Annotated in this window: 57 protein-coding genes, 1 other RNA gene, 1 riboswitch and 1 other annotated feature (1 of these 60 only partly in view); of the genes, 12 read left to right on the top strand and 46 right to left on the bottom strand. The window is 38.0% G+C overall.

Annotation, left to right across the window (positions count from 1 at the left end; translation table 11 throughout):
- Nucleotides 1-121, bottom strand: the 5' end (the start) of a protein-coding gene (locus AAA923_RS10590; RefSeq protein ID WP_338216968.1) for a MerR family transcriptional regulator. The gene continues 692 nt to the left of window position 1, outside the view; the window shows 121 of its 813 coding nt (coding positions 1-121); the start codon lies at nucleotides 119-121; the stop codon falls past the left edge of the window.
- A 173-nt stretch (nucleotides 122-294) separates the two neighbouring features.
- Between AAA923_RS10590 and AAA923_RS10585 the strand changes: the two genes are divergently transcribed.
- Complete coding sequence (locus tag AAA923_RS10585; protein WP_338216966.1) at nucleotides 295-2,811, top strand: isopeptide-forming domain-containing fimbrial protein; 2,517 nt, start codon at nucleotides 295-297, stop codon at nucleotides 2,809-2,811.
- Nucleotides 2,812-3,000: 189 nt separating this feature from the next.
- Complete coding sequence (locus AAA923_RS10580; RefSeq protein WP_338216964.1) at nucleotides 3,001-5,523, top strand: isopeptide-forming domain-containing fimbrial protein; 2,523 nt, start codon at nucleotides 3,001-3,003, stop codon at nucleotides 5,521-5,523.
- A 50-nt stretch (nucleotides 5,524-5,573) separates the two neighbouring features.
- On the opposite strand, the gene AAA923_RS10575 is transcribed toward AAA923_RS10580, so the two are convergent.
- The 3 genes from AAA923_RS10575 to groES form a co-directional block, all read right to left on the bottom strand.
- Nucleotides 5,574-6,146, bottom strand: a complete 573-nt coding sequence (locus tag AAA923_RS10575; protein WP_338216963.1) for a hypothetical protein — start codon at nucleotides 6,144-6,146, stop codon at nucleotides 5,574-5,576.
- Between the two features lie 605 nt (nucleotides 6,147-6,751).
- The gene (groL, locus tag AAA923_RS10570; RefSeq protein WP_041498756.1) at nucleotides 6,752-8,383 is read right to left on the bottom strand and encodes a chaperonin GroEL; all 1,632 of its coding nucleotides are present in this window, start codon (nucleotides 8,381-8,383) and stop codon (nucleotides 6,752-6,754) included.
- 51 nt (nucleotides 8,384-8,434) lie between these two features.
- Nucleotides 8,435-8,719 (bottom strand): co-chaperone GroES, encoded by a 285-nt coding sequence (gene groES / locus AAA923_RS10565; protein WP_041498757.1) that lies wholly within the window; start codon nucleotides 8,717-8,719, stop codon nucleotides 8,435-8,437.
- Between the two features lie 141 nt (nucleotides 8,720-8,860).
- Here groES and AAA923_RS10560 point away from each other — a divergent pair, with 141 nt between their 5' ends.
- Complete coding sequence (locus AAA923_RS10560) at nucleotides 8,861-9,487, top strand: CPBP family intramembrane glutamic endopeptidase (RefSeq protein WP_338216960.1); 627 nt, start codon at nucleotides 8,861-8,863, stop codon at nucleotides 9,485-9,487.
- 637 nt (nucleotides 9,488-10,124) lie between these two features.
- Here the strand turns inward: AAA923_RS10560 and AAA923_RS10555 are convergent.
- The 3 genes from AAA923_RS10555 to AAA923_RS10545 all read right to left on the bottom strand — a co-directional run bounded on the left by AAA923_RS10555 (nucleotide 10,125) and on the right by AAA923_RS10545 (nucleotide 13,558).
- Nucleotides 10,125-11,405, bottom strand: a complete 1,281-nt coding sequence (locus AAA923_RS10555; protein ID WP_338216958.1) for a cation:dicarboxylate symporter family transporter — start codon at nucleotides 11,403-11,405, stop codon at nucleotides 10,125-10,127.
- A 513-nt stretch (nucleotides 11,406-11,918) separates the two neighbouring features.
- On the bottom strand, nucleotides 11,919-12,887 hold the full coding sequence (gene manA, locus AAA923_RS10550; protein ID WP_338216957.1) for a mannose-6-phosphate isomerase, class I: 969 nt from the start codon (nucleotides 12,885-12,887) through the stop codon (nucleotides 11,919-11,921).
- Nucleotides 12,888-12,907: 20 nt separating this feature from the next.
- Nucleotides 12,908-13,558, bottom strand: a complete 651-nt coding sequence (locus tag AAA923_RS10545) for a redox-sensing transcriptional repressor Rex (protein ID WP_338216956.1) — start codon at nucleotides 13,556-13,558, stop codon at nucleotides 12,908-12,910.
- 136 nt (nucleotides 13,559-13,694) lie between these two features.
- Between AAA923_RS10545 and AAA923_RS10540 the strand changes: the two genes are divergently transcribed.
- Nucleotides 13,695-15,605, top strand: coding sequence for an ABC-F family ATP-binding cassette domain-containing protein (locus AAA923_RS10540; RefSeq protein ID WP_338216953.1), 1,911 nt, complete (start codon nucleotides 13,695-13,697; stop codon nucleotides 15,603-15,605).
- 479 nt (nucleotides 15,606-16,084) lie between these two features.
- A complete protein-coding gene (locus AAA923_RS10535) occupies nucleotides 16,085-16,936 on the top strand; it encodes a DUF368 domain-containing protein (protein WP_338216952.1) in 852 nt (283 codons plus the stop codon).
- A 28-nt stretch (nucleotides 16,937-16,964) separates the two neighbouring features.
- Here AAA923_RS10535 and AAA923_RS10530 read toward each other — a convergent pair whose 3' ends face one another.
- The 36 genes from AAA923_RS10530 to AAA923_RS10355 all read right to left on the bottom strand — a co-directional run bounded on the left by AAA923_RS10530 (nucleotide 16,965) and on the right by AAA923_RS10355 (nucleotide 45,092).
- Nucleotides 16,965-17,675, bottom strand: a complete 711-nt coding sequence (locus AAA923_RS10530; protein WP_338216951.1) for a hypothetical protein — start codon at nucleotides 17,673-17,675, stop codon at nucleotides 16,965-16,967.
- A 105-nt stretch (nucleotides 17,676-17,780) separates the two neighbouring features.
- A complete protein-coding gene (locus tag AAA923_RS10525) occupies nucleotides 17,781-19,124 on the bottom strand; it encodes a PFL family protein (protein WP_338216950.1) in 1,344 nt (447 codons plus the stop codon).
- Between the two features lie 9 nt (nucleotides 19,125-19,133).
- Nucleotides 19,134-19,400, bottom strand: coding sequence for an ACT domain-containing protein (locus AAA923_RS10520; protein ID WP_041498767.1), 267 nt, complete (start codon nucleotides 19,398-19,400; stop codon nucleotides 19,134-19,136).
- A gap of 457 nt (nucleotides 19,401-19,857) precedes the next feature.
- Nucleotides 19,858-20,859 (bottom strand): tRNA (adenosine(37)-N6)-threonylcarbamoyltransferase complex transferase subunit TsaD, encoded by a 1,002-nt coding sequence (gene tsaD / locus AAA923_RS10515; RefSeq protein WP_338217004.1) that lies wholly within the window; start codon nucleotides 20,857-20,859, stop codon nucleotides 19,858-19,860.
- Nucleotides 20,860-20,890: 31 nt separating this feature from the next.
- Nucleotides 20,891-21,430 (bottom strand): ribosomal protein S18-alanine N-acetyltransferase, encoded by a 540-nt coding sequence (gene rimI, locus AAA923_RS10510; protein WP_338216949.1) that lies wholly within the window; start codon nucleotides 21,428-21,430, stop codon nucleotides 20,891-20,893.
- Complete coding sequence (tsaB, locus tag AAA923_RS10505) at nucleotides 21,405-22,127, bottom strand: tRNA (adenosine(37)-N6)-threonylcarbamoyltransferase complex dimerization subunit type 1 TsaB (RefSeq protein WP_338216947.1); 723 nt, start codon at nucleotides 22,125-22,127, stop codon at nucleotides 21,405-21,407. Before tsaB ends, rimI begins: the two co-directional genes overlap by 26 nt.
- A 67-nt stretch (nucleotides 22,128-22,194) precedes the next feature.
- Complete coding sequence (locus tag AAA923_RS10500; RefSeq protein ID WP_338216945.1) at nucleotides 22,195-22,716, bottom strand: folate family ECF transporter S component; 522 nt, start codon at nucleotides 22,714-22,716, stop codon at nucleotides 22,195-22,197.
- 57 nt (nucleotides 22,717-22,773) lie between these two features.
- Nucleotides 22,774-22,868: riboswitch (THF riboswitch) on the bottom strand.
- Nucleotides 22,869-22,929: 61 nt separating this feature from the next.
- Nucleotides 22,930-23,673 (bottom strand): acyl-[acyl-carrier-protein] thioesterase, encoded by a 744-nt coding sequence (locus AAA923_RS10495; protein ID WP_338216943.1) that lies wholly within the window; start codon nucleotides 23,671-23,673, stop codon nucleotides 22,930-22,932.
- A complete protein-coding gene (gene rsmI / locus AAA923_RS10490) occupies nucleotides 23,673-24,548 on the bottom strand; it encodes a 16S rRNA (cytidine(1402)-2'-O)-methyltransferase (RefSeq protein ID WP_338216941.1) in 876 nt (291 codons plus the stop codon). The genes AAA923_RS10495 and rsmI overlap by 1 nt, the downstream gene beginning before the upstream one ends.
- 14 nt (nucleotides 24,549-24,562) lie before the next feature.
- A complete protein-coding gene (locus AAA923_RS10485; protein ID WP_041498778.1) occupies nucleotides 24,563-24,928 on the bottom strand; it encodes an initiation control protein YabA in 366 nt (121 codons plus the stop codon).
- 11 nt (nucleotides 24,929-24,939) lie between these two features.
- Nucleotides 24,940-25,893 (bottom strand): DNA polymerase III delta subunit-related protein, encoded by a 954-nt coding sequence (locus AAA923_RS10480; protein WP_338216938.1) that lies wholly within the window; start codon nucleotides 25,891-25,893, stop codon nucleotides 24,940-24,942.
- 2 nt (nucleotides 25,894-25,895) lie between these two features.
- On the bottom strand, nucleotides 25,896-26,222 hold the full coding sequence (gene darA / locus AAA923_RS10475) for a cyclic di-AMP receptor DarA (protein WP_338216936.1): 327 nt from the start codon (nucleotides 26,220-26,222) through the stop codon (nucleotides 25,896-25,898).
- A 3-nt stretch (nucleotides 26,223-26,225) separates the two neighbouring features.
- Nucleotides 26,226-26,876 carry a dTMP kinase gene (tmk, locus tag AAA923_RS10470; RefSeq protein WP_041498782.1) on the bottom strand — a complete coding sequence of 217 codons (651 nt, stop codon included), beginning with the start codon at nucleotides 26,874-26,876 and terminating at the stop codon, nucleotides 26,226-26,228.
- A gap of 685 nt (nucleotides 26,877-27,561) precedes the next feature.
- On the bottom strand, nucleotides 27,562-27,849 hold the full coding sequence (locus AAA923_RS10465) for a YaaL family protein (protein ID WP_338216934.1): 288 nt from the start codon (nucleotides 27,847-27,849) through the stop codon (nucleotides 27,562-27,564).
- Between the two features lies 1 nt (nucleotide 27,850).
- Nucleotides 27,851-28,450, bottom strand: a complete 600-nt coding sequence (recR, locus tag AAA923_RS10460; RefSeq protein WP_338216932.1) for a recombination mediator RecR — start codon at nucleotides 28,448-28,450, stop codon at nucleotides 27,851-27,853.
- Complete coding sequence (locus AAA923_RS10455; protein WP_218022579.1) at nucleotides 28,450-28,758, bottom strand: YbaB/EbfC family nucleoid-associated protein; 309 nt, start codon at nucleotides 28,756-28,758, stop codon at nucleotides 28,450-28,452. The genes recR and AAA923_RS10455 overlap by 1 nt, the downstream gene beginning before the upstream one ends.
- Before the next feature lie 32 nt (nucleotides 28,759-28,790).
- Nucleotides 28,791-30,500, bottom strand: a complete 1,710-nt coding sequence (dnaX, locus tag AAA923_RS10450) for a DNA polymerase III subunit gamma/tau (RefSeq protein WP_338216930.1) — start codon at nucleotides 30,498-30,500, stop codon at nucleotides 28,791-28,793.
- A gap of 83 nt (nucleotides 30,501-30,583) precedes the next feature.
- Nucleotides 30,584-30,666: signal recognition particle sRNA small type (gene ffs, locus AAA923_RS10445), an RNA gene on the bottom strand.
- Between the two features lie 43 nt (nucleotides 30,667-30,709).
- The gene (locus AAA923_RS10440; RefSeq protein WP_338216928.1) at nucleotides 30,710-31,186 is read right to left on the bottom strand and encodes a nucleoside deaminase; all 477 of its coding nucleotides are present in this window, start codon (nucleotides 31,184-31,186) and stop codon (nucleotides 30,710-30,712) included.
- A gap of 1 nt (nucleotide 31,187) precedes the next feature.
- Nucleotides 31,188-31,502: a hypothetical protein gene (locus AAA923_RS10435; RefSeq protein WP_338216926.1), complete on the bottom strand. Its 315-nt coding sequence runs from the start codon at nucleotides 31,500-31,502 to the stop codon at nucleotides 31,188-31,190.
- 548 nt (nucleotides 31,503-32,050) lie between these two features.
- Entirely contained in the window at nucleotides 32,051-32,653 is a 603-nt protein-coding gene (locus AAA923_RS10430) for a class I SAM-dependent methyltransferase (protein WP_338216925.1), read from the bottom strand.
- Between the two features lie 70 nt (nucleotides 32,654-32,723).
- A complete protein-coding gene (rplL, locus tag AAA923_RS10425; protein ID WP_041498794.1) occupies nucleotides 32,724-33,092 on the bottom strand; it encodes a 50S ribosomal protein L7/L12 in 369 nt (122 codons plus the stop codon).
- 41 nt (nucleotides 33,093-33,133) lie between these two features.
- Complete coding sequence (gene rplJ, locus AAA923_RS10420; protein ID WP_041498795.1) at nucleotides 33,134-33,637, bottom strand: 50S ribosomal protein L10; 504 nt, start codon at nucleotides 33,635-33,637, stop codon at nucleotides 33,134-33,136.
- Nucleotides 33,638-33,686: 49 nt separating this feature from the next.
- Nucleotides 33,687-33,806: a sequence feature (ribosomal protein L10 leader region), on the bottom strand.
- Nucleotides 33,807-33,840: 34 nt separating this feature from the next.
- Complete coding sequence (gene rplA, locus AAA923_RS10415; RefSeq protein WP_041498797.1) at nucleotides 33,841-34,521, bottom strand: 50S ribosomal protein L1; 681 nt, start codon at nucleotides 34,519-34,521, stop codon at nucleotides 33,841-33,843.
- Nucleotides 34,522-34,624: 103 nt separating this feature from the next.
- Nucleotides 34,625-35,047, bottom strand: coding sequence for a 50S ribosomal protein L11 (gene rplK, locus AAA923_RS10410; RefSeq protein WP_041498799.1), 423 nt, complete (start codon nucleotides 35,045-35,047; stop codon nucleotides 34,625-34,627).
- A 658-nt stretch (nucleotides 35,048-35,705) separates the two neighbouring features.
- On the bottom strand, nucleotides 35,706-36,251 hold the full coding sequence (nusG, locus tag AAA923_RS10405) for a transcription termination/antitermination protein NusG (protein WP_041498801.1): 546 nt from the start codon (nucleotides 36,249-36,251) through the stop codon (nucleotides 35,706-35,708).
- Nucleotides 36,252-36,346: 95 nt separating this feature from the next.
- On the bottom strand, nucleotides 36,347-36,532 hold the full coding sequence (gene secE, locus AAA923_RS10400; RefSeq protein WP_041498802.1) for a preprotein translocase subunit SecE: 186 nt from the start codon (nucleotides 36,530-36,532) through the stop codon (nucleotides 36,347-36,349).
- A 14-nt stretch (nucleotides 36,533-36,546) separates the two neighbouring features.
- Complete coding sequence (rpmG, locus tag AAA923_RS10395; RefSeq protein WP_082330626.1) at nucleotides 36,547-36,696, bottom strand: 50S ribosomal protein L33; 150 nt, start codon at nucleotides 36,694-36,696, stop codon at nucleotides 36,547-36,549.
- A gap of 70 nt (nucleotides 36,697-36,766) precedes the next feature.
- A complete protein-coding gene (locus AAA923_RS10390) occupies nucleotides 36,767-37,327 on the bottom strand; it encodes a sigma-70 family RNA polymerase sigma factor (RefSeq protein WP_338216919.1) in 561 nt (186 codons plus the stop codon).
- 386 nt (nucleotides 37,328-37,713) lie between these two features.
- Nucleotides 37,714-38,487, bottom strand: a complete 774-nt coding sequence (gene rlmB, locus AAA923_RS10385; protein WP_338216917.1) for a 23S rRNA (guanosine(2251)-2'-O)-methyltransferase RlmB — start codon at nucleotides 38,485-38,487, stop codon at nucleotides 37,714-37,716.
- Entirely contained in the window at nucleotides 38,468-38,881 is a 414-nt protein-coding gene (locus AAA923_RS10380; RefSeq protein WP_041498806.1) for a Mini-ribonuclease 3, read from the bottom strand. Before AAA923_RS10380 ends, rlmB begins: the two co-directional genes overlap by 20 nt.
- A complete protein-coding gene (cysS, locus tag AAA923_RS10375; RefSeq protein ID WP_338216915.1) occupies nucleotides 38,874-40,286 on the bottom strand; it encodes a cysteine--tRNA ligase in 1,413 nt (470 codons plus the stop codon). The genes AAA923_RS10380 and cysS overlap by 8 nt, the downstream gene beginning before the upstream one ends.
- 86 nt (nucleotides 40,287-40,372) lie before the next feature.
- Nucleotides 40,373-41,869 (bottom strand): glutamate--tRNA ligase, encoded by a 1,497-nt coding sequence (gltX, locus tag AAA923_RS10370; protein WP_338216913.1) that lies wholly within the window; start codon nucleotides 41,867-41,869, stop codon nucleotides 40,373-40,375.
- The gene (locus AAA923_RS10365; protein ID WP_338216911.1) at nucleotides 41,850-43,133 is read right to left on the bottom strand and encodes a PIN/TRAM domain-containing protein; all 1,284 of its coding nucleotides are present in this window, start codon (nucleotides 43,131-43,133) and stop codon (nucleotides 41,850-41,852) included. Before AAA923_RS10365 ends, gltX begins: the two co-directional genes overlap by 20 nt.
- A gap of 14 nt (nucleotides 43,134-43,147) precedes the next feature.
- Entirely contained in the window at nucleotides 43,148-44,530 is a 1,383-nt protein-coding gene (gene radA / locus AAA923_RS10360) for a DNA repair protein RadA (RefSeq protein ID WP_338216909.1), read from the bottom strand.
- A gap of 19 nt (nucleotides 44,531-44,549) precedes the next feature.
- Nucleotides 44,550-45,092, bottom strand: coding sequence for a dCTP deaminase/dUTPase family protein (locus AAA923_RS10355; protein ID WP_338216907.1), 543 nt, complete (start codon nucleotides 45,090-45,092; stop codon nucleotides 44,550-44,552).
- A 426-nt stretch (nucleotides 45,093-45,518) separates the two neighbouring features.
- Between AAA923_RS10355 and AAA923_RS10350 the strand changes: the two genes are divergently transcribed.
- The 5 genes from AAA923_RS10350 (at nucleotide 45,519) to AAA923_RS10330 (ending at nucleotide 53,343) form a co-directional block, all read left to right on the top strand.
- Complete coding sequence (locus AAA923_RS10350) at nucleotides 45,519-45,821, top strand: GNAT family N-acetyltransferase (RefSeq protein WP_338216905.1); 303 nt, start codon at nucleotides 45,519-45,521, stop codon at nucleotides 45,819-45,821.
- Nucleotides 45,822-46,511 carry a ribose-5-phosphate isomerase RpiA gene (rpiA, locus tag AAA923_RS10345; RefSeq protein WP_338216903.1) on the top strand — a complete coding sequence of 230 codons (690 nt, stop codon included), beginning with the start codon at nucleotides 45,822-45,824 and terminating at the stop codon, nucleotides 46,509-46,511.
- A 13-nt stretch (nucleotides 46,512-46,524) separates the two neighbouring features.
- Nucleotides 46,525-47,868 (top strand): C1 family peptidase, encoded by a 1,344-nt coding sequence (locus AAA923_RS10340; RefSeq protein ID WP_338216901.1) that lies wholly within the window; start codon nucleotides 46,525-46,527, stop codon nucleotides 47,866-47,868.
- A gap of 515 nt (nucleotides 47,869-48,383) precedes the next feature.
- On the top strand, nucleotides 48,384-50,807 hold the full coding sequence (locus AAA923_RS10335; protein ID WP_338216899.1) for a Xaa-Pro dipeptidyl-peptidase: 2,424 nt from the start codon (nucleotides 48,384-48,386) through the stop codon (nucleotides 50,805-50,807).
- 451 nt (nucleotides 50,808-51,258) lie between these two features.
- On the top strand, nucleotides 51,259-53,343 hold the full coding sequence (locus tag AAA923_RS10330) for a KUP/HAK/KT family potassium transporter (RefSeq protein WP_338216897.1): 2,085 nt from the start codon (nucleotides 51,259-51,261) through the stop codon (nucleotides 53,341-53,343).
- Between the two features lie 426 nt (nucleotides 53,344-53,769).
- Here AAA923_RS10330 and AAA923_RS10325 read toward each other — a convergent pair whose 3' ends face one another.
- The gene (locus tag AAA923_RS10325) at nucleotides 53,770-54,288 is read right to left on the bottom strand and encodes a hypothetical protein (protein WP_338216895.1); all 519 of its coding nucleotides are present in this window, start codon (nucleotides 54,286-54,288) and stop codon (nucleotides 53,770-53,772) included.
- 233 nt (nucleotides 54,289-54,521) lie between these two features.
- On the opposite strand from AAA923_RS10325, the gene AAA923_RS10320 reads away from it, so the two are divergent.
- Nucleotides 54,522-54,809, top strand: coding sequence for a hypothetical protein (locus AAA923_RS10320; RefSeq protein WP_338216893.1), 288 nt, complete (start codon nucleotides 54,522-54,524; stop codon nucleotides 54,807-54,809).
- Nucleotides 54,810-54,991: 182 nt separating this feature from the next.
- On the opposite strand, the gene AAA923_RS10315 is transcribed toward AAA923_RS10320, so the two are convergent.
- Complete coding sequence (locus tag AAA923_RS10315; RefSeq protein ID WP_338216892.1) at nucleotides 54,992-55,801, bottom strand: HAD family hydrolase; 810 nt, start codon at nucleotides 55,799-55,801, stop codon at nucleotides 54,992-54,994.
- A gap of 143 nt (nucleotides 55,802-55,944) precedes the next feature.
- On the opposite strand from AAA923_RS10315, the gene AAA923_RS10310 reads away from it, so the two are divergent.
- The gene (locus AAA923_RS10310) at nucleotides 55,945-56,232 is read left to right on the top strand and encodes a hypothetical protein (protein ID WP_338216891.1); all 288 of its coding nucleotides are present in this window, start codon (nucleotides 55,945-55,947) and stop codon (nucleotides 56,230-56,232) included.
- 550 nt (nucleotides 56,233-56,782) lie between these two features.
- On the opposite strand, the gene AAA923_RS10305 is transcribed toward AAA923_RS10310, so the two are convergent.
- Complete coding sequence (locus tag AAA923_RS10305; protein ID WP_338216889.1) at nucleotides 56,783-57,640, bottom strand: GRP family sugar transporter; 858 nt, start codon at nucleotides 57,638-57,640, stop codon at nucleotides 56,783-56,785.
- Nucleotides 57,641-57,671 lie beyond the last annotated feature (31 nt).

Here is a 57,671-nt window from a genome sequence, read left to right as displayed (position 1 = left end):
AATTCGTCTTAGCATTGACTTTAGCAGGTTTCAACAGACCCACTTCATCGTAATAACGCAACGTAGATATCTTGATATTAAACAGTTCAGCAAGCTGACCAATCGAAAAAAATTGATTCATATTTTTCTTCCTTTTTTTATTGAGTGTTTGATTCATTCTGTGAAAAAAATAACATTGAAATGTGAATCATTAAATTAATTATTATAGATTATAATAAATCTGAATGAATTTGGACAAATTAGACTAAATTTTATAACTATTAAATTTTTAATTGTATTTTCGGGGGAATAAAAATGAAAAGGAATAAATTAGTCACAAGATTATTATTTGTTTTATTTACGACTTTGATGATGGTTTTGACATTGAATAAAATGACTTTGACAGTTGATGCTATATCCGCTGCAGAATATACAGCTGCAGAAAAAATTTTTGAAAAGCACGATGGTATAACCAATTGGAAGCTTCAAAATAACTCACCATCCAATGAAATTGGTAAAATCCCTATTGGTGGAAACATATCACTCGGTTATACTTTTGGAGCAGCTCGTAACTCCAGTGGTAAGGTTATTTCTGGTGATAATACCATTACTAAAAAAAGCTCCACTCCAACAGTCAACGGTGCTCCGACAATTACTAATGGGAAAATTAATATATTTTTAGACTATGGTGGTCAATACTACGGAATCATTCATCAAGGTGCAAATTCATATATCGGATCTGGTGGTACCCCAGAAACAGCCTCAGATACTTCAATTGATTATGCTCTACTAACCGGTTCCGCAGTTTCCAATTACTATTCGGCAATGAATCTATACGCCAACTTAAATGTTATCGATTCTGGAGCTAATACTACTAAACAATTTTACATTGGATCAGATCCTAAAGGCAGACCTGTCTATAAATTACTAGGATATTACACCAAAACAAATGTTTTTTTTGAAATCGTCTTAAGGCCAGCATTAAATGGTGCACCCATTGTTCAACGTGAATTATATGTTTATAATGCTGATTCAAATACTAAACAATTTCAAACTTTTTATGGTGAAGATACTGGTTTGAGTCCCAAAAATGGCGATACTGCAGTTGATAATGTCCCTATGTTTGCGATTGGTGGAGGAGAAGGATTATATCTAATGAGCGGTACCGATTCTGACGGTAACAACTATGACCCCGCTTCAAAATTATTTGTTACTAATGTTGTTCCTGGCGGATTTAAAGATTTCATGGGAAGAATTCTCACCAATCCAAGTGATTGGGGAATCAAAGGTAAAGAAAAATATGGTAGTACCTCCGATATTACAAATCCTAAGCTTCCTTGGTCAACACAGCCTAATGACACTCAGAATGGTGATACAGCTGACAAAGCTGATACTAATCTTTTAATATCGAACGGAAATAAAGTTGTCAATAGTAGCAATATGCAAGACTCAGCTTATACACTCAGATGGCCAGCCACCAACTTGGCCTCTGGTCAAGTGCAAGAGTATTCTTCAACCATAGGGGCTACTGTCGCTGGGTATGCAGCTATCAATGTCAGCAAAACATACACCAACCAATCTTCCAGCAGTGGTAATCATGTTGGTGACACACTGAAATTCACGTTAAAAGTTAAAAATGAAGGTTATAAATCAACTTGGCTTTTAAGCCACGTTGTTGATAATATGCCGACAGGCTTAACCATTGATCCTAATTCTGTGATGGTAGGATCGAAATCAATGCCTTCTACTTGGGTGAACAACAACAGTCTCGACTGTAATCCATCTGGCACTATTCCTGATAGCGGTAGCAATTCAACGTATACGATTACCTTTAATGCGACAATAAATAATCAAGCACCTTACAACAATGGCGGAAATTTAACTAATACGGCTACATTCACCGGTCAAAGTGCTAATGTTGTTGATACACCTGCAGACTATTCTGATAGTGTTAAAATCCCAGTTATCACGCCTACTTTCAAATATCGTTTCACTAACCAAGTCAGAAATGACACGACTGATCCTAACGGTGCCTTCTCAAGCAAAACTACTGGTAAAAAAGATGATATCGTTGAATACAAAGTAAATTTCAACAGTACTGGAAATAGTAGTTTAAGTAGCGCAAACTTTGCAAATAATCTACCCGATGGCTTAGAACTAGTTCCTGGAAGCGTTACTTTAAACGGAGCTTCAAAAGACAGCTTAAACTTTTCAACTGGTTCACTATCTAATAATGTTAACAATATAATCTCATTCAAAGCTAAGATTACTGGGATAGCGGAATCAACTGCATCTGACAATGCCTATTTAAATAATGTCTCAACCAACACTGGTCAACAATACAGTAGTATTGAAAATGAAGCTCCTGCCGACGTAGACATTGAAGCTGCCCCCCTGACAACTTCATTCGTCGAAGTCCCAACAACAATCGACTTTGGTAGCGTCAATAGTGCTGGACTTGAACGTACCCTTCCAAACGTCAGCACAACTGGTAAATTAGTTATTACCCACTCTGCCGACACACCATTTCAAGTAAGTGTTAGCTATGATAACAACGGTGACCAACCCATCGCAAGTAATGGCACCAAGTTAATTCAAGATGGCGGCGAATCATTGCTATTCAATCAAGCCAAGAGCGATTCTGACGAAAACTGGCATCCCCTTACAACTGATCCAGTTCCGATTAATAGTGATGGATTCAGTGGTTCACATACCAACTATGATTTAACTGATTATATTGGTGCTAATAAGTGGAAATTACGTGTTCCTGCCGATAGCAAAGCTGGAGCTTATAGTGGTCAAGTAACTTGGTCAATTAATGACAGTATTTAATGATATTAAAAATGGAATCAGTAATCTGGGAAATGATTATTGATTCCATTTTTGTATATATAGTCCTAATCATTATTTAATATTCTTTATAAAAAGATAAATCCTTAACTAAAAATGATTTATAATTGCTTTATATACGAATATATAAAACGATTTTTAAATTATCCTTATTTTCAGGGAGGAATAATGATGATGACAAAATTATATAAATGTATTCCAAAATTTTTGGGTGCATTTTTTATTATGTTTATGCTCATGTGTTTCTTTAGTAATCAAACCTTGACTGTTGAGGGTGCCGGTCAAGGAGATGTTGAAACTAATATTTCCAAAATCAATGATGGCGTTACTAACTGGAAAGCACAAACTTATGCTTCAACGACTAATAATGTCGGTGAAATTTCTCTTGGAGGGAATGCCTCCTTGGACTACACATTTGGGGCAGCTCGGGATGCTAACAATAATGTAGTTAAAAGTGGTGCTGATAACACTATTCTTACGGACTCTGGAATTGCCACCGGTGCGGCTTCACTTTACAATTCAAAAATTAATATTTTTTTTAACAATAATGGTAAATATTATGGGATATTACACCAAGGTGCGAACTCCTATAAAGGTGGTAGTCCTGGAAATGCATCTGACACATCACTTGATTTTGCTTTAGTAACTGGGATTTCCGAGCTTAATTACAGTAACTTTTCAATTCTAAAACAATTAAAATATAAAGTTTATTATACTGGAACAGAAAACGGTAAATCGGTGTATAAAATTGGTGGTTACGTTTACAACCAAAGTATTTACGCAGAAATATTACTACGTCCATCTCCTTCCGGAGCACCAATTGTTCAAAGAGAATTATATTTATACAACCCTACTACTTCAAAAAAGACCTTTCAAGTTTACTATGGTGAGGATACAGACTTGGATTCCACTGGGGCAAATTCTTCAGATGACGTCCCCATGTATGCAATTGGAAATAATCAAGGATTATATCTTTACAGTAGTAAAATTGCTCCTACTAATTCATCAAAAATTTTCGTAACTAATAATGTTACTAACGGATTTGATAATTACATGGGTCAAGCCTACAGCAGTGCTTTCAATTGGTCTACAAAAGGAAAACCTTTAAACGGACGTACTGGTGATTTAACTAGTCCAAAACTAACATATAATTTAGACGATTCTAATAACATTGGTGATTATAGTAGACCGGCAGGTTCTCCATTACTATACGGTGTGGGTGCTGGTGGAGCAGTCGTCCCTATCGTTAATAATAATGATGAACAAGACTCTGCCTATACTTTAAGATGGAAGCCAACTACCATAAATCCTGGTCAAACAACACATTATAGCTCAGCTATCGGTGGTACTTTACCCGGTTATGCCACACCAACTGTAAGTAAAACTTACGTTAACGAAACTAGAAAAACCGGCGGTAATCAAGTTGGAGATACACTTCAATTCACACTAAGTGTAGGCATCGGTGGTTCAAGTTGGGATTACAACCGTTTGTTAGATACAATGCCAACTGGCCTCACATTGGATCCTAGCTCTGTAAAATATGTTTGGACTGAGAAAGAGCCTTCTGGTTCGGGAAGTGATCAACATGATGTTGACGTAATTAAAAGTTCTTATGGTGTCCCAACTTCAAGTACTACTAATAATACAATTGACTACGATCCAAACACTACGATCGGTGATAAAGGTAAATATGTTGTTACATACGATGCTACAATCAATAATAAAACTACTTCAAACATAACCAATAATGCATATTTCACCGGTCACAACCATGTAAATAATACTGGAGATGTCACCAATCCTGCAACTACAAATATTCCTGTTACAATACCTAATTTCAAATATCAATTCACCAATCAAATCCGTAATGACACAACTGATCCAGATGGTGCCTTTTCTAGTTCAGCTAGTGGTAAAAAAGGCGATATCGTTGAATACCAAACTACTCTAAGTCCTATCGGAATAGATTTCTTAAAGTCTGGCCATTTCAATGATGTTGTACCTGATGGACTTGAATTAGTACCTGATAGCATTACAATGAATGGTTCCCCGAAAAGTTCTTTGGACTTTGACGTAAGTACTATTACCAGTGGTAATCCTTTAACAGTTGATTTCAAGGCTAAAATCACTGGCATTAATAAGGCAACTGTCTCGAATACCGCCACGATAACCAACGTCGTCATAAATCCTAGTACCAATTATGGGACGATAATATCTGACAATGCCGACCTCAATATTGAAGAAACTCTCCCAACGACATCATTTGTCGAAGTTCCCTCAACCATTGATTTCGGCAGTACCACATCTATTGGAAATCCCCGGATGCTAAACAACGTAAGAACTGATGGAAAGCTAATCATCAATCATAGCGCTGACACAGCTTTCAACGTCTCAGTAGCTTACGACAACACAACTGATCCTATTGAGAGTAATGGTAATAAATTGATTACTTCTGATAGCGACAATGCAATGATGTTTGATCAAAGTAACGATGACAATACGCCTGACTGGAAACCAATCGTTATAGCCCCTGGTGTACCAATTAAAAGTGGTGGTTTCAGTGGTTCATATAACAACTACGACTTGAGTGGTTACATTGGTTTGAATAAGTGGAAATTGCTTGTTCCTGCCAATTCAAAAGCTGGTCAATATAGCGGTAAAATAACCTGGTCAATTGATGATACCCCACAATAAAATATAAAAAAATGGAACCAATAATCGATTGTGATTATTGATTCCATTTTTTATGCATTCTGATTTTCTTGCTTAACAATTTCAGCTGGAATATCCGCTTCTGAACAAATCACAGCAATAACATATTCAATCGTTTCGCTGTCATCCCAATCAGCTGACAAATCCAAATTAACCTGACGACCATCATCCAATTTCAACTCTAAATAGTAAGGAGTTGGCAAGTGAAACATAATCTTCTTAGGAGCGTTAAATGAGCCTCCTAGAATATTACTGGGCGCATTCATCTCTTTACCCACAACTACCGTTAAACTCTTTATATCCTTAAATTTGAAGTCCAGCTGACTTTCACTAAAAGGAAACAAAACTGACTGCAATCTGATACTGAGATTTTGATAATCGTAACTACGAATACCCTCGTCATTAATCTCCCAGTAGCCATAAAAATCATTCATTGAACGAGCATAAAGCAAAGCAATAATAACTAATGCACTAATGCCCAAAAGTACGGCCAACAAAGCAACCTTTGTAAAGACAAATACCAAAACTCCCACAACTAATCCAATAACTAAGCTGATTGCCATAGGTACGTAATTGATCTTACGACCAAATTCAATACTATCCATTCTGATTCTCTCTTCTATTTTCTATTCGACAGTAATTCATTTTATACTTTTAAGGTCCAGATAGGAAATGAATTACTTGTTTGCCGTCTCCAGTGATGAGAATATTAACCTGCTATGCGGACCAGTCCGAGCCAAAGTTCGGTCTCGAACCTCGGTTTGAAGCCTTACCAAAGACCGGTAAGTCTCCAAACACGCCCGGTGGTGTAATTGCTAAAGCAATAACGCCACAACCACAGCTGGTTAATATTCTCATCCCTTCCGATTCTTTTATACTCTATTGACAGTCAATCATTCCACACACACATCTATTAAACTAGAGCTGATATCATAAACAAAAAATTCTACTGATAAAAACCTAGCCAGAGGGGAACAGTGATGGAGCCAGCAGTTCAAGTTGTGTTAGAGCTTCAGCTCTTACACAACTGACGTATTTTGAGATTTGCGCACTATGCAAACCTCAAAATCGAGGTTCGAGACCTTGGCTCGGACCGGTCAAACTGCGGCGGAATCACTGTTCCCCTCTGGCGGCTTCCTTCAATAACACAACAAAAAAACGTCAGCAGAATTTAATCTACCAACGTTTATAATTGTTTAGTTTAAATGGACTACATCATACCGCCCATACCGCCAGCAGCTGGGTTAGCAGCAGGTGCGGCAGGAGCATTCTTATCAGGCTTGTCAGCAACAACAGCTTCAGTTGTCAACAATAGTGAAGCAACACTGGCTGCGTTTTGTAGAGCTGAACGTGTAACCTTAGTTGGGTCGATGATTCCGGCGTCAACCATGTTTTCCCACTTGTTAGTTGCAGCATTGTAACCAACTTCGTTCTTTTCATTCTTGATGTGTTCAACGATAACTGAACCTTCCATACCAGCATTTTCAGCAATTTGACGGAGTGGTTCTTCAAGAGCACGGGCAACAATGTTGATACCTGTTTGAACGTCGCCTTCAGCTTTAAGAGCTGTAACTTTATCAAGAACGTTCATGAAGGCTGTACCACCACCAGCAACGTAACCTTCTTCAACAGCGGCACGTGTGGCATTTAGAGCATCTTCAATTCTGTACTTACGTTCCTTCAATTCAGTTTCAGTAGCAGCACCAACTTTAACAACAGCAACACCACCAGCTAATTTAGCTAGACGTTCTTGTAACTTCTCTTTGTCAAAGTCAGAAGTTGTTTCACCGATTTGTTTCTTGATTAGATCAACACGTTCCTTGATAGCATCCTTATCGCCAGAGCCTTCAACGATTGTTGTGTTGTCCTTTGTAACTGTAACCTTACCAGCTTGACCTAATTGATCCATTGTTGTGTCTTTTAGTTCAAGGCCAAGGTCTGAAGTGATAACTGTACCACCAGTTAATGTAGCGATATCTTCAAGTTGAGCCTTACGACGGTCACCAAAGCCAGGAGCTTTAACAGCAACAACGTTGAATGTACCACGGATCTTGTTCAATACAAGTGTTGGTAATGCTTCACCATCAATGTCATCAGCGATGATTAATAGTGACTTGCCTTGTTGAACAATCTTTTGTAGTAATGGCAAAACATCTTGGATATTTGAAATCTTCTTATCAGTAATCAAGATGTATGGATTGTCGAGGTCGGCTTCCATCTTGTCGTTATCAGTAACCATGTATTGTGAAATGTATCCACGGTCGAATTGCATACCTTCAACAACGTCTAGAGTTGTATCGATACCCTTTGATTCTTCAATTGTGATAACACCATCGTTACCAACTTTTTCCATGGCATCAGCGATTAATTTACCAGTTTCTTCACTAGCTGATGAAACTGAAGCTACTTGAGCAATATCATTCTTGCCAGAAACCTTGTGTGAAATCTTGTGAAGTTCGTCAACAGCAGCGTTTGTTGCCTTTTCGATACCACTTCTGATACCAACAGGGTTAGCACCGGCAGTAACGTTCTTCATACCTTCTTTAACAATTGCTTGTGTCAAAACAGTAGCAGTAGTAGTACCGTCACCAGCAATATCATTTGTCTTTGAAGCAACTTCAGAAACAAGCTTTGCACCCATGTTTTCGAAGTGATCTTCTAGGTCAATACTCTTAGCGATTGTAACACCATCATTTGTAATTTCAGGTGCGCCATAACTCTTTTCAAGAACAACGTTTCTACCCTTAGGTCCGATTGTTGTCTTAACTGTATCAGCTAGTTTATTAACACCATCCAACATCTTTGAACGTGCATCTTCTGAAAATTTAATTTCTTTAGCCATTAATTTTCACACTCCATAATTTAAAATAAATTTTTCTTGTTTAAGTTTTAATTAGTCAACGATTGCCATGATATCTTTTTCATGAAGGATTAAATATTCACTGTCTTCATACTTAACTGTTGAGCCTGAGTACTTGTCAAAAAGAACCTTGTCACCCTTTTTAACGTTCATAGGTAATTTAGTACCGTTATCAGCAACTAGTCCGTCACCTACGGCAACAACTTCGGCTGTTTGTGGCTTTTCCTTAGCGTTGTTTGCTAAAACAATGCCACCAACTGTCTTTTCTTCTTCTTTATCGACTGTTACAATGACTCTATCTCCAAGTGGTTTTAACAATTTAAATACCTCCAGTAATATTAATTCAATGTTTTTTGTATCTTTTAGCACTCAACTATCTCTTGTGCTAATTACAAGTTTTATATTAACATTATATTGTGAAGTTGCAAGTATTAACCTTTAAAAAATATGGGGGAAATTATGTCTTATCGAACAAATCAGTTTTTCACATTGCTGGCTTATATCCTGTTATTATCGTTAGGAACTATCCTGACAATGTTCTCTATCACAGGCTCAGCCTACTTTATCACCGTCACGATTGCATCATTGATTGTCACTGGTCTAATGATTTATTTAGTCAAACAGAGTGGTCCTTTAGACTTTGAGAAAAAAACTAATTTAAATCACGATTTACAATGGATCATCTTAGGAACCGTGGGTGCATTAGTAGTTCAATTCGGAATTGGCTTCGCGGATAAATTATTATTCCATGCCAGCACCGATTCACAAAATACACTAAGTTTGTTGCTGATGGTCAAAGAATATCCATACTATTTCATCTACGTGATGATTGCTGCACCAATTATGGAAGAAATCATCTTCAGACGAGTTTTCTTCGCCAACTTGATCAAACCAACTAACATTTATATTGCTGCTATTGTTTCAGCTTTCATGTTTGCGTTTATGCATCAGGATACTAGGTTCTTGGTTTATGTCTTTATGGGATTGTGGTTCTCATATGTTTACTACAAGTCGGAAAATATTTACGTTAGTGCCGGTAGCCATATTATTATGAACGCTATTGTTTTAACGATTGGAATCATGTAGTTTTTGCCGCCTCCGGTTTCGAGGGAGATGAAGTTGCCTGCTGTGGGACCGACTTGAGCCAAGGTCTCAAGTCTCGATTTTGAGCTTCGCAAAGTACGCGAATCTCAAAATACGTCCTGTGCTGTAAGGCCGGAAAACCACCGACCTAACACCACTGCCACTGCTGGTAACTTCACTCCCTCGAAACCTCCGGCTCGTGTATTTTAGAATTTTGTATTACTCTCTTTGTTGATATATATAAACTACGAAAAACAAATAAAAGATATCCGCAATATATTAAAAAATTGCAGATATCTTTTTTGTTTATCTTCATTTACCAATATCAAACGAAGTACTCAATATTAATCATCACACAAAAAACCTAGCCGGAGGCTGGCAATAATGCAGTCCGCTGTGAAGGTGGAGTTAGGACGAGTGAATTTCTCGTTCTTACTCCACGGGGCCGACTTTGTAGACTTGAGGATTTTGCAAGGCTTCAAAGCGAGATTCGAGACCGCCTTTTGGCTCGGATTGGTCCCCATAGTGGAACTGCATTATTGCCAGCTTTCGGCGGCATACATAAAAAAACAGCCTACCATTTTCGGCAAGCTGTTCTCTGTGTGTTTAAATTGTTTTTCGACTACATGGAGTGCTTTTATTAGTCCCCACGTGTGTACGATGCAACGTACTTCTTCCGTTTTTCATCATCGAATTCCTTTTCACTCTTAGCAATAATAACTGTAGCTAGTGAATTTCCGACAACGTTGACGGCTGTACGTCCCATATCTACGAGACGGTCGATACCTGCAATGAAGGTCAAACCTTGCATTGGTACACCGATTGTTGATACTGTGGCTAGGAGTACAACAAACGATGCTCCGGGCACTCCGGCCATCCCCTTAGATGTTAACATCAATACCACCACAAGGGTAATTTGTTGCCCGATGGATAAGTGAATATTGTAGGCTTGAGCCAAGAATAAGGCAGCCAATGATTGATAAATCGCTGAACCATCAAGGTTAAATGTATATCCGGTTGGAATTACAAAGGAGACGATACCTTTTGATGATCCATAATCTTGCATTTTTTCCATCATCTTTGGCAATGCCGCTTCAGAACTGGCGGTAGTAAAAGCAAGTGTAACTTCATTTTCAATAATTCTAAATAATTCATAAAATCTAACGTGGAATAAGTGACCAACAAGTGCCATGACAACGAATACGAAGAATGCCATTGTTGCATAAGCAATCAGAATGAACAGTGCCAGTGGTTTCAACGAATTGAAGCCCATTTCCCCGACGGTAACACCAATCAAAGCACAGACACCAATGGGAGCTAGACGCATAACCCAGTTAGTGACTTTAAACATTACGTTTGCAACTGCATTCAATACGTCGGTAATAATTTTACCTTGCTTACCGATTGAAGCTGTTCCTAGTCCAAAGAGAACTGAGAAGAAGATAATTGGCAACATATCACCTTTACCCAAGGAAGCGAAGATGTTAGTTGGAATAATATTCATCAGAATTGACCAAATACCCGAATGTTTAGCTGTTTTAGCGGTTGCGGTATATTGGCTAATATCCGAACCTTTTAGGCTATGAATATCAATATAGGTACCGGGGTGGGTAACATTAGCCACCACAATACCAATAATAATCGCTAAAGTAGTCATAATTTCAAAATAAACTAACGTCTTTAATCCGATTCGACCGAGTTTCTTAATATCACCCATATTGGCGATACCAACAGTCAAACAAGAAATAACAATTGGTAACACAATCATTTGAATCATCGAAATAAACATAGTCCCGATGTTCTGCATTACCTGTATAGCAACCTTATTCTGGTAAAATACCTGTCCCAAAACAATACCTAGGATCAAGCCAATAATAATTTGCCACCCTAGACTAACTCGAAAAAATCGTTGTCTTTGCAATTTTAAGTCCCCTTTTGAATTAACATGTCTTTAATTATAGAAGATTTTTTTAGAAACGGGGAATTGATAGCGATTTCAAATTAAAATAATTTTCATTTTATTAGTTATAGCGAACATTATTTATATGTAACGGTGATATTGTTCTAGTTTTAATTGATTTTTGGATAAAAAAATACAGAATATACGGATTTATTTTTCCGGTATTCTGTATTTAGTGAATGATTTTTGATTTTTTTATTAGAATTTGGTGATTTTGGCATTGTTTTTGGATGAATTATTAGAGACGTTCATAGTGCAAAACAATGTGCTTATTTTGGAATGTTTCAGAGCATATCGTAATATATACCAACAATGGTATTTTAGACCATTGCTGAACATGCAGTGGCTCTGAAACGAGTTCCACAGGCCAATTTCTTCCGCTTTTCATGAATAAGCAAATCACACGCAAAAACCGGCGTGCAATTCACTTATTCACGAAAATGCTCGGAAATTCCCAGGCCTGCTCCACTCTCTCTAGGCTTCGCCTGATTCAGATGCGATAATATCCAAATCTCCAGCAAGTGTCCAAGCGTTTACTGTTGCGGGTACAATCAAGTGAACGCCTTTCTTCAAATCATAATCCTTGCTATCAACGGTAATCTTTCCTTCTCCACTAAGAACTGAGATTAAGGTATACTTACCGATTTGGTGATGTAATTCAACTGGTTCTTTGATTTCCCAGTGATAAACTGAGAAGAATGGTGAAACTGGTGGTTGAACGAATGTTGTAAACTTATTCTTACCAACTTGTTTTGATTCAATATTTAGTTTTGGATCTTTATGAGGAACTATAATTGTATCTTCTGATTGTTTGATGTGAAGATCACGTTTCTTACCTGTCGACTTTTCAACACGATCGTAGTCATACAAACGATATGTTGTATCACTGCTTTGTTGTGTTTCGAGTGCCATGATACCTTTGTTCAAGGCGTGAACGGTACCACTTGGTACATAGTAGAAATCGCCTGTCTTAACTGGTACTTTTCTCAATAAGTGGTCCCAGTCGCCTGATTCGATCATTTGGTCGAGTTCTGCCTTATTTTTAGCATTGTGACCGTAAATTAAGTATGAACCTGGTTCAGCATCAATGATGTACCAGCATTCTGTCTTACCTAATTCGTGTTCATGCTCGGCAGCGTATGCGTTGTCAGGGTGAACTTGGACTGAAAGACTTGCTTCGGCATCCAAAATCTTAGTTAGCAATGGAAAAACTTTTCCCTTGGGATTGCCAAATAATTCACTATGATTTTTCCATAGGTCGTCAACATATTGTCCAGCAAACTCGCCGTTTTCAACTTCTGATCTACCATGTGGATGCCCTGAAATAGCCCAGCATTCACCTATAGAACCATCAGGAATGTTGTAACCAAACTTAGTTTCTAACTTTCTGCCACCCCAGATTTTTTCGTGGAAGACAGGTTTCAAAAATAATGGTTCACTCATAAAAAAATTCCCCCAAAAGTTTAGTTTGTTTCTTCTGTCAATGACTTATCGCGGTCTAGGAAGAAAATCAGTGTCTGCAATTCATTTGCCAAATCGACGTAATGAACACGGATACTGTTTGGTACGTTGATAATAACTGGTGTGAAGTTCAAGATTCCTCGAACTCCTGCATCTGCCAACAAGTCAGCAGTCGTTTGCGCAGCATTTGAAGAAACTGTCAAAATACAAACATCAATCTGTTGTAAGTTAAGTTGTTCCTTTAATTCACTAATGTCGTAAACGGGAACACCGCTCTTAACTGTACCGACAATTTCTTTATTTATATCAAAAGCTGCCGCAATTCGAACATTATTTGTTCGAGAAAAGTTATAATTTAGTAAGGCGTTACCTAAATTACCGACACCAACTAGAGCTACATTGGTCCGTTTATCTTGATTCAACAGCTTTTTAAAGAATGCCACTAAATCGCTTACATCGTAGCCATATCCACGTTTCCCAAGTGCACCTAGATATGAGAAGTCACGTCTAATTGTAGCACTATCAATTTTGACCCCTTCTGATAGTTCACCAGAGGAGATTTTTTTTGTGCCTTCGTCCTTGAGAAATTGGAAGTAACGATAATAAATTGGTAAACGCTTTATTGTTGCGTTTGGAACTGTTGTTTTTGTCATAATTTACCACCATATGTGTGTCATTTCACTAACATTCATAGTAAATAAAAATCACTAAAAACGCAATACGTTAAACCTATAAAGGCATAAATTATTAATTAATGATAAAATTGTGAATACATAAAGGAGTTATATTTTGATTTTATTACAAGCACAGAACATTACGAAAAATTTCGGTACAAAGAAACTTTTCTCCAATGTCAGTTTCGAGATACAAGACAACAGCCGCATTGGTTTGGTCGGTCGAAACGGGGTTGGAAAGTCTACTTTGCTGAAGATCATCTCTGACCAAGAGAGTTATAACAGTGGCAATATTGCCCTAAAAAAAGATACCAATATCGGTTATTTGGCCCAGGATTCTGGACTAGATAGCGACAATCAAATTTTTTTGGAAATGGAAAAAGTTTTCGATTATCTTAAAGCTCAAGAAAAAAAGATGCATGCTTTGGAAGAAAAACTAGCTAATCCAAATGTTGCAGACTATGACGACATTCTTAAGCAATATGATCAATTGCAAAATACTTTCCGTCAAGAAAATGGTTACGGCTATCAATCAGAAATCCGCAGTGTCCTCAAGGGATTTGGCTTTGACGAAGATGTTTGGGAACACAAGATTTCTACCCTTTCTGGTGGTGAGAGATCTCGTTTAGCTATGGCTAAAATGCTTTTGGAACATCACGATATCTTACTTTTGGATGAACCTACTAATCACTTGGATATTAATACTGTCGAGTGGTTGGAAAGTTACCTCAAAGGTTATCGTGGCGCCCTAGTTATCGTGTCCCATGACCAATACTTCCTCGATAAAGTAGCAACTGAAATTGTTGAAATCAATCAACATTCATCAACTCACTACTCTGGCAACTATACTTTCTACCTCGACGAAAAGAAGAAGAATCAAGCTGTTGCTTGGAAACATTATGAAGAACAACAAGCAGAAATCAAGAAAACTGAAGAGTATATCCAAAAGAATATCGTCCGTGCTTCCACAACTAAGATGGCTCAAAGTCGTCGTAAGAAGTTGGAACATATGGATGTCTTGGATCGCCCCGGCAGTGATCAAGGTTCTGTGCACTTCTCATTTGACATCGACAAGGAAAGTGGAAATGACGTCCTTTTAGTTAAAGATGCAGCCATCGGTTATGATAATGAAATCATGTCCGAACCAATCAATCTTGATGTCAAAAAAGGTGAACGTGTTGGTATTATCGGACCAAATGGTATCGGTAAATCAACCTTTCTCAAGTCAATTCTCGGTCGCATTCCGTTGATTAAAGGAACTAGCCAATTTGGTGCCAACGTTCAAGTTGGTTACTATGACCAGAATTTAAAGGGACTCGATCCAAAGAAAGATGTTCTACATGAAATTTGGGACCGTTACCCACGCCTCGATGAACAAATCATCCGTAAGAAGTTAGGAGCATTCCTCTTCAGTGGTGACGATGTACTCAAACCAGTTGCTGGATTATCCGGTGGTGAGAAAGCTCGTTTAACTTTGACAAAACTGTCTATGGAAAACAATAACTTTCTAGTAATGGATGAACCAACTAACCATTTGGATATCGACAGTAAGGAAGTCCTTGAAGACGCCTTGAAGAGCTTCCCTGGTACCGTCCTGTTCGTTTCCCATGACCGTTACCTACTAAATACGCTTGCCAATAGAATCGTTGATATCGGCAGTGAGGGCAGTAAAGTTTACCTTGGTGATTATGATTATTACCTTGAGAAAACTACCGTCCAACCAGTCGCTGAAGAAGAAACTAAAACTTCTAACGTCAGTGAAAAGAAGATGGAGTATCAACAATCTAAGGAACAACAAAAGCAAGAACGTAAGTTGCAACGTCAGGTTGAAGAATTAGAAGATCAATTAGCCGAATTGGAAGACAAGAATACTGCCATTCAAAAGGAAATGACCAAGGAAGAAAATCTAACGTCATATAGCAAATTGGCCGATATGCAAAAAGAATTGGATGAGAATAAAGCTAAGCAAGATAAAATCGAAGAACAATGGACTGAAAAATCGATTGAACTAGAAAACTTTAAATAGTTCCGCCTCCGGGTGACAGAGGAAAAGATAGTTCTGCCATGAGGACCGGTTCGAGCCAAAGTACGGTCTCGAACCTCGATTTGAAGCCTTGCAAAATCAGCAAGTCTCCAAAGTCGCCCTGTGGTGTAAATGCTAAAGCATTAACGCCACCTCCATCGCAGACTATCTTTTCCTCTGTCACCCTCCGGCTATGTATAAATTTGCTTTAGAATTGTTTTTGTACTCAAGTTATTAAAATAACAAATCTAGAGACTATATGATCCTCATTACTTTGTGGATTGTACGGCCTCTTTTTATATCCAACCACATAATCAAAACTAACAACATCACCCTGATATTCATACATAATTACGTCCAAAATATTTATACATAGTGAACAAATAATTCCATCACAATAAATACACTAGCCGGAGGCGACAACTTGCCATAGTATATATTTTCTGATAATGTGAACGAAATAACTTTTACAAAGAGGAACTATGAAAACAAAACGAGATACTATTTATATGCGTTTTTTCAAAGGCGTAATCATCGCTTTAGGATTCATTCTCCCCGGTGTTTCGGGCGGTGTTTTGGCAGCTATTCTTGGTATTTATGAACGATTGCTAAGTTTTATGGCACACGTCAGACAAAATTTTAAGCGTGACTTCATTTACTTTTTACCAATCGGTATTGGTGGAATTGTTGGTATCGGTGTCCTGTCACAACCTTTGGAATACTTACTGGCTCACTATCAGATGATTGTTCTGTGGGGATTTGCAGGAACTATTATCGGTACCCTTCCCACTCTAATCCGAGAATCAACTTCACGGACTAAGCGTGACAAATACGATGTCATCTGGTTTTTCACAATGTTGATTGGTGGCGGACTTTTTCTATTCTTCATGAATGAAATATTAGGAACTATTCCAGCCAACTCATTTGGATTTTTCATTGCTGGAGTTTTGATTGCCTTAGGAGTCTTAGTTCCTGGATTGAGTCCATCAAATCTTTTGATTATTTTGGGACTATACGCACCGATGTTGCAAGGTTTCAAATCATTTGATCCCTTGGTTTTCATTCCGATTGCGTTAGGTGGAATGGTCTCCATCCTGATTTTTTCAAAAGCTATGGAAAGTTTAATCAAACACCATCATTCACGGGTTTATCATTTCATTTTGGGAATAGTTTTAGCAAGTACCATTTTAATCCTGATTCCTAATCCTTACTCAAGTGAGAGTATTTCTTATCAAAATGTCACCGGTTGGGACTGGATATTGAGTATCGGATTCTTCATTCTGGGCTGTATTTTGGCCTTATGGATGAGTCGATTAGAAGATAAATACAAATAAAAATAACGTTGAGATTAATTTCTCAACGTTATTTCTTTAGATACTCATTTTTAATTTTATATGACGTTGTATGTTTGTCGTCTTCAACCGTTTGAATCGAATCAGCGTATTGATTTTCAAAGGTTCGATTATCTCCGGCTTTCAGGGTTTCAAAGCCCAATAAATCTTGATAATGGAAAACTTGTTTCATCGTAAACTTATCGCCTGACAACAATCCTAAAATTGGAAAATCATTAGTCTGTTCAGTCACAAAATGCATCACATTGTTGAATGTTAATTTATCCCTACCCTTAGGATTAGGTACATATTCAGTTAAGGAAGTGTTTTTAAATATGTAGTCGATTGGATCAGTCAGACCACTGTTCCACAATAGATTCCAAGTTTGGGTATCACGGTCATATTTAATCCGATACCATGATTCGTAATTCATTCCTTCAAAGCCTTTTTGTGCGGACTCAAAAATTATTGCCACGTAATCATAAAAGCAGACGCCAACTTCATAAGTTACATTAACTATTGGAACAAATATATTATTTTCATCAAAATAAGTTGTAGAAGTAAGTCCTCCATTTGCGAGATAGGTTTTTACATCCTCAAACCCTGCATCCTGTTTTGGATTGTACTCAACGGTGGGAATCTCGTAGACATGGTTTTCATTGTTTGATGTCTTCGTATAAATATTATCGGTTTGATCATCATACTTTAAAATTACGTATGAAATCTTTGTTCTGGTTTTCATGAATACACCTCCCATACTTTGTACCACAATTTGGTCGAATAATTAAGTGATTTTTTCAAAAAAATAGCAAAAAAAATACCGATACGAATATCAGTATTTATAAAGTTAATTTTTAAATGAATGAATAGGTGCAGGAATTCTACCGCCACGATGGATAAAGTCCGCGGGACTGTTGGTATTGACTGCCATAACTGGAGCCCGTCCAAAGAGTCCGCCAAACTCAACTTCATCGCCAACTTTTTTACCAGTCGCAGGAATAATTCTAACCGCAGTTGTCTTGTTGTTGATAACACCAATGGCAGCTTCATCCGCAATCATTCCACTGATAGTTTCAGCTGTCGTATCGCCAGGAATCGCAATCATATCAAGGCCAACCGAACAAACAGCAGTCATGGCTTCGAGTTTTTCAATATTCAAATTACCTGCATTAACGGCACGAATCATTTCAGCATCTTCAGAAACTGGAATAAAAGCACCTGACAAGCCACCAACATGTTCACAGGCCATGACGCCACCCTTTTTAACCGCATCATTCAACAATGCTAAAGCAGCAGTCGTTCCAGGAGCGCCGACACTTTCCAAACCGATTTCTTCCAAAATTTCAGCCACAGAATCGCCCTCATTCGGCGTTGGAGCCAATGACAAGTCTACGATACCAAAAGGTACGCCCAAGGCCTTAGAAGCTAAATCTCCAACGAATTGACCCATTCTAGTAACTTTAAACGTTGTTTTCTTGATGGTCTCAGAAACAACATCGATTGGTTGTCCCTTAACATGTTCCAGCGCACTCTTAACTACTCCGGGGCCACTGATACCAACGTTAATGACACAATCAGCTTCACCGACACCGTGGAAAGCTCCAGCCATGAATGGATTATCTTCAACCGCATTGGCAAAAATAACTAGACTCATGCAATTAACGGGATCAACTTTAGCCAAATCTTTAACCACTTGCCCCATTTGACCAACCGCATCCAAGTTGATACCTGAACGTGTTGAACCAACATTGACCGAACCACAGACACGACTAGTTTCTGTCAAAGCTTGTGGAATCGATTGAATCAATTTGACATCACCAGATTGATAACCTTTTTGAACTAAAGCCGAAAAGCCACCAATCAAATCAACACCTAAATCCTTGGCAGCTTGATCCATTGTTTTAGCATAAGCAACATAATCCTTGTCACCAGAAGCTGCAGCAATCAAGGAAATTGGTGTTACCGAAATACGTTTATTGACGATAGGAATCCCATATTCTGATTCAATTTGGTCAGCTACCTTAACGAGATTTTTAGCTTTAGTCATCAACTTATTGTAAATTTTTTGACGAGCTTTTTCACCATCGCTGTCGATACAGTCAAAGAGCGAAATACTCATTGTAATTGTCCGAATATCGAGTTTTTCTTCCGAAATCATCTGAATCGTTTCTAAAATAGAATTAGTTTCCATGGCAGCCTCCTAAAGTTTCTGAATCGCATCAAAAATTTCTTCACGTTGAATGCGAATGTCCAAGCCAGTGGCTTGACCAAGTTCACTCAAATTATCTTTGATCGTGTCAAATTTAGTAGCATCATCCCACGTCACCATCATCATCATCGTAAAGTTGTCATGCATCAAAGTCTGCGAAATATCAATAATATTGACATCAAGTTCAGCCAACTTAGTTGAAACTTTAGCCACAATACCAACCTGGTCGTGACCTAAAACTGTCAGAATAGCTTTCATAGTGATCCCTCTTCTTTCATCTTTCGATTGTGTTGAGGCTATCTTATATTATTTGGTTTGCGGGGGCAATAGGAAATATTAAAGGAAAAATATAATTGATATTTCATCTTTAAATTTCATCCAAAGAAAAACTTATGCACAGTAAAAAAAGACACCACCGATTAAAACTTCGATGGCATCCCTATAAATTTATTCACATTTAACTATTACAAAGCATTAATAATCTTGAAGAATAATTAAACTGCAATATATCAATAACCTAGAGCCCTCAAACAACCTAGCCGGAGACTGGCAGTAATATGGCTCGCAGTGCAAGTGGAGTAAGGGCTAAAGCCCTTACTCCACTGACGTATTTTGAGATTTGCGGTTTTTGCAAAGCTCAAAATCGAGGTGCGAGACCTTGGCTCGAACCGGTCACACCGCAGGCTATATTACTGCCAGCCTCTGGCGGAAAACCCTATTCCATATCAAAATCCAAACTAGGATCAGCATTCAAATCCAATTCCGCAAAGTCGCCCTTGTCATATTGAATCTGAGCCATGGCGCCAATCATAGCCGCATTATCGCCACACAAGCGCAATGGAGGGAATACCAATTCCATATCCATATCACGCTTTTCAATCTCTTCAGCCAAACGTTTACGCAATCCTTGGTTAGCTGAAACTCCACCGCCAACAATCAATTGCTTAACTGGATGTAATTTCAAAGCTTTGAATGTCTTATTTGTCAAAATATCCAACACGGCACCTTGAAAACTAGCAGCCAAATCATCCTTGTTTAACTCTTCATGAACTTGGTCAGCATGGTGAACAGTATTGATAAACGCACTCTTCAACCCACTGAAACTGAAGTCCAAATTATCTTCTTGAACCATAGCTCTAGGGAAATTGAAAGTATCTTTTCCGACAGCAGCCATCTCATCAACTTTTTTGCCAGCGGGATAATTGATTCCTAGCACACGACCGATTTTGTCATAAGCTTCCCCAACAGCATCATCACGGGTATCACCCAAGGTGTGGAAAACTCCAGGAGCTGTGACTAAAACTAGTTCAGTGTGTCCACCTGAAACTAACAATGACATGAATGGATATTGTAATTCAGTCACGAAATTAGCTGAGTAAATGTGTCCTGCCAAGTGATTAACTTTAATCAATGGTAAATTGTGGGCAAAAGCTACCGTCTTCGCTGCCATGATTCCAATCAACAATGAACCAACTAATCCTGGTCCGTAAGTGACAGCAACCGCATCGAGGTCATCATAACCAACTTTAGCTTTGTCCAAAGCTAAATCGATACACTTAGTAACTTCTTCAACGTGGTGACGACTGGCAACTTCGGGTACAACTCCACCGAAACGTTGGTGACTCTTTATTTGTGTTGCGATAATATTCGATAAAATTTCCTTACCATTCTTAATAATAGCAACTGATGTCTCATCACAGCTACTTTCAAATGACATTATTAATGTATCTTTTTCCACAGTAATCTCCTCACAGATCAACGATCATTTCCCATGCATCGTGATGATTTCTAAAATAATACTTTTTATGCACAGTTCGAACTTTAAACCCAAACGCATCATACAAAGCTAACGCTGAATCATTAGTTACGTCCACTTCTAATGACATCTTCTGATAATCACGTTTGCGACAATAGTCAAAAATTTCATTCAACAGTAAATGACCAATTCCCATATTTTGGTAATCAGCATGAACAGCCAAATTGGTAATATGTGATTCCGTCTTATCCCCCAGTGAAACTCCGATAAAGGCAATCACACGCTCATTTTCAACTAACGACAAATAAAGTGCATTCCTGTTATCAATTTCCATCCGCACAATATCAATTGGCCATGGAACTGGAATTGGATAAATTGTTTCCTGAATCTTCATAAATTGAATTGCATCTTTAGGACTAGCCTTTCTTAAAGTGAACTTTCGATCCTCAATCGAAACTATTTGGTCTTCAAAATCAAATTTCGTGGTTTTATTAGAAAATAACTTTTTAAACTTCTTCAACATAAGAAACATTGCCGTCATCCTTATGTCCTTTGGCATACCAGTCGTGCTCAGCTTGTGTCAAACGTAAATATGTTGGCACAAAATCATCAATATCAGTAACTGGTTTCTTTGACTCAGCTAACTTGGCGAGTTTAGCTGCATCTGGCAATGAATCTTCAGCGGCAATAATTTTGGCATTTGGAAATTGATTTTGAATTAACTCTTGTAATCTAGGTGTGACGTTGATAAATTCCAATTGATCTTCATCATATTCCTTCAAAGCATCAAATAGTTTCTCCATTGAAGTGTGATGATCCCCGATGATACTAACGAATTTATCGCGTGAATTTTGATAAACGCCGGCAAATGCGTTGTCATTTCTGGCATCCATTAATGGCACTAGAATATGAGCTTTATCCCCGTTAGCAGCTAATAATTCTAAGCTAGAAACTCCGACTAAATTCTTGTGCAAAGTATCAGCTAAAGTCTTGGCAACTGTGACCGCAATTCTGACTCCAGTGTAAGAACCGGGTCCTTTAGCAACCGCAATTAAGTCGATATCATCCATGGTTAAATTGGATTCGGCTAAAGCTTTTTTAATATCTGGCAAAATAGTAATACTGTGAGTCTTTTTCTCAGTCGACTCCAAATGAGCTAAAACCTTGCCATCAACTACAACGGCAACGGATAGCGGCTTATTAGATGAATCAAATGCTAAAATTTTCATATTTATCCCTCATTCTTAATAAAACTATTTTAACACAGAATTTTTGTACAAAAAAAAATCGGCCCTATTAGCCGATTTTATTAAATTTCGAATTATCAATCCACTTAAGGACGATATATAAAAGACCCGTCTGATAAACCAGACTGAATGCCTCTTTCGCAAGTCTTGGAACTAATAAAGTTACGAAAGGTACGTTAGTCATCATGTGAATCCACAAGGTATTAAGTCCGGTGTTAACAATTACCGTTATCAATAGGACGGTAACAAAAGTTCTCCAAACTGAAACTTTGTGGTTATAAAGCATGAATCCGTAAATGGCACCTGCTACTAAGGCTGAGAATGTGAATCCAATGAAGAATCCACCGCCTGATGGTAAGAGCAAATTGCTGATCACATCAGCCAACACATTAGCAATGGCAGCTTTAAAAGGTCCAAAATAATAACCTAATAACCCAATTGCAATGAAGCTAAATCCGACTTTCAAAGTATTGCTACCGACTGACAACTTTGCTAGCACCATTTGTAATGCTATCAATAGAGCCATCCAGGTAACTTCTTGAACGCTTATTACTGAACTTCTACTGTTCATAATCGACATCTCCCGAAAGGAGCTGCCACCAGATATAGGCAAAAGAGACGTATATAAAGTGGCGAATGCGGATTCAAGATCGCGAGAAAACTCTTTGTTCGACGTTCACATTCCGTTCCATCGACACTTAACGCCTTGAACCCTACCCCAAATTTTTAAGTACTCGTCAATAATAACACTATATTTTCTGTAAGCAAGTATTTTGTTTGTAAATTACTTATCTTTCCACTCAAATTGAGCAATAACGTTCAGCACGTCACCATTCTTTATCCAATGAATTGATTTATTATTCGTATTATCGAGTTTTGCATATGAGACTGGTTCACTCTCAATATTCAACTCTTTGTCATATTTAATATCCATACTCTTGAGTGTGTGACTGCCGATAAAGTCCATATCTAATGTATCGACCATCCAGTCAAAATAATATGAATTATTAACATGTTTATTAACATCAATATTATAGTAACCAATATGTTGTGGTTGCTTATAGTCGTAATCATCAGGTACTTTTAAACGATTGAAACGCTTGAGCTTAGTAGTTTCTTCAGCACCAAACTTATCATCCAAACGATCATTGGCTCCAACAATCTTACGTTCTTTAATATCAATCAAAACAAAGGCACTTTCAGCTTTAACGATTGTGTCGCCATTTTCATCTTCAATCCAAAAATCACGATAGAAGAAATACTTGTTATAACTAGTTGCTTGAGTGACAACTTTTAACTTTTGACCAAGTTTAGGCATCTGTTTAATATCCATGTGATATTGGACGACCACCCAACCAAGTCCTTCATTCTGAACCATTTCAGCGCTATCTAGGTCCGATTGGTGGAGCTGTTTTTCTGAAGTTAATAGCATCACATCAATCAAAGCTGACAGACGCATTTCTCCTGAAAAGTTGACGAAATAATATGGTACTTCCATTTCAATTGCAAAAGTTCTTTTCTCTGTCACTATTGTTCCTCTCCGATTCCGTGATAAAGATTGTAAACATCCTGTTTCTTCAATCCATTACGAGCCGCAACCTCTTTGATTGCTTTGTTTGGCTTTTCACCTTGTTTAATTAAACTATCCACTGCTACAACCAAGTCATCATCAGATTCCTCTTGAGTAGCGGCTTCAACTGGCTTTCCAGCAATTATCAAAACATATTCACCCTTAGGATCATTGTCTTGATAGTACTCAGCAACTTGTTCCAAACTGCCACGTAAGAAAGCTTCATGAATCTTAGTCAACTCACGAGCTAACGTAATTTGACGGTCAGCACCAAAATTGTCAATCAAGTCTTGAATCGTCTTTTTCACACGATATGGTGATTCATAAACGATAGTTGTTTCTTCGCGTTGAGACAGATTGTTCAAAGCTTCAGTTCTTTCCTTACCCTTACGAGGTAAAAATCCAAAGAAATAAAATGGCTGTGGTGCGATTCCTGAAGCAATCAAAGCTGTAACTGACGCTGTGGCTCCAGGTAGCGGAACGACTGGAATATCAGCCTTAATGGCAGCTTTAACTAACTCCTTACCAGGATCACTGATTGATGGTGCACCAGCATCGCTGACTTGAGCAATTTTGACACCAGCATTCATTTTTTCTATTAATTCTGGAATACGTTGCGCAGTATTATGTTCATGAAAACTTATTAATTCTGTTGGTATTTCAAAATGATTTAATAAATTCTTAGTATTACGCGTATCCTCAGCTGCAACTAAATCAACGTCTTTTAAAGTGTTAACAGCTCGAAAAGTCATATCTTCTAAATTACCAATTGGTGTTGGCACTAAAAAAAGGCAGCCCTTCGAATTATCAACAAAACTCCTTTGTTCTTTCATTCAAATAGCTCCCCTTATCTAATATTAACTTTCTTTTTCTTACCTTTGTCGTTACTACCATAAAGGACGTTGGTACAGAAGATACATTCTTCCTTGTCCTTACGGTGAGTTCCGTAGAATTGTTGGCAAACATGAAATCCTTTACGATATAAACTCTCAAGATTCAATCGTGAGTAAGATAATTCATTGCCTTTAATATCTTTGTCCTCATAACCCATCTTTTCTAAATGTTTACGAAGATTTTGATTCTCTATCTTCAACTCTTCTTTTTCTTCAAGAGCCTTGGATAGTTCCTCTTTCAGCAAAGAAACCTTTTTAGTTATATCATTCAATTGATTTGTGATTGTCTCAAATTCATCATATAAATCTTTCTCTGCCATGATTTCACCTACTAATCCACAAATTTTAATGATAAATCTTCTAAAATAGCCTGAAACGATACATTACTTTTCCACATTTGCTCGGCTGTGAATAAATCATCTGACATGCTGACAACTTTTTTGATACCCTTTTGATCCAAGATATCCACCGACGTTAATGTTGATTTTTCTAAATTGTACCTAATTGATAATATATCACTAAAAATTTGATTCAACATGTCGAAAACCAAATGTTGTTGATCTTTATTCTCAACTAAAGGCATGATATCAGTCTGTATGTCGACAAAACTATTTATTTTTTGTTTGTTAACTTCTTTTAACCAACTCGTGAGTGCTGTACTCAAAGCTTGGTATTTATCGCCAGTAATACTTTCCAAATATTTAATATCGGTAACTTTTAAAGCTCGCTCAGCTTGTTCATTCTTAAATCCGACCGCAACCAAACTAGCAATTTCGTCATCATTACTTTGATTCGACAGATGAAAAATCTGCACACGTGATTGAATAGTTGGCAAAAGTTGCTTAGCAGAATCGGCCAATAAGATAATCATCAAATTACCTTCTGGTTCTTCAATAGTTTTCAACAGGTTATTCGCAGCCTGAACAGTCATCTTCTCAGCTTCATCGATAATCAAAATTCTTCGTTTACCTTGCGTGGCAGCCATGTTGGCTTCCTTTTTGAAAAACTTGATATCATCAACACCGATACTTTGCTTTTCAGTTTGAATCTCTAACACATCAGGATTATCGCCCAACGCAATCGTCTGACATTTTTGGCAGGTTTGGTCCGGAGCGCCATCTTGTAAATTTTCACAAAATTGACTCTGAGCTAACCAAATAGCCATCTGCTGTCTAATTTTAGATGAAGCACTGTCAATTAAATATGCGTGTGACAACATATTGGTCGAAATAATTTTTTTAAATTCATTAACAACTCGCGGTTGTTCTGTTAGTAAACTTTCCATTATTAGAATCTCACGAATTTATCAACTGGCAAAATAAAGCATGTGGCACCGCCAACTTGGACTTCCACAGGTTCACTCAAACTAGAAGCAGCTTCGGGCATGAGAAATGTTGGAGTCACATATTGAGCTCTGGTATGACAAGTTTTCTTGATTACAGCTAGAGCATCGTCAATTTTTTCCTCTTCGACACCAATCAAGAATGTACAGTTACCGGCTTTTAAGAAACCACCAGTCGATGACAACTGTGTAGCTCTAAAACCACCTTTAACAAGACTAGCTTGCAATTGTTGACTATCTTTTGATTGAATTATGGCTACAATGAGTTTCATGATTTATTCTCCTTTGTTAAAAATATTCGGAAATCTCTTAATTATGGCATCCAAAGCATCAGCAACAACTTTTTCCGGTGCTTGTTCAGCATTAATTGTTTTTATTCTATCAGGATTAGCTTTAACAATCTTCATATATGAATCGTAAACTCGATTGTGGAAATCAATAGCTTCACGTTCCAAGCGATCCATCGCACCTTCGTGATCTTTTCGAATACGCGACAAACCAACTTCAGGCGATACGTCAAAGTAAATTGTTAAATCTGGCAAATGTCCATCAATGGCGAAATCGTTAATATCAGCGACTTCTTTCATTCCAATTTCACGGCCACCACCTTGATAAGCGATGGAACTGTCGACAAAACGGTCGCTCAACATAATTTTGTTAGCTTGCAACGTTGGCAAAATAACATCAATCAAATGTTGACGTCTTGCCGCAGCGTACAATAAAGCCTCAGTTCTGGGGTCCATTTCTTCATCATGAATGTCTAAAATGATCTTTCTGATTTTTTCAGAAATGGAACTGCCACCGGGCTCACGAGAAAGCACAATCTCTTGGTCGGTCTTAGCCTGCAAAAGTGGCATTAGTGTTTTAAGAGCGGTAGTTTTGCCGGCTCCATCTGGTCCTTCAAACGATATAAATATTCCTGACATAGATTAATCTCTCCTAGATGATTACTACTATTTTACTTGAAATTGACTTGAAATGAAACTAAGCTCTCATTTTAAAAAAAACATATCTATATATGCCGCCTTCGGGTGCGAGTGATGGAGTCCGCTGTGGGACCGGCTCGAGCCAAAGTGCGGTCTCGACCCTCGATTTTGAGCCGAAGTTCGCGTCTCAAAATCGTCCTGTGGTGTAAGGGCTAAAGCCCTAACGCCACTGTCACTGCTGGACTCCATCACTCGCACCCGAAGGCTAAGATATTCTTTGTTTTAAAACAATCCTTAGTTTCATTTGATCAATTTATTAAAATAGAATAAATAATTAGTCTTCCTATCAAATAGGTTAACGAATTTTTCCCCAATTCGAAAGTAAATAAAAAACCAAGCAATCCCAAAATATCAGGAATAACTTGATCTTTTCATAATCATCTAAATTTTTAAATAACCAAACAACTAATAGCAACACTAGCCTCCGGACACGAGAAGATTGTGACCGCAGTGAAAGTGGTGTTAGGTCGGCGATTTTCCGGCCTTACAGCACAGGACGTATTTTGAGACTTGCGGTTCTTGCAAGGCTCAAAATCGAGGGTCGAGACCGCACTTCGGCTCGAGCCGGTCCCACAGCAGGCACAAATCTTCTCGTGTCCGGAGGCGGCAGAACCTAACATTCATTTTACCAGTGCTTTTCAGCTCGACTTGGCTGTTTCAAAAATGTATCTTCATCACCAAAAATAATGTTGGTTGTGGCTTTCGCAGTAGCTTTTCGTCTTCTTGCTTCTAAATACAAGAATTGATATTTCAACTGATCTAGTTTCAAATGAACTCTGGTCTCATCGTCGACATCCACTGAATTATTGATCATTCGTTGGGTATTACCGATTCGTTGTTGAATCTGGTGAATGTTGTCTAAGAGGCGATCATCTTCCATTTTTTGGACAGTTGCCTTTTTTCTACCAAACATGTTAAATCTCCCTGCGTCCTAAAACGGCACTCTTCAAGGTCATCTCATCTGCATATTCAATATCAGATCCGACTGCTAGTCCGTGTGCTAGTCTAGTTACTTTTATTCCTGCTGGCTTAACTAATTTGGCTATATATTGAGCGGTTGCTTCTCCTTCTGGAGTTGCGTTTGTAGCGATAATCAATTCTCTAACGTTTTGATTTTCCTTCAAACGATTTAGCAACAACTTAATATTTAAATCCTCAGGGCCAACGCCATCAACTGGTGAAAGAACCCCTCCTAGCACGTGATATAAACCATTGTAACCATTCATATCATCTAGCGACATGATATCTTTGGCTTGCTCAACTACCAGGATAACTGATTGATCACGGTTCTTATCAGTACAAATTGAACAAACATCATCTGTTGTAATGTTTCCACAAATTCGACATGACTTTAAATCTGTCTTGGCGGAAACTAAGTTTTCGGCAAACTCATTAACTTGGTCTTTATCCATCCCAAGGGTAAAGAATGCCATTCTAGTAGCAGTCTTGCGACCGATACCTGGTAACATCATATAACTATCAATTAATTTAGATATTGGTTCTGGATATTTCATTACATCAACCCGTTCGTATATTTACCTAATTTAGCTTGTTTGTCATCATCAACAGCTTTAAAAGCATTGTTTAAAGCATCAATCAACATATCTTGCAATGTATCTGGATCGTCTGGATCAATAATTTTTTCACTGATTGTTAGATCAGCAATCTTCTTTTCACCGGTAACCTTAACTTTTACAAAGTCATCAACTGAACTACCGCTATATTCTGTCTTGTTCAATTCTTCTGTGGCTGATTGAACTTCTTTTTGCATCTTTTGGGCTTGGCGCATAATGTTGGCCATGTTGCCGCCCATTCCGCCCATATTTGGCATTCCTTTACTCATTGTAATTCCTCCTAGTCATCTTTTACATCAACTATATCGTCACCAAACAATTTTACAGCTTCGTCAACGGTGGGATTAGTTTTTTTAGTTTCTTCTTTAGATTTTACATTCTTTGGCTTATTAGAATCAATATTATTATCAATATATTCTTTACGAATATTAGGCCAATCTTTCTTTGGTACTAAGACGATCTGGCAGTCCTTCTTCAACAAACGACCAGCGTTATCAGTCAATTGTTGTAGGAACTCGCTATCCTCTTGAACTTGCTCGAACCATAACGCATAGTCAAAGGCAACAACAATGCCTTCTGGTGAAGCTGCGACTGGATCTGAGACTTTCATCATAGCACGTTGTGAGATAGAAAGCATACTCATTAAATCGGGCCAGATCTCCTTAGCTGAGTTCAAATCATCTTTGGTTGCACTACCCAAAACTTTGTAAATCGCCGTCTTATTTAAACGAGTATTATTGTTAGCTCGGCGGTGTGTCTTTGGCTTAGCAGGTTCAGCTTTGACTGTCCCATTAGATAAACCTTTGACTTCATTTTGTAAGTGAGAAATTTCATCACGTAGTTTATCAATTTGTGTATTGTCAACTGGCTCTTCAGTCGCTGCTGGTTGAGCAACTTCCTGGGCAACTTTAGGTTCACTGATTTTAACAGTTAAAATTTCCATATAAATATCTGTTTGATTTGAATTCTTGATATTCTTCTGTGTGGCACTGACTTGGTCAACGATATAAAATAAGCGACTATTGTCAAACTTATCCGCAATTGCCAACAGTTCATCAGTCATAACTGACTTGTCCATTTGACTTGATAAATCAGAATTAGAATTGTAAAGAATCAAATTACGACAAACTCGAATAATCATTTCGGTAAATCTCAAGGCCGAACGACCACTGGCTAAAATTTGATACAAGCTAGTCAAAGCCTCAGCTGGTTTTCCGTCCGCAATGGCAGTCATATATGAGACAATCTGCTCATTACTCAAGGCACCAGTAACTTCTTGGGCATTCTTGAGAGTTAATTCATCATCACCGTATGACAAAGCTTGATCCAAGATACTCAAGGCATCACGCATTCCACCTTCAGCAGAAGCAGCGATAATATTCAAAGCTTCTTCGTCATAATTAATTTTCTTATCATCCAAGATAAACGTCATACGCTTCAAAATATCTTGACGTGAAATACGACGAAAATTGAAACTTTGTGTCCTAGAAATAATTGTTGCCGGAATCTTTTGTGGTTCTGTAGTAGCCAAAATAAACATCACATTGGCTGGTGGCTCTTCCAACGTCTTCAATAAAGCATTGAAAGCACCTTGAGAAAGCATATGAACTTCATCAATGATATAGACTTTAAACTTAGCTTCAGTTGGTGCGTATTTAACTTTGTCACGAATATCACGAATCTCTTCGACACCATTGTTAGATGCGGCATCGATTTCGATCACGTCATTAAGACGATTTTCGTTAGCAGCTTTACAAATCTCGCATTCATTGCAAGGTTCACCATCATGTGGATTCAAACAGTTAACTGCTTTGGCTAAAATTTTGGCACAAGATGTCTTACCAGTACCTCTGGGACCACTGAACAAATACGCATGACTGGTCATCTGACTAGCCACAGCATTGCGAAGTGTTTGAGTGATAACATCTTGACCGATTACATCAGAAAAGGTTTGGGGACGCCAAACTCGATAAAGTGCTTGATATGCCATTTTTACTCCTTCAAAAAAACTGATACATAAATTTTAACACAAAAAAACTCCTAATCCTGAACAGATTAGGAGGCTAATATACATAACAAAAGGCACATGGCACACCTTACTTAGTGCTGCTTTCTTCCGAACCTGACACGATTCACAAGAGCACCATTGCCCTAAGGCCTTACGGCAATAACTATAATACTATAAATTGCCGAAATATGCTACTTTTTGCGTCTAATTTCTCGAAAGAAATTCCGTAACAATGCTGCTGATTCGTCTGCTTTGACCTCGCTTAACACCTCTGGTTGGTGATTGTAGCGCGTCTCAGCCAAGAGATTATTAATAGAACCAACCGATCCAGCTTTAGGATCTTTGGCACCATAAATAACTTCTTCAATTCGACTGTTAATAATTGCTCCAGCGCACATCGGGCATGGTTCCAACGTCACAAATAAACTTGTATGCTCCAAACGCCAACTGCCAACTTTGGCACAAGCAGCTTCAATCGCAATAATTTCGGCATGCTTGATGGCATTTTGAGTCTCTTCACGTTCATTTGAACCGCTAGCAATCACGTCCCCTGTTTGGTTGTCGACAATTACACAGCCAATGGGAACCTCACGCCTAGTTTCAGCTTTTTTGGCCTCTTCTAGGGCTAGATCCATATATTCATTTATTTTATCTTCTGTAAATATCATTTTAACCGATTAAATTAGTAACTTTCTTTTCTAAGTATTTTGGAAAAATTGGTGATTTTAATTTGAGTTGGTCTTGTTCTTTTTGAATTTTCTCAAGAATATCAAGCAATTCTTTCACTTGATCATCTGACAAAGTTCCAATAAATTGCATTATTTTTTCATTGCCGTGAAGATACTTCTCGACATAATCTTCCAACTTTTTGCGTTCATCGTTGATTTTCTTATTCTTCAATAATTTAACTAATGAATAAAATACCAAGAATAATCCTGCTGAAACAAAAGATAAAATAGCTACAATTAACATTTTCTTTTTCATTTGCAAACGCCTCCAACATGAATATAACACATTCAAGTGTGCCGTTTCCAGAGATGAGCGTATTCATCTGCTGCGCGGAACGGCCCGAGCCAAAGAGCGGTCTCGAACCTCGGCTGAAGCCTTGCAAAAACCGCAAGGCTCCAACACGCCCGGTGGTGTAATTGCTAAAGCAATAACGCCACTTTCGCTGCGTATGAATACGCTCATCTCTTCCAACTAATTATTTTTTAACTAGATTAACGATTGAGCAAAAGTTTCAGATTATTTTAAACAAACTGAACTAATTCAATTATATTTAAAAATTACCTTGAAGAATCTGAATACAATTTATTAAAATTTCAAATAATAACAAAAATCACAAAGAGTCGGAAGGACTGAGAATATTTACCCGCTGTGGGTGTGGCGTTAGAGCTTTAACTATTACACCACCGGGCGAGTTTTGAGATTCACGTACTTTGCGAAGCTCAAAATCGAGGTTCGAGACCGAACTGTGGCTTGAACCGGTCCGCATAGCGGGTAAATATTCTCAGTCCTGGAGACGGAAACCCTTAAACCAGTTTACTTTTTAAAATATAATATCCCTTATCACGAGTAACAACTTCAACGTTGCCAAAAGTTTCATCCATCAACTTCTTAGCTGAAGGAGCACCCTGTTTCTTTTGCAAGACAATCCAGAGTTCCCCATTAACAGCCAAATAGTCCTTAGAATCAGTTAAAATTGACGTTACAACACTCTTACCTGCACGTACTGGTGGATTAGAGACGATCAACGCATACTTGCCTTCAACGCTCTTATAAGTATCTGATTCAAAAATCTCAACGTTCTTAACTTGATTGCCACTGGCATTTTTCTTAGCTAAATCTAAAGCACGCAAGTTGACGTCAACCATTGTTACTTGGCGACTTGGTTGATCTTTAGCTAAAGCTAAACCGATTGGGCCATAGCCGCAACCAACATCCAAGATATTACCACTAGGAATGTTTTGAAAGTCGATTGCATCAATTAAAACACGTGAGCCATAATCGACTGTTTGACGGGAGAACACTCCACTATCAGACATAAAATCGAAATTATGATTGCGCAAGGTAAAATTAAAATTCTTGATTTCATGTTCCAAACTTGGATCATTTTCAAAATATTGATTAGCCATACGTTTCACCTTTCCTTTTTAGGGTAAAAAAAAATCCTCTTACGAGGATTAATTTTATCATTAAAGTGTATTACTTCAATGTAACTGTAGCACCAACGGCTTCAAGTTTTGACTTCATTTCGTCAGCGTCAGCTTTAGCAACGCCTTCCTTGATAACCTTAGGAGCGCCATCAACTAGGTCTTTTGAGTCTTTCAAGCCAAGTCCTGTGATACCACGAACTTCCTTGATAACCTTAACCTTTTCTTGTCCAGCTTCTGTAAGTTCAACATCGAATGAATCCTTTTCAGCAGCAGCGTCTGCACCAGCAGCACCAGCAGCTGCAACAGGAGCAGCAGCCTTAACGTCAAATTCTTCTTCAATAGCCTTAACAAGGTCGTTAAGTTCTAGGATTGATGCATCTTTTAAATCATCGATAATCTTTTGTGTATCTAAAGCCATTATAGTATCCTCCAAATATTATGAGTTATAGTTTAATTTAATTAAGCGGCAGGTTCGTCGTCTTTGTCTGCAATGGCCTTAACAACCATAGCAAAGTCGCGAACTGGAGCTTGTAATACAGATACCAACATAGATAGCAAGCCATCTCTGTCTGGTAATGTTGCAAGTTCTTGAATTTGTTCAAGAGTTGCTGCTTTACCTTCGATGATTCCACCCTTAATTTCAACGGCGTCAACATCTTTGGCAAACTTAGCTGCTACTTTAGCAGGTCCAACAGGATCTGTTTCTGAGTAAGCAATAGCTGTTGGTCCAACGAAGTATTCTTCGAGACCTTCAACGCCTGCTTGTTCAGCTGCACGTCTTAAGATTGTATTCTTAATAACTTGCATTGTAGCGCCTTGTTCACGTAATTCTGCACGCATTTCTGTAGCTTGTTCAACTGTAAGACCTAAGTAATCAACAACGATTACTGATTTTGCGCCTGTTAGTTGTTTAGCAATTTCATCAACTTGTGCTTGTTTTGCTGCTAATACATCTTGCTTCATTATTACGTTTCACCTCCACAATTTTTTAGTTAATTATCTACAAATTTCGGCTTAAAAAATAAAATCTCTGTGCCCAAGGGACACAGAGATTAAGTGAAATAATCTTCTGGCCTCGGCAGGATATTAAGACTTTCATCACCTGAGTCTTCGGTAGAAATCAACTATATTAATCTATCATTATTTTGGTAGTTAGTCAACACTAATTAAGCGTTGATCTTTAGACCAGGTCCAAATGTAGATGTCATGTTTACACTAACTACATAGCTACCCTTCAATGATGCAGGGCGTGCCTTCAAGATAGCGTTATAGAAAGTATTGAAGTTTTCTGTAATTTTATCTGTATCAAATGAAATCTTACCGATTGGTGCGTGGATAAGACCGTTTGAATCAACACGGTATGTAACTTGTCCGGCTTTAATATCATTAACAGCCTTTGTAACATTCATTGTAACAGTACCTGTCTTAGGGTTAGGCATCAAACCTTTAGGTCCAAGAACACGACCTAAACGACCTACTTTAGCCATCATTGGTGGTGTTGCAACAGCAACGTCAAAGTCTAGCCAGCCGTCTTGGATTTTTTCAACAAGGTCATCAGAACCAACAATATCTGCTCCGGCTGCTTCAGCATCCTTAGCTTGTTGTCCTTCAGCGAAGACGATAACCTTTTGTGTCTTACCAGTACCATTAGGTAGTACGATAGCACCACGAATTTGTTGATCAGCTTGTTTTGGATCTACGTCCAAGTTAACAGCAACTTCAACAGTTGCGTCGAATTTAGCGAAGTCAACCTTCTTTAATAATTCAACAGCCTCTTCAGCAGTATAGCTTTTGTTTTTATCTACTTGTTTTAATGCTTCTGTATACTTTTTTCCATGCTTAGCCATGCTAAGTTCCTCCTTGCTTTGTGGTCTTTCGGAGAATTATATTTTCCCCTCCCACTTGTTAAGAATGCTTTCACATTCCTGTAAACTGCTTAAATCTAGTCTTTTACTTTACTTCAAAGCCCATACTTCTTGCAGTACCAGCAACCATACGCATTGCAGCTTCGACACTAGCAGCGTTTAGGTCTTTCATCTTGGTTTCAGCAATTTCGCGAACTTGGTCTTCAGTAACTGTGGCAACCTTATTTGTGTTAGGTTCGCCAGAGCCCTTTTCAACGCCAGCAGCCTTCTTCAATAGAACTGCAGCTGGTGGTGTCTTAGTAACGAAATCGAATGAACGGTCTTCATATACTGAGATAACAACAGGGATAATCATACCCTTTTGATCTTGTGTACGTGCATTGAAGTCCTTTGTAAAGGCAACAATGTTAATACCAGCTTGTCCTAAAGCAGGACCAACTGGAGGAGCTGGAGTAGCCTGTCCAGCAGGGATTTGTAATTTTACTACGTTAGCAACTTTTTTAGCCACGGTGCATACCTCCTTGTTCCGTGATGTGGTCATGATGAGAATCTAAATTTTCTCTCCCACATGTATGTCTCAAAAACATACGTTTTATATGGTAGCACGGTCTACCGTTGTTTACAATATTTATTTTTTATTCCGTCTCCGGTGTTCAGTAATATAGTCTGCTATGGGGACCGGTCCGAGCCACAGTGCGGTCTCGAACCTCGACTTTGAACCTTGCACAGTTCGCAAGTTTCAAAACTCGTCCCGTGGTGTAAGAGCTAAAGCTCTAACGCCACCTCCATAGCCAACTATATTACTGAACCCCTCCGACTCTTGGCTTGCTTGATATTTAATTATATATATGAATGATCTAAAACCTCAATTATTAGCACCACTGACTTAATAATTTAATCTAAAATCCGATAGCAATAATTAATAGTTCATTGAAGAATCTTAATTACATTCAAATATGCATAAACTTCCAACGTAACACTTAGTCGGAAGAGCTGAGAAATATTTGTGGGCAGTGGTAGTGATGTTATGGCTTTAGCCATTACATCACCGGGCGTGTTTGGATACTTGCGGTTTGTGCAAGCATTCAAACCGAGGTTCGAGACCGCTCTTCGGCTCGGACTGGTCCGCACAGCCAGTGAATATTTCTCAGCTCTGGAGATGGCAATTAGCCTTGTTTTTCAACTGATGTAAAGTCAACTTCGGCTGATGTCATACGTCCAAACATATCAACATCAACTTTAAGCTTTCTGTGTTCGTCATCAATTTCGGTAATCTTACCTGTTGTGTCTGTAAAGGCACCGTCAGTGATCTTAACTGTTTCGCCAACTTCAAAGTCAGAAGGTTTTTGTGAATCCATACCGAATTGACTTAGAATGTTGTCAATTTCTTCAGGTAATAGAGGTGCTGGCTTACTACCAGAACCGTGACTGCCGACAAAACCGGTAACACCTGGAGTATTACGAACGATAAACCATGATTCATCGGACATAACCATTTCTACTAGAACGTATCCAGGGAAAGTCTTTTCCATTTCTTTCTTTTCTTTACCGTTTTTAACTTTTGTTTCTTCTTCTTCAGGAACAACTGCACGGAAAATGAAATCTTCCATACCCATTGATTGGGCACGTGATTCTAGATTTTCCTTAACTTTGTTTTCATATCCTGAATAGGTATGTAGTACATACCATTGTTTTTCGCCAGCTTCAGCCATAATTTCCTCCAAAAATTCAAAATAAAAAAACTCCGAACCATGTCGAAGTTTTTCTCGTTACAAACATAATAGCAAATTTTTGACGCTCTTACAATCTATTTACCCATTACGAAATGTTGTAACAATGCAATCAAGCCCCAGTCAACTAGAGCAAAGAAGACTGCGTACATTAATGATGTAGCGATAACAGTCCAAGTATCACGCTTGTTTTCTTTAAATGTAGGCCAAACAACTAATTTCATTTCTTTGTTGACACTACCAAAAAATTTAAATAGTTTCATTTGTTCCTCCAGAGTTATCTTGTTTCTTTATGCAATGTATGTTTACCACAGTGCTTGCAAAACTTTTTAACCTCTAGTCTTTCTGTACGACTAGGGTTTTCAGTGATTGTGTAATTTCTTGATCCACAAACTGTACAAGCTAAGGCAACTTTTCTTAATCCCATGTTTTTCTCCAAAATCTAAACTTAATCTTATTAATTGTAAACTCTGAATCATGGTTTGTCCATTGCAATATCATGACAAATGATTATCGTGTTGTTCTTTAATTTTTCTTTTACATCTTTGAGCCGCTGCTTTAAGAGCCTTAGCATCACAGTCAGCTTGAAGACATGCATCATCTAATCGAGTGCGACCATAGACATATCTTAGGGCAATTAACTCTCTAAGATTCATCGCTGTTGTCGCAATTCGAATATTATCAAAGTCCTCGACCGCATTTTTATGACTTGGGGTAGTCATTTTAGATTGGTCGATTTCATCAAGTGATTCGGTTAAACCATTGACCTTCCTTTTATTTGCATTTTCATATCTAATCAAATCAATAATACAATGTGTAAATTTCATTTTGAAAAAACTACCAAATTTAGATCCAGTAGAGCCATCAAATAATTGACACGATTGAAAGCAAGTAAAATAGGCTTCTTGATACCAGTCATCACGTTCGTAACTAGTTATGAAATATTGCTTTGCCAAGTTATCAATCATTGGACGGTACTTATTAACCAATAAAACTAGAGCTGGAGAATTACGGTCATTTCTAACCTGTTCAATCAATAATGATTCTTCACTAAGCATTAGATAAATTTATTACGGACAATAATTTTACACTTATAAGATTACATGAGTTATTTTTGTTATTCTAGCGAACGTTTGTTTACAAAAAAAACGAATGATATTTAATTATTTAGGTTATATAGTGCCTGCCGCCACGGGTTGTCAGTAATGCAGTCTGCTATGGGGACCGGTCCGAGCCAAAGTGCGGTCTCGAACCTCGATTTTGAACCTTGCACAGTTCGCAAGTTTCAAAACTCGTCCCGTGGTGTAATGGCTGAAGCCATAACGCCACCTCCATTGCAGCTGCATTACTGACAACCCGTGGCTAATTTATTTTGAGGAACAAAAAAGATATATCCGTCTACTTTGGATATATCTAATATTAAAAATCTAAATGCTTAAAACTGTTAAGCGTTTCTTGATGCAAAAGCTTGATACAAAAGAATACCTGTTGCTACTGAAGCATTCAAACTTTGCACATGTCCTACCATTGGAATGTTCAATGTTTGATCTGCTTGTTTCAATACTAATGGAGAAATTCCCTTACCTTCGTTTCCGATGATAAGTGCAATTGCGCCTTTGGCATTCCAGTTACGGTAGTTGTCACCTTCCATAGCTGTTCCAAAGACCCAGACGTTTCTCTCTTTTAGTTCTTTAATTGTATTAACTAAATTTGTCACACGAACTACTGGTACATGTTCGATGGCACCTGTTGATGTCTTCGCTACAGTTGATGTTAAACCAGTCGATCTGTGCTTAGGAACGATAATTCCGTGAACGCCAACTGCATCAGCTGTACGCATGATTGAACCTAAGTTATGGGGATCTTCAATTTTGTCTAGGATAAGGATGAATGGATCTTCGTTCTTCTCTTCGGCTCTCTTGAAAATATCTTCCAACTCAGCGTATTGATATGGGGCAATGTATGCGGCCATTCCTTGGTGATTTCCACCGTCACTGATGTCATATAGTTTGTTCTTGGGAACTTCTTGAACGATTAAACGGTCTCTCTTAGCTAACTTGATAGCTTCGGCGATATGTTCACTTGAAAGTCCTTTTTGAACTAAAACTTTGTTAACTCGTTGATTTGCGGTTGCTGATTTCAATAACTCGATTACTGAATGAACGCCGTAAATTAGTTCCTTTTCTTCACTGTTACTATTATTTGAACTGTCTGTCATCTGCTTCACCTGTCTCTACTTCATTTATGCACCATTGTGCTAGTTCTTTCACACGTTCTTTGTTGCCAGTAATATCTAAATAGCCAAAAACTGCTTCAAAACCAGTGGACATATGATATGTGACGACACTTGTATTCTTTGCTTTGGTTTGCTTTTTCGCATTACGACCGTTCTTGTAAATACGAATCTCTTGTTCAGATAAAACGTCATTATCAAGCATCAATGTGATTAAAGATGCTTGTGCTTTTGCGGAAACGTAATGTTTCGCTTGGTGCTGTAATTCGTTAACTTTGACGATATTTTTGGAAAGCAAGTGTTCACGAATAAATACTTCATAAACTGCATCCCCTAAATATGCCAAAGTTACGCCATTAAATTTCTTAACATCAGTCATTAATATGCCACCGTGTTCCTTGTGGTGTATCCTCTAAGATCACACCCATATCCTTTAGTTGGTCACGTAACTTATCGCTGGTAGCAAAATCTTTGTTTGCTCTAGCTTCATCACGTGCATCGACCATTTGTTGAATTTCTTCAGATAAATCTTGTTGGTCTTCATCCAAGTTGACACCCAAAATACTAGTCAATTTAACCATAGCTTCTAGGATAACATTTGCAGCATTTTTAGCAACCGTCTCTTGGGCAGCAGTGTTGTTAGCAAGACTGACCAAGTTAAAGATTTCTGTCAAGCCATTTTGAACGTTAAAATCATCATTCATAGCATCTGTAAAGTCAGCAATAATCTTATCAACTTGTGCTTGCGTATCCTTGATATCAGTAGCATCTTCGGCTCCATCAAGACGGAACTTCAAGTTGTTGTAAGCCGTTTTAATCTTATCTAAATTATCGGCAGCTTTTTGCAAATTAGCTTGTGAATATTCTAGTGGACGACGGTAGTGTGTTGATGACAAGAAGAATCTCAAAACTTGCGGATTAGTTGATTTAACTAAATCATGAACAGTTACAAAGTTACCAAGTGACTTGCTCATTTTTTCGTTATTTTCAACTGTAACAAAACCATTGTGCATCCAATAATTGACAAATTTCTTGCCAGTCTTAGCTTCACTTTGGGCAATTTCATTTTCGTGGTGAGGGAATTCCAAATCTTGACCACCACCATGGATATCGAAAGTATCGCCTAAGTACTTAGTCGACATAACTGAACATTCAATATGCCAGCCCGGACGACCTTCCCCCCAAGGAGAATCCCATTTGATTTCATTTGGTTTAGCTTTCTTCCAAAGCGCAAAATCGATTGGATCTTGCTTCTTGTCGAATTCAGTATCACCAACGTGTTCACTGGCACCTTCAACTAATTGATCGATATTTTGGTCAGACAATTCACCATAGTGTTCAAACTTACGGGCACGATAGAAAACATCCCCTTGTGATTCATAGGCATAACCTTTATCAATCAAATCTTTAATAAAATCGATAATTTCTTGAATGTTATCAGTTGCACGTGGATTAATAGTTGCACGTTGAACGTTAATTTCGTCAATATCTTCATAGAAAGCTTTGATAAAACGGTCAGCTACTTCGGGAACAGTAATGCCTTCACGGTTAGCCTCTTTGATCATCTTATCGTCAACATCGGTAAAGTTAGAAACAAACTTAACATTGTAACCTAGAAACTCTAAATAACGACGAACAGTATCGAAAGCAACGATTGAACGAGCATTACCAATATGAATGTAGTTATACACAGTGGGTCCACAGACATACATATTTACTTGTTTAGGTGTTATCGGTTTAAATTCTTCTTTTTCACGCGTTAAGGTATTAAAAATTTTCAACATAATCTTCACCTATATATAAAAAAGGGGTTGAGGCAAACTAAGTTTTCCTTCAACCTCTTTTTCTGTTTTATTTTATTTGAAACGAATTATTTCATTTCATTCAAAGTCTTGTCGATATTAGCAAGAGCTTTTTCTTTACCAAACAATTCGATAGTTTCAGCAATAGCTGGACCATGCATTGTTCTTGTTGCAGCAATTCTAGCTGGCATGTAAAGTTTTCTACCTTTAACACCAGTATCAGCTCTAACTGATTGAATAGCAGCCATGATTTGTGTTGCTGTAAAGCGGTCAAGTTTTTCTAACTTACCCTTCAAATCTTCAATAGCTGTCTTAGAATCGTCGTCAACAAGTTCTTTTTGTTCGTCATCTGTTAGGTGTTCTGGTTGGTTAAAGAAGACATCTGACAATTCAACGATTTGTTGTGTGTAACTCATTTGTGGCATGTAAAGTTCTGTTAAATGTCTAACCCATTGAATTTCGTCCGTGCTTGGATCAGCAGGAATACGTTTTGCTTCAATCAAGTTTGAAAGTACTAAGTCAGTAATTTCAGAAACGTCAGCACCCTTAACGTATTGGTTGTTTACCCATTCAAGTTTCTTTTGGTCAAACTTAGCAGGTGATCTGCTCAAACGGTGTTCATCAAAAATCTTGATGAATTGTTTTCTTGTGAATAACTCATCTTCACCAACTGGTGACCAGCCAAGCAAAGTAATGAAGTTAAACATAGCTTCTGGTAAGTATCCTAAATCACGATATTGTTCGATGAATTGGAGAATTGATTCATCACGTTTACTCAATTTCTTACCAGTTTCAGTATTGATGATAAGTGTCATATGACCGAACTTTGGAGCTTCCCAGCCAAGTGCATCATAAATCATCAATTGTTTAGGTGTGTTAGCAACGTGATCATCACCACGAAGAACATGAGAGATTTCCATCAAATGGTCATCAACAACAACGGCAAAGTTGTATGTAGGCATACCGTCACGCTTTTGGATAACCCAATCGCCACCGATAGTATCTGATCCGATTGAAACTTTACCTTTAACGATATCGTCCCATTCGTAGTTCTTAGCATGTGGTACGTGGAATCTGACAACTGGTTGTAGTCCAGCATCTTCAGCTTCTTTGATCTTAGCAGCCTTTTCGTCTTCAGTCATACCAGCAAATTCATATTCGTAGTGTGGCATTTGACCATTAGCTTCTTGTTCTTCACGCATCTTTGTTAGTTGTTCTTCAGTCAGATATGATTTGTAAGCTAAGCCCTTTTCAAGTAATTCATCGATATATTTTTGATAAATTGCTTTTCTTTCTGATTGACGGTAAGGACCATAATCTCCACCGACATCTGGACCCTCATCCCAATCAACGCCAAGCCATTTAAGGTTTTCTAGTTGACTCTTAGTACCGCCTTTAACGTTACGCTTTGTATCTGTATCTTCGATACGGATTACGAAAGTTCCCTTGTGACTACGTGCGAATAAGTAGTTAAAGATAGCTGTTCTAGCGTTCCCAATGTGCAAGTGACCTGTTGGACTTGGTGCATATCTTACACGAATTTTGTTATCTGACTTTTTTGCCATTTCTGTGTTCTCCCCTTTTATTTCTCGAGTTGTTTCGATTTGAATTCCGGTTGCCGTTACTGTTGTTATTGGAACTGTTTGAACCATTTGAATTACTGTTACGGCTGTTGGTATTCTCCTTGGCACTACTCTTTTCTTGGATACCATGCATTGAATGCTTAGGCTTTGCAAAAATCATTTTACCAGCATCAGTTTGCAATGCACTAGTTACAACGACATCGACGTCCTTGTTAATGAAGTATTTACCTTCTTCAACAACGACCATCGTACCATCTTCTAGGTATGCGACACCTTGCTCTCTTTCAGTACCCTCTTTAATAACTTTAACAGTCATTGTTTCTCCTGGCAAAACCATAGGTTTCAAAACTTTGGCTAATTCGTTAATGTTAAGTACTTGAACATTTTGAAATTCACTTACCTTACTTAAATTATAATCATTTGTGATGACAGCACCACCGATTTCTTTAGCTAATTTAAGCAATTTCATATCCACTTCTGGAATATTATCATAATCTCGCGTTGTTGTTTCATAATTAATCGTTTGATCCATCTTGATTTCATTCAAAATATCCAAACCACGACGACCACGTTCACGCTTTTGATTATCACTGGAATCAGAGATCAATTGTAATTCATGGACAACAAAGTCCGGAATCATCAACTTACCTTCCAAAAATCCAGTTTGTGCTAACTGATGAATACGACCATCAATGACAACGGAAGTATCCAAAATCTTATATGGATAATAGTCTTTTTTAGCGGAACGACGAGTTACTTCACCCTCGGAAGCAATCCCATTATTCTTTTCTGCTGTTTTATTATTGTTAGTATTACGTTTTGAAATTGAGAAATTACTCCAGTCATTACGACGACTAGTTCCCATTCTAAAACCAATCCATCCGAAGACAATCATTAAGATGACTGGGATGACGTTTGAAAACATATTGTGCATCATATAGAACGGAATCGAAATGATGTTAGCCAAAATTAAACCACCGATTAAGAATCCTGATCCATAAATAATCCAACCAGGGGATCTCGAATTGAGATATTTCTCAATCTGTTGGTTTAAATCTAAAATTGGTTTAACAAACAAGAACGACAAGAAATAAAATATAATACATCCAATAAGTCCGTCAAAATAGCCGTTGTTGATAAAAGCAATTCCTGCTAAACCTGATACTTCCCACAAACTAGGTAAAACAGTTATCCCGACTGCGATACCTAATAGTGCAAAAATTATATTTACTACAATCTTTCGCATAGAAACCTCCTCATTTAAAAAATTTTCTTCATTGCATCTGATACTGTACTGACACCGATTATTTGAATTTTACTGTTTTTTGACCAGTCACCTTGATTATTTTTAGGAACAAAAATTCGCTTGAAACCTAATTTTTCAGCCTCACTGACACGTTGGTCGATTCGGTTGACACGACGTACTTCACCGGTCAAACCAACTTCACCAACAAAACAATCTGTTCCAGAAATTCCAATATTCTTGTAACTTGATGCAATCGACATTGCTAAAGCCAAATCAATCGCTGGTTCATCTAATTTTACTCCACCTGTTGATTTCAAGTAAGCATCCTGATTTTGAAGCATCAAGTTGCCACGTTTTTCCAACACGGCCATAATCACTGAAACGCGGTTGTGATCTAAACCAGTGGCGGTTCTCTTAGCATTACCAAAGACTGTTGGCGTAATTAGCGACTGAATTTCAACTAAAATTGGTCTCGTACCTTCCATTGAAACAACAACCGCAGAACCATTGGCATCGGCTAAACGTTCTTCCAAGAAAATCTCTGATGGATTAGCCACTTCGACCAATCCCTTAGTACGCATTTCAAAAATACCGATTTCATTCGTTGAACCAAAACGGTTCTTAACCGAACGCAAAATACGGTAACTGTGATGGGTGTCCCCTTCAAAGTATAAAACAGTATCAACCATGTGTTCCAAAATTTTTGGACCAGCAATGGCGCCGCCTTTAGTCACATGTCCAACGACAAAAACGGTGATGTTTTGTTGCTTAGCGATATTCATCAACTCAGCAGTAACTTCACGAATTTGCGAAACACTACCAACAGCAGATGTGATCTCTGGTTCATCCATTGTTTGAACGGAGTCAATAATCAAGTAATCTGGGTGCATTTCATCGATATTCTCACGGATATAACTCATATCTGTCTGTGGATAAAGATACAAATTATCACCAGTAACGCCGATTCGGTCAGCACGCATCTTAATTTGCGAAGCACTTTCTTCACCAGAAACGTACAAAACTTTACTACCATCTCTAGCTAATTGACCAGATACTTGCGTCAAAAGTGTTGACTTACCAATACCAGGATCACCACCAATTAAGATTAATGATCCAGGTACGATACCGCCACCAAGCACACGATTCAACTCACCAAGTTCTGTCTTAACACGAGGTTCCTTTTCAAATGAAACTTCGCCTAACTTAACTGGCTTTGATTCGACATCACTAACACGACGGCTAGGTGATGCATTAGCTTTACTTATTTTAGCAATATCTGGTTGGTCAATTTCTTCGACCATTTGATTCCAAACTCCACAGTTAGGGCAACGTCCGAGATACTTTGGGGAAACATATCCACAATTTTGACATACGAATTTTGTTTTAGTTTTTGCCAATAAAATAGTTCCTTTCTTATTATATTCCTGAAGAACCAAATCCTCCATGACGTTTTGTTAATCCACCCTCGTCGTCATCGGTTGTAAGGTATTTGATGAATATTCCTTGGGCCAAACGTTCACCTTTTTTAACAGTGTAATCCACAGGGAAAAAGTTAATTAATTGAACAAACAGCTCACCCTCATTACTATCATTATTATAATAATCTGCATCAACAACACCAATACCATTCGGAATTGATAAGCCACGCTTCAATGGATTGCTAGAGCGACTAGCAATAATCAAAACTTCATCATCTTGCATGTAAGCTTTGACACCTGTCGGTACCAATACTGGCTTGATTGACTTTTGAACTTCAGCAATTTTGCTGTCATCCATTTTGCCCTTATTTAGCAAAAATTTCAAAACATTCAAAACACCAAACTTCCAAATTGAAGGAACAACAAAATCTTCGGAACTCTCGATATCATAACCAGCAGCATTTTTAGTTTGACGAACTGGTAAATTGATTCCTTTACCTTCGTATTTCTTAACAATTTCAAATCCACGTTTTTTTGTCAAATTGAAAACTCCTTAAGTATTGTATGAAGTTGTCGTCTCCAGAGATAAGAAACATTCACTGGCCGTGCGGACCGTTTTAAGCACGATACCACAGCATCCCCCCAACGATTTAGAATATATCAAATCAAAAAATCGGAAGAGCTGAGAGTATTAACCAGCTGTGAAAGTGGCGTTATGGCTTTAGCCATCACACCACCGGGCGAGTTTGGATACTTGCGGTCTTTGCAAGCATTCAAACCGAGGTTCGAGACCGCACTCTGGCTCGAACCGTTCCGCATAGCAGGTTAATACTCTCAGCTCTGGAGAAACAAACCTTCAGTAACTAAAATAATAGCATTTTAACCACTATAAAACTATTCATTACACTGACTTTCTTCTTATAATAGAGTAGTATAATATTAAATTAATCTAGCAGGAGGTAATTTTATGGAAATGAAACATGAGGACGGTCGTTTCTTTTTTGAAGACAACGATAAAATGATTGGGGAAATCACTTATTCCACCGTTAAAGATGGCGTTATTTCACTCGACCATACTTTTGTCGACGATGACTATCGTGGTCAAGGATTAGCCGGTAAACTTCTCAATGCAGCTTTGGATTACGCTGATTTGAAGAGTCTCAAAATCGTACCAGTTTGCGAATATGCTAAAGCTGCTTTTGAGAGAAAACCAGAGATCAGATTTTTGTTAACCGAAAATTACCAAGAGCTTTTAAAGGGGGAAAAATAGTTGGATCAAAATGAATTAAAGCAGGCCGTTGGTATTAAGTCCGTTGACTTTATCCAAAGTGACAGTGTTGTTGGACTTGGTACTGGCTCCACGGTTTATTACATGATTGAGGAACTCGGCAAGAGATATCAAGCTGGCGATATCAAAAATATCGTTGCTGTAACCACTTCTTCTCGCTCTGAAAAACAAGCTAAGTCGCTTGGCATCCCAACCAAAGATTTGAATGATGTCGACCACATCGATTTAACCATTGATGGCGCCGATCAAATCGACAAGAATTATCAAGGTATCAAAGGTGGCGGTGCTGCCCACTTGCTTGAAAAGATGGTCGCAACTAATTCCACCAAAAACATTTGGATCGTCGACCAATCAAAATTGGCTGACACCTTAGGCAGTTTTCCATTGCCACTAGAAGTAATTCCTTTCGGTTGTGAAAAAACCTTTGCAGACCTTCAAAAAGAAGACCTACATCCGGAATTCCGTTTAGATGACGACGGCAAACGCGTTTTGACACATAATAAAAATTACGTAATTGATTTAAAAATGGGCGAAATTACTCACCCTCACCTATTAGCCGAATGGTTAGATCACCAAGTTGGAATAGTTGCACACGGACTATTTCTTGATATAGTTAATACTATTATCGTCGGTTATGAGGATGGACCAAAAGTAATCGATAATATCAGATAGAGGAGAGAATTGTATGACTAAAGAAATCACATCATCAGAATTAGATAATTTTAAAAACGCTTTTGAAAACACACCAGGTTCTTCAGCAATTAAAAACGCTGTTGCTAACAATGGTTTGTTCAAATCAAGTGAAACAATCGCATCTAAAGTTGCTATGGACCCTACTTTCTCAGTTGAAATTGATACTGGTAAAGTTGCTGATCAAAAACAATCTGGATTATGCTGGGTTTTCGCAGCATTAAATACTATGAGACACCCTCTTCAAGATAACTTTAAGATCAAGGGCTTTGAACTTTCACAAGGTTACATGCTTTTCTGGGACAAACTAGAAAAATCTAACTACTTCTTCGAAAATGTTATCAACACAGCTGCTTTACCAACTGGCGACCGTAAAGTCGACTTCCTAATGGCAACACCTCAACAAGATGGTGGTCAATGGGATATGGTTATGGCACTTGTTCAAAAATATGGTGTTGTTCCTAAGGCCGTAATGCCAGATACATTCAGTCGTACAAACTCATCCGAGCTAAACAACGTTCTTAATAAGAAATTACGTAAAGACGCTATCATCTTGCGTAACCTTGTTAACGACAACAAGTCTGAAGAAGACATCGAACGTAAGAAGAATGAATTGTTAAGTGAAATCTACAAGATTTTAGTTTACACAGTCGGCGTTCCTCCTACAAAATTTGACTGGGCTTACCGTGATGACGATAAGAACTATCACAAGGAAACAGGCATCACACCTCAAGAATTCTTCAAGAAGTATGTTGGTTGGGACTTAGACAGTTACATTTCAACAATCAATGCTCCAACAGCTGACAAACCATACAACCACGTTTACACAGTTGAAATGCTTGGTAACGTAATTGGTGGACGTCAAGTACGTCACTTGAACCTTGAAATCAATGACTTCAAGAAATTAGCCGTTAAACAACTCCAAGCTGGCGAAACAGTTTGGTTCGGTAGTGATGTTGGTCAAAGTTCAGACCGTAAGATTGGTATCATGGATACAAACATCTATGACCTTGAAGGCCTACTAAACACTGACTTGAAGATGACAAAGGCAGAACGCCTTGACTACATCGAAAGTATGATGACACACGCAATGGTTATCACTGGTGTTGATTTGGACGAAAACGGCAACCCATTGAAGTGGAAAGTTGAAAACTCATGGGGTGAAAAAGTCGGAACAAAAGGTTACTTCGTAATGAGCGACTCATGGTTCAACGAATTCGTTTACCAACTAGTTATCAACAAGAAATACTTACCAGAAGACCTCAAGAATACCTTTGAAACAGAATCAAAAGAACCAAAAGTATTAGCACCATGGGATCCAATGGGAGCATTAGCATAGAGAGCGAAGCAGGCCTGGGAATTTCCGAGCATTTGCATGACTTCACGAATTGTCCGCGTACTTTGCGGATGATTTGTGAAGTTAGACAAAGCGGAAGAAATTGGCCTGCGTAGCTCGTTTCAGAGCTACTGCCTATTTAAAAATACAATTATCAAAAGTCACAAATTACATCGTCTTTCATTGACCAATGTAGTTTGTGGCTTTTTCTATAATCCATTTACATTTGGTACCTATTCAAAATAGAGAAACCTTAAATCCTCCAACCAACTAGCCTCAGGTTGACAGAAATTTCACCCGCAATGAAGGTTGAGTTAGGAGTTTACTCCTTACTCAACGGACGTCTTTTGAGATTTGCGAACTGTGCAAAGCTCAAAAGCGAGGTGTGAGACCTTGGCTCACACCGGTCCCATAGCAGGCGAAAATTTCTGGCAACCTGAGGCGGCACAAACCAAGTAAGGCAAAATAATCCCCACTGCTCTATAATGAGAATAATATCTAAAAAAGGAGTTGTTCATATGAAAAATAACCAATTTGCAATCCGTCCAACAGACTTTAAAGATCAATTAACAGAGCTCACCGAAATCGGTTTTCTAGATAAAGATAACGAGTCAGAAACCAATCCCCTGCAACTTTGGATCAGCTTTTTAAGCAAGAGCTTTTTAGAAGATAAAACTTCTTCAACTTTTGAAGAAACGCTCAAAACATATATGGCAACTGATGAACAAAATTTGAGTGAATATATCGATTCAGCCACTCATGTCTCAGTCGTAGCTTTTTATAACGTTGCCCTACAACTTCTCAAATTCAATCCTGACGTGGACTTTTCATTTACAGACCCATTAGCTGCCATGGATAAAATTCAATTGATGGTTGCTGACCATAACGGCGCTTCGTTCACCATTGACGAGTTAAAATCCGCTTGGTATTGGTTATTAGCAACTCACAACAAGATGGGCCAAACTTATGTCGACTCACTCGCATCTAAAGGTTACTTCACTAAGTTTTACAGCAAAATCACTAAGCCAATGCTATTTAATGGCAAGACTTTGCCCGTATTTAACCCACATAAGTTAATTCGTGAAGTCGTTTACGTAGAATCACCTCAAGACAGTGATAATGACGGCAAGCGTGATTTACTTAAAGCTGAAATTTTACGCCCTAGCGAAACTGAGAATGGCTTGAAAGTACCTGTTCTCTACACTGCTAGTCCTTACAACCAAGGTACTAATGATGAAACTGGCGAAAAACTCACTCACAATGTCAACGTACCTTTAACACACAAACAACCAAATAATCTAAAATATTCAGATATTGAATATAAAGATGATAATCAAGAAATCCCTGCTCCAAGAAAAATCGATGGTGAAACTAAAAAAGCTGAACAAGATTTCTCTAGAGAAAGTTCATACACATTAAATGACTACTTCTTAGCTCGTGGTTTTGCGGTCGTTTATATGGCCGGTATCGGTACAAAGGATTCTGACGGCTTCAGAACCACTGGTGATCCTGACGAAACAACTTCAACGGTTTCCATTATTAAGTGGTTAACTGGTCAATTACCTGCATTTACCAACCGAACTGACAACATCAAAATTAAAGCATGGTGGTCAAATCAAAAAGTTGCCATGACTGGTCGTTCATACTTAGGGACATTAGCTACTGCTGCCGCAACTACTGGTGTTTCAGGATTAAAGACTGTTATCAGTGAAGCTGCTATTTCTAACTGGTATGACTATTACCGTGATGGCGGACTAGTAATCGCTCCTGGTGGCTTCCCTGGTGAAGATGCTGATGTTTTGGCAGAAGAAACTTTCAGTCGTCGTTTACAACCTGGTGATTTCCACAATATCAAGTCACAATGGGACGACCAAATTAAGGCAATTCAAGATGGCGAAGATCGAACAACCGGAGACTATAATACTTTCTGGGATGCTCGTAATTACCACAAAGATTTCAAGAATATCAAAGCCGATGTTTTCATGGTTCACGGCCTAAACGACTGGAACGTTAAGCCTAGAAACGTTGAACGTCTCTGGAATGGCATTAAGCATAACGGCGTTACACAAAAGATTATTTTGCACCAAGGCCAACACATTTACATCAACGCCTTTCGTTCTATAGACTATAACGATATCATCAACCTTTGGCTGACTCATGAGCTACTCGGAATTGACAATCAAGCCAAAGAAATCATCCCTAATGTTATCATCCAAGACAACACAAAGGCTGAGAACTGGACAGCTTATAAAGACTGGGCTAGTGCCGAAAATCAACAAATTAAATATAATTTATCAAGTGATAAATTAGTAACTGATGAAGTTACTCCATCAACTCAATCGTTCCAAGATAAATTAGATCAACCAACCTTCGACAATTATGCTAAGCATAACGATACTTGGGAACACGATTTGATTGCTGCCGATAAAAAATTAGCTGACAATCAACTAATTTACAAGACTGATACCTTATCTGACGATTTAACAATCGATGGTAAAGTCAACGTCCAATTAAAGGTCAGCTCCAGTGAAGATATCGGACTCTTAAGTTTCCAACTAATCGATTACTGTGAGACCAAGCGTTTGACCGTTTCACCAACATTATTATCGAAGAATAGTTTGGCTGAGACATACGATTGGCGTGAAGATGATTTGCGTGAATTTACTTACGCACAACCAACACCATTCAAGATGATTACTAAAGGTCACATTAATTTACAGAATCGTGAAAACAACTATAAAGTTGATGAACTAAAACCAAATGTTTTCTATAATATTGATGTTGAGCTTCAACCAACATTCTACAAATTACTCAAAGGCCATCAATTAGGTTTGATCGTCTACGCAACCGATTTTGGTATGACAGTTCGTGGTAATCAAAATATTAAATATACAGTTCAGGCCAATGATTCTTCATTAGTCGTTCCAATACACAAAAACTAAAGGTTGAAAGTTTAATTAAGGATGCCGTTTCCAGAGCTGAGAGTATTCATCTGTTGCGCGGCACGGTCCGAGTCATAGTGCGGTCTCGAACCTCGGTTGAAGCCTTTCCAAAAATCGGAAAGTCTCCAACACGCCCGGTGGTGTAATGGCTAAAGCCATAACGCCACTTTCGCTGCAGGTAAATACTCTCAGCTCTTCCAACTAATTTATTTTTATAATATGAATGAGCAGATAAAAGCCCTTTTGTTATTAAATGAATTACAACTTTGATTGCTACAACAACGGTTATATCAAATTTCCATCTTTCAACGTTTAGATATGAATTAATACCAACTACGATTGATTGCTGTGATATATAGCGAAACCTCCTAGACCAAAATTAAGTGGTTTCATACTAGCAATTCTAATGTTATAATCGCCGTTGAACTGTTTATTTTTGGAGATTATTTATATGGAAAAAACACAACTAAATTCATTAAAGAATAACCCCCATTCAAAAAAGAGTGTTGCAGGGTTCCTAATTGCTTTAGGAATCGTTTATGGAGACATTGGTACTTCACCTCTATATGTTATGCACTCTTTAATGGTTGGGAATGGTGGACTTGATAAAATGTCCACTAATTTTATTCTAGGCAGTGTTTCATTAATATTCTGGACACTGACTTTAGTCACGACAATTAAGTATGTTTTAATTGCTTTACGTGCTGATAACCGTGGTGAAGGTGGTATTTTCGCCCTCTACACTTTGGTTAGAAAGCGTGCTAAGTGGCTAATTATTCCGGCTATGGTTGGTGGGGCAACTTTCTTAGCCGACGGTATGATGACACCTGCTGTTACTGTCACTGCCGCAATCGAAGGTCTGAAAGGCATTGCCATTCACAATACCGTTTTGATTGGAAACCAGAACCAAGTAATTATCGTTACCCTGATCATTTTGTCGACCCTCTTCTTTATCCAAAGATTTGGTACGCAATTGATTGGACGAGCATTCGGTCCTATCATGTTGGTTTGGTTTGCATTCCTTGGTTTAATCGGGATTATGAACCTTTCACATGACTGGACGATGCTTCGAGCTTTGAACCCATACTACGCGATTGAACTATTAAGAAGTCCAATCAACATCCGTGGTGTCTTCATCCTTGGTAGTATTTTCCTTGCTACTACTGGTGCTGAAGCTCTCTACTCAGATATGGGACACGTTGGTCGACCTAACATTTACACTAGTTGGCCATTCGTCAAGATTTGTTTGTTGCTAAGTTACTTAGGTCAAGCAACATGGATTTTAAGTGTTAAAGATAATCACACGCTTCAAAACATGGGTTCCGCAATGAATCCTTTCTATCAATCTATTCCAGCTGACTTCAGACTCTTCGGAATCTTCCTTTCAGCTATGGCCGCTATCATCGCTTCTCAAGCCTTGATTTCTGGTTCTTACACACTAGTATCTGAAGCTACCAAATTGAAGATTTTCCCAAGATTGAAAACTTACTACCCAACTAATTTCAAAGGTCAACTTTATATTCCAACAGTTAACTCAATTATCTGGATTGTTTGTTTGTTCATCGTCTTCTATTTCAAAACTTCCGAAAACATGTCAAATGCCTACGGTCTAGAAATTACAATCACAATGTTAATGACAACAATCTTGCTCCATCAATGGTTGTTGATGAAACGTGCTAACCGCTTCTTTACGACGATTATTATCAGTTTCTTCTTTATTATTGAAAGTATTTTCTTCGTAACAAACAGTAGCAAGTTCATTCACGGTGCTTACATTACTATGTTTATCGCCGCCTTACTTATCGCTGTTATGTTCATTTGGAGATACGGTGAAAGACTTAAAGATGACAACACATATAGAAGTCACTTCGTTTCACTATTAGCTTTCAAGCATCAATTAAATGATTTGAGAAAAGATCCAAGTTACCCACTTTATACAACTAACTTGGTTTACCTAACTAAGATTCACGATGGCTACCGTATCAAGAAGAATATCCTTTATTCAATCCTTGATAAACGTCCAAAACGTGCTCAAGTCTACTGGTTTGTAACAGTTAATGTTACCGATGAACCATATACAGCTGCATATAGCGTAGAAACTTTCGATACCGACTACATGGTCAGCGTTCAACTTTACTTAGGATTTAGAGTTGATCAGAAAGTTAACGTCTACTTGCGTCAAGTTGTAAATGATATGATGTCAAACGGTGAAATCAAACAACAGCCACAGAAATATACAACTATTCCTGACCGTGATGTTGGTGACTTCTCATTCGTTATTATCAAAGAAGTTCTATCACCCGATACAAAGATCAGCAGTTTGAAGAAGAGTGTAATTCACATGCGCTTCTTCCTACAAAAGTTCATCTCACCTGCTAACTGGTTCGGACTTTCCTACAGTGATGTAGTCGAAGAACGAGTACCATTAGTACTTGGAAAAGTTTCACTCAATCGTTTACGTTTAGTCAGAAAAGATCGTTCAGCTTTGAAAGATATTAAAGTGGATGATGAAATTGATGACGATGATGAAGATTAGAGAGTGGAGCAAGCCCGGGAATTTCCGAGCATTTGCGTAGCTTCACGAATTGTCCGCGCACCTTGCGGACGATTTGGGAAGTTATGCAAAGCGGAAGAAATTGGCTTGCGGAGCTCGTTTTAGAGCCACTGCATATATAAACAAAAAAATAAGAGCAAGTAATCGAGTCAGATTGATTACTTGCTCTTTTATTTTCTCCAGCAAAGGCTAAAAATAAATTAATAAAAATAAATTACTCGGAAGGTCTGAGAATATTTACCCGCTGTGGAAGTGGCGTTATGGCTTTAGCCATTACACCACCGGGCGAGTTTGAAGACTTGCGATTTTTGCAAGGCTTCAAATCGAGGTGTGAGACCTTGGCTCACGCCGGTCCGCATAGCAGGTAAATGTTCTCAGACCTGGAGATAACCCAGACCTAAAGATAATTCAAACCTGCAGAATCTGCACGGTCTTCTGATTCAACTTAGAAGTAATGAAATCAACCACCCACTCAACATCCTTTTCCGGAGCACCCGACTTCAACAAATTCCAAGACAGATCCAAAGCAACATCATGTCCATTATCCAATTTCAAAATAATATAATGTGGCAATACTTTATCATCTTTTTTATTAACAACCAAAGAGTAGGACATGATATCTTCAAATGAAACTGACTCCTGCTTCTTGCCAATTGGTAAAAAGATAGCCTTGATACGTTTCATCCACGTATTGTAATCATAGTATGACACCGCCCCATCGTTGATCTTCCAACGTCCATAAAGACTTGGTAAATAACGGGGATAAATAATCGTACTTTGAATTAGGAAAGCTATCGTTCCTAGTACAACACCAACGGCAATATCTTTATCAGCCAAGATATACGTAAAACTTCCAATCGCTGCACCAAGAATCAAACTGTTAAATAATGGTTTCCCATTTAACTTTCTTGCAAAGCTCTTTTCCATCTTCATCGCCTACTTTTTCAGCTGCTAATTTTTAATATTAGCGACTTAATAAAATTTAAATTAAAAATAGCTTCTCTTTGCATTTTTAGCAACGATATAGCTCAATAGTAGACGTCTTGTCAGTCTCAAGGTTCCTCATTTCTTTCCACATCAATCAGCGCTTATAATCCACATCAATCAATAATACATATTTTTTTATTGATTAATATTTGTGGAAAGAAGGTGTGATTATTATGTACACCTACATTCAAATTATCGACAAAGACTCCAAAATGTTTAAAGGCTACGTTTTCTACAACATTGAAGACGGACATATATCAATGACAATCGTTAGAGGTATGAAAGCTCTACACTGTATTAATATTCCGTTCTCTAAAATCGTCGACCTACAAATTGATAAATTTTACGGTGAAGATCGTATCAGTTTCATATATCAAGGTAAAAAGTATTCCTTCCTTTACACTGGATATGGTGAAGAACAATACCTCGAACAACATCTACTTAAGGCCATGAAGGCATAAAAAAAGAACACTCAACTGTGTTCTTTTTGTTTTGTCGTTGAAATTAAATTTGATATTGGCCTAATCCGCTTGAGATTGTCAAAATTTGAGCTGTCTATTCGTTTTACCGATTATACAGTCAACTCTAGCTAATTGAATAATTTTGTCTGACAAGTGAATTTTTAACCATTCATCTACATTGATTATTCAGAGACTAAATATTTTTGAATACCAAACGCTACTCCATCGTGATCATTGTCTTTGGTAATAAACTTCGCATAGTCTTTTACACCGGGCAATGCATTATCCATAACAATCGGCGTCCCCACTTGTTCGAGCATAACTAGGTCATTATAGCCGTCGCCAAAAGCTGCCATATCCTCTTTATCCAAGTTTTCTAAATTTTGAATATACTTGATACCACGGGATTTCTGAGCCAACTTATGAGTAATTTCAATGTAATTCTCAGCAGACTGAGTAACTGTCACATCGCCAGAATTTAAGTGTTCAAGTTTTTCATTCATTGCTTTCATTTCTTGTAAGTCGAACGAAATCAACATAATTTTGAAGATTTTTAAACCATCTTGTTTCAGTAAAGAAACAAAATCAGTCACAATTGGTTCAAAATCACAGGCTGAAGCTTCATATTCGATGCCTTTATCAATTTTTTCCACATACCAGTTATCCAAATCATACAATGAACAACTCACATCTGGGAATTCTTGTTTCAAAATCGACAATACTCGTTTGATACTGTCCACATCGATTGGTTCCGATTGAAGAATTTTCTTCCCTTGAGCAGTTTGTTGAAAAATCAATCCACCATTGAAAGCAATTTGCGGCTCCTGCAAGTCAAGTTTATCAATGGTTTCAATCATCTCTCTTGGTGAACGTGCCGAAACTAATGTAAACGGAATCCGACTATCCCTAATTACCTTAACGTTATTTTCACTGATCTTACAATTGCTTTGTAACAGAGTTCCATCCATATCGGAAAAAATGTGCTTAATCAAAATAGTCGCTCCTCCGTGTAATTTATAGTTAAAATTTATCGAACTGGTTCTAGACGAATTGACTTTTTTTGACCAATAACCTTGCTATGAAACGCGTTCTATAACCTACTCTAAAGGTGAATTAAGAAAGGAACGTGAATATCATGTTTGCATACATTCAAATTATTGATCAAAAATCAGGTGTCAGTTATGGATACGTCAGTTTTAAATTCTCCAACCATAATCTCTACATCTCATCTCTCAAAGGCGTTGTAAATATCGACAAGATCACAGTGCCCGTTTCAGAAATTAAAGATGTCGCTGAAGATACTTATTACGGTTGGAATAGAATCAAATTTAATTATAATGGAAAGCGCTTTATTTTTCTATACAGTGGCTATGGCGAATTCGATTATTTGAAAGAGAATATGTTTGAAGCTATTGCTGAATAGTGTGGTGCCTCCGATCGTCAGTAATATATAGTCTGCTGTGAGGACCGGTGCGAGCCAAAGTACGGTCTCGCGCCTCGCTTTTGAGCCTTGCAAAAACAGCAAGTCTCAAAAGTCGTCCGTGGTGTAATTGCTAAAGCAATAACGCCGCCTTCACTGCTGACTATATATTACTGACGACCTCCGGCTAATTGTGTTGATTTATTACATTGGTTTTATTGGATGTGTTATCGGTATAGATACTCCCAAACATTAATTTACAAAAAAATTGCAGTAATCCTTTGGACTAGATTACTGCAATTTTTCTCTCTATTTAATTAACTAACTAATAACGATTGATTAGTCGGAAGAGCTGGAAAATATTTGTGTGCCGTGGTAGTGGTATAAGTACGGAAGGAACCTTCCGTACTTATACCACCGGGCGTGTTTGGAGACTTGACGAACTGTGTCAAGGCTTCAAACCGAGGTTCGAGACCGCTTTTTGGCTCGGACCGTTCCGCACAGCTTGTGAATATTTTCCAGCTCTGGAGACGGCATACTTAACTAATACTTTTTATGCGAACGATGTAGCTACACTACCGACTACAATTAAGACAATTCCTAAAATAGTAAACTTCAATTCACGGCTGCTCTTTTGTTCATGCAGAACAAAGATTCCACCGAATGTTCCGATTACTACGTTTAATTGTGTCCAGATAAATGCTGATGTATTACCGTTTGCTTTGGCTGAGAAGATGTACGCAAATGCGGCAATTCCCCAAGCAACTCCGGCAATCATATTTTGATATTGTTGCTTTTGTTTAAATGAATTTTTGTCTGTGAATAAGGCATAAATAATTGAACCTAGTAGGATTCCTAACATTTCTGGTAGAAAGATACCTGTTGGGCTTTCAGCTTTAACGATTGGCATATTTGGAAATGAAGAGTAGATCCAAAATCCAACGGTTGTGCACAATAGGAAGAGTGCATCTTTCGTCTGCATCTTTTGACCGTCAGTGCTATCTGAAACTGATGTTAATAAAGCACCAACAACAACGATTGCCAAAGCGATGATACCAATAATTTTGGCATGTACGCCGGCCCAATCACCGAAAATCAACATCCCGATAATTGAGTTACCAACTAATTGAAAAACAGTTGATAGTGGAACTGTTCCTGAAACGCCGATACGCTTGAAAGAAATGAACTGACCGATTTGACCGATTGTCCATAAGGCACCACAGAGAACTGAGAACCAAAAAGCTTGAGCACTAACGCTAGGCTGTGTAACTAGATAAGAGATCAAACCAACAACCGTTGCACCGGCACCTATTCCGAACATTTGGTTAACTGGAGATCCCCCAACTTTACCAGTAATGATTGGCATGAAGCCCCAACCAAGCGCTGGAATTAAAGCAATTAAAATATTCATTATGAAACTCCTTCTTGTTTTAAACTGAATA

Origin of the sequence: Companilactobacillus muriivasis (assembly GCF_036246245.1) — a bacterium.
Lineage (GTDB): Bacteria > Bacillota > Bacilli > Lactobacillales > Lactobacillaceae > Companilactobacillus > Companilactobacillus muriivasis.
The sequence above is the reverse complement of the archived record's forward strand: the minus strand, read 5'-3'. Positions and strand labels throughout refer to the sequence as shown.

Bases quoted from the DNA above. Each gene is read 5' to 3' on its own strand.
- AAA923_RS10350 (WP_338216905.1), top strand. From the start codon at position 45,519: ATGGAAATGAAACATGAGGACGGTCGTTTCTTTTTTGAAGACAACGAT.
- AAA923_RS10560 (WP_338216960.1), top strand. From the start codon at position 8,861: ATGTCTTATCGAACAAATCAGTTTTTCACATTGCTGGCTTATATCCTG.
- AAA923_RS10520 (WP_041498767.1), bottom strand. From the start codon at position 19,400: ATGAAAGCTATTCTGACAGTTTTAGGTCACGACCAGGTTGGTATTGTG.
- rplJ (WP_041498795.1), bottom strand. From the start codon at position 33,637: ATGAAGCAAGATGTATTAGCAGCAAAACAAGCACAAGTTGATGAAATT.
- AAA923_RS10530 (WP_338216951.1), bottom strand. From the start codon at position 17,675: ATGAAAACCAGAACAAAGATTTCATACGTAATTTTAAAGTATGATGAT.
- rplL (WP_041498794.1), bottom strand. From the start codon at position 33,092: ATGGCTTTAGATACACAAAAGATTATCGATGATTTAAAAGATGCATCA.
- AAA923_RS10500 (WP_338216945.1), bottom strand. From the start codon at position 22,716: ATGAACAGTAGAAGTTCAGTAATAAGCGTTCAAGAAGTTACCTGGATG.
- rsmI (WP_338216941.1), bottom strand. From the start codon at position 24,548: ATGAAAGAACAAAGGAGTTTTGTTGATAATTCGAAGGGCTGCCTTTTT.
- tsaD (WP_338217004.1), bottom strand. From the start codon at position 20,859: ATGTCATTTGAAAGTAGCTGTGATGAGACATCAGTTGCTATTATTAAG.
- AAA923_RS10525 (WP_338216950.1), bottom strand. From the start codon at position 19,124: ATGGAAACTAATTCTATTTTAGAAACGATTCAGATGATTTCGGAAGAA.
- AAA923_RS10325 (WP_338216895.1), bottom strand. From the start codon at position 54,288: ATGGAAAAGAGCTTTGCAAGAAAGTTAAATGGGAAACCATTATTTAAC.
- AAA923_RS10480 (WP_338216938.1), bottom strand. From the start codon at position 25,893: ATGGAAAGTTTACTAACAGAACAACCGCGAGTTGTTAATGAATTTAAA.
- AAA923_RS10485 (WP_041498778.1), bottom strand. From the start codon at position 24,928: ATGGCAGAGAAAGATTTATATGATGAATTTGAGACAATCACAAATCAA.
- AAA923_RS10440 (WP_338216928.1), bottom strand. From the start codon at position 31,186: ATGATATTTACAGAAGATAAAATAAATGAATATATGGATCTAGCCCTA.
- darA (WP_338216936.1), bottom strand. From the start codon at position 26,222: ATGAAACTCATTGTAGCCATAATTCAATCAAAAGATAGTCAACAATTG.
- AAA923_RS10340 (WP_338216901.1), top strand. From the start codon at position 46,525: ATGACTAAAGAAATCACATCATCAGAATTAGATAATTTTAAAAACGCT.
- AAA923_RS10455 (WP_218022579.1), bottom strand. From the start codon at position 28,758: ATGGGCGGAATGGGCGGCAACATGGCCAACATTATGCGCCAAGCCCAA.
- AAA923_RS10305 (WP_338216889.1), bottom strand. From the start codon at position 57,640: ATGAATATTTTAATTGCTTTAATTCCAGCGCTTGGTTGGGGCTTCATG.
- rimI (WP_338216949.1), bottom strand. From the start codon at position 21,430: ATGTTTCTTATGTTGAAGAAGTTTAAAAAGTTATTTTCTAATAAAACC.
- AAA923_RS10320 (WP_338216893.1), top strand. From the start codon at position 54,522: ATGTACACCTACATTCAAATTATCGACAAAGACTCCAAAATGTTTAAA.
- groL (WP_041498756.1), bottom strand. From the start codon at position 8,383: ATGGCTAAAGAAATTAAATTTTCAGAAGATGCACGTTCAAAGATGTTG.
- manA (WP_338216957.1), bottom strand. From the start codon at position 12,887: ATGAGTGAACCATTATTTTTGAAACCTGTCTTCCACGAAAAAATCTGG.
- AAA923_RS10465 (WP_338216934.1), bottom strand. From the start codon at position 27,849: ATGTTTGGTAGAAAAAAGGCAACTGTCCAAAAAATGGAAGATGATCGC.
- AAA923_RS10310 (WP_338216891.1), top strand. From the start codon at position 55,945: ATGTTTGCATACATTCAAATTATTGATCAAAAATCAGGTGTCAGTTAT.
- rpmG (WP_082330626.1), bottom strand. From the start codon at position 36,696: ATGGGATTAAGAAAAGTTGCCTTAGCTTGTACAGTTTGTGGATCAAGA.
- AAA923_RS10580 (WP_338216964.1), top strand. From the start codon at position 3,001: ATGATGACAAAATTATATAAATGTATTCCAAAATTTTTGGGTGCATTT.
- AAA923_RS10535 (WP_338216952.1), top strand. From the start codon at position 16,085: ATGAAAACAAAACGAGATACTATTTATATGCGTTTTTTCAAAGGCGTA.
- rlmB (WP_338216917.1), bottom strand. From the start codon at position 38,487: ATGACAGACAGTTCAAATAATAGTAACAGTGAAGAAAAGGAACTAATT.
- nusG (WP_041498801.1), bottom strand. From the start codon at position 36,251: ATGGCTGAAGCTGGCGAAAAACAATGGTATGTACTACATACCTATTCA.
- cysS (WP_338216915.1), bottom strand. From the start codon at position 40,286: ATGTTGAAAATTTTTAATACCTTAACGCGTGAAAAAGAAGAATTTAAA.
- AAA923_RS10365 (WP_338216911.1), bottom strand. From the start codon at position 43,133: ATGCGAAAGATTGTAGTAAATATAATTTTTGCACTATTAGGTATCGCA.
- AAA923_RS10585 (WP_338216966.1), top strand. From the start codon at position 295: ATGAAAAGGAATAAATTAGTCACAAGATTATTATTTGTTTTATTTACG.
- AAA923_RS10575 (WP_338216963.1), bottom strand. From the start codon at position 6,146: ATGGATAGTATTGAATTTGGTCGTAAGATCAATTACGTACCTATGGCA.
- AAA923_RS10380 (WP_041498806.1), bottom strand. From the start codon at position 38,881: ATGACTGATGTTAAGAAATTTAATGGCGTAACTTTGGCATATTTAGGG.
- gltX (WP_338216913.1), bottom strand. From the start codon at position 41,869: ATGGCAAAAAAGTCAGATAACAAAATTCGTGTAAGATATGCACCAAGT.
- AAA923_RS10335 (WP_338216899.1), top strand. From the start codon at position 48,384: ATGAAAAATAACCAATTTGCAATCCGTCCAACAGACTTTAAAGATCAA.
- AAA923_RS10390 (WP_338216919.1), bottom strand. From the start codon at position 37,327: ATGCTTAGTGAAGAATCATTATTGATTGAACAGGTTAGAAATGACCGT.
- tmk (WP_041498782.1), bottom strand. From the start codon at position 26,876: ATGTCAGGAATATTTATATCGTTTGAAGGACCAGATGGAGCCGGCAAA.
- AAA923_RS10435 (WP_338216926.1), bottom strand. From the start codon at position 31,502: ATGAAAAAGAAAATGTTAATTGTAGCTATTTTATCTTTTGTTTCAGCA.
- AAA923_RS10330 (WP_338216897.1), top strand. From the start codon at position 51,259: ATGGAAAAAACACAACTAAATTCATTAAAGAATAACCCCCATTCAAAA.
- dnaX (WP_338216930.1), bottom strand. From the start codon at position 30,500: ATGGCATATCAAGCACTTTATCGAGTTTGGCGTCCCCAAACCTTTTCT.
- AAA923_RS10430 (WP_338216925.1), bottom strand. From the start codon at position 32,653: ATGGCTAATCAATATTTTGAAAATGATCCAAGTTTGGAACATGAAATC.
- secE (WP_041498802.1), bottom strand. From the start codon at position 36,532: ATGAAACTATTTAAATTTTTTGGTAGTGTCAACAAAGAAATGAAATTA.
- rplA (WP_041498797.1), bottom strand. From the start codon at position 34,521: ATGGCTAAGCATGGAAAAAAGTATACAGAAGCATTAAAACAAGTAGAT.
- recR (WP_338216932.1), bottom strand. From the start codon at position 28,450: ATGAAATATCCAGAACCAATATCTAAATTAATTGATAGTTATATGATG.
- AAA923_RS10545 (WP_338216956.1), bottom strand. From the start codon at position 13,558: ATGACAAAAACAACAGTTCCAAACGCAACAATAAAGCGTTTACCAATT.
- tsaB (WP_338216947.1), bottom strand. From the start codon at position 22,127: ATGAAAATTTTAGCATTTGATTCATCTAATAAGCCGCTATCCGTTGCC.